At 45.8% G+C, this 56,059-nt stretch carries 59 protein-coding genes and 1 pseudogene (1 of these 60 cut by a window edge); 45 read left to right on the top strand and 15 right to left on the bottom strand.

Annotated features, from left to right (window positions below; all coding sequences use genetic code 11):
* The 4 genes from TRESADRAFT_RS04810 to TRESADRAFT_RS04795 all read right to left on the bottom strand — a co-directional run.
* On the bottom strand, positions 1-1,340 hold the 5' portion of the coding sequence (locus tag TRESADRAFT_RS04810) for a M30 family metallopeptidase (RefSeq protein WP_002703384.1). It extends 412 nt beyond the left edge of the window; 1,340 of the gene's 1,752 nt are visible here — the first part of the coding sequence; the start codon lies at positions 1,338-1,340; the stop codon falls past the left edge of the window.
* 549 nt (positions 1,341-1,889) lie between these two features.
* Complete coding sequence (locus tag TRESADRAFT_RS04805; protein ID WP_002703382.1) at positions 1,890-2,924, bottom strand: threonine aldolase family protein; 1,035 nt, start codon at positions 2,922-2,924, stop codon at positions 1,890-1,892.
* A complete protein-coding gene (locus tag TRESADRAFT_RS04800; RefSeq protein WP_002703381.1) occupies positions 2,921-3,175 on the bottom strand; it encodes a TIGR03905 family TSCPD domain-containing protein in 255 nt (84 codons plus the stop codon). The genes TRESADRAFT_RS04805 and TRESADRAFT_RS04800 overlap by 4 nt, the downstream gene beginning before the upstream one ends.
* Positions 3,176-3,264: 89 nt before the next feature.
* Positions 3,265-4,311, bottom strand: a complete 1,047-nt coding sequence (locus TRESADRAFT_RS04795) for a DnaB-like helicase C-terminal domain-containing protein (protein ID WP_002703379.1) — start codon at positions 4,309-4,311, stop codon at positions 3,265-3,267.
* 200 nt (positions 4,312-4,511) lie between these two features.
* On the opposite strand from TRESADRAFT_RS04795, the gene TRESADRAFT_RS04790 reads away from it, so the two are divergent.
* The 7 genes from TRESADRAFT_RS04790 (at position 4,512) to TRESADRAFT_RS04760 (ending at position 10,342) form a co-directional block, all read left to right on the top strand.
* Positions 4,512-4,952 (top strand): GNAT family N-acetyltransferase, encoded by a 441-nt coding sequence (locus TRESADRAFT_RS04790; RefSeq protein ID WP_002703377.1) that lies wholly within the window; start codon positions 4,512-4,514, stop codon positions 4,950-4,952.
* A 176-nt stretch (positions 4,953-5,128) separates the two neighbouring features.
* Positions 5,129-5,443: a hypothetical protein gene (locus TRESADRAFT_RS04785; protein WP_002703376.1), complete on the top strand. Its 315-nt coding sequence runs from the start codon at positions 5,129-5,131 to the stop codon at positions 5,441-5,443.
* Positions 5,444-5,506: 63 nt separating this feature from the next.
* Entirely contained in the window at positions 5,507-7,129 is a 1,623-nt protein-coding gene (locus TRESADRAFT_RS04780) for an ABC transporter substrate-binding protein (RefSeq protein ID WP_002703374.1), read from the top strand.
* 1 nt (position 7,130) lies between these two features.
* A complete protein-coding gene (locus TRESADRAFT_RS04775) occupies positions 7,131-8,123 on the top strand; it encodes an ABC transporter permease (protein WP_002703372.1) in 993 nt (330 codons plus the stop codon).
* Positions 8,123-8,938, top strand: a complete 816-nt coding sequence (locus tag TRESADRAFT_RS04770) for an ABC transporter permease (RefSeq protein WP_002703370.1) — start codon at positions 8,123-8,125, stop codon at positions 8,936-8,938. The genes TRESADRAFT_RS04775 and TRESADRAFT_RS04770 overlap by 1 nt, the downstream gene beginning before the upstream one ends.
* Before the next feature lie 8 nt (positions 8,939-8,946).
* On the top strand, positions 8,947-9,741 hold the full coding sequence (locus TRESADRAFT_RS04765; RefSeq protein ID WP_002703368.1) for an ATP-binding cassette domain-containing protein: 795 nt from the start codon (positions 8,947-8,949) through the stop codon (positions 9,739-9,741).
* On the top strand, positions 9,734-10,342 hold the full coding sequence (locus TRESADRAFT_RS04760; RefSeq protein ID WP_002703366.1) for an ABC transporter ATP-binding protein: 609 nt from the start codon (positions 9,734-9,736) through the stop codon (positions 10,340-10,342). The genes TRESADRAFT_RS04765 and TRESADRAFT_RS04760 overlap by 8 nt, the downstream gene beginning before the upstream one ends.
* Before the next feature lie 32 nt (positions 10,343-10,374).
* Here the strand turns inward: TRESADRAFT_RS04760 and TRESADRAFT_RS04755 are convergent, their stop codons facing one another.
* From TRESADRAFT_RS04755 to TRESADRAFT_RS04730, 6 genes are all read right to left on the bottom strand, one after another.
* The gene (locus TRESADRAFT_RS04755) at positions 10,375-10,749 is read right to left on the bottom strand and encodes a heavy-metal-associated domain-containing protein (RefSeq protein ID WP_002703364.1); all 375 of its coding nucleotides are present in this window, start codon (positions 10,747-10,749) and stop codon (positions 10,375-10,377) included.
* Positions 10,750-10,764: 15 nt separating this feature from the next.
* On the bottom strand, positions 10,765-11,499 hold the full coding sequence (locus tag TRESADRAFT_RS04750; RefSeq protein WP_002703362.1) for a tRNA threonylcarbamoyladenosine dehydratase: 735 nt from the start codon (positions 11,497-11,499) through the stop codon (positions 10,765-10,767).
* Positions 11,500-12,069: a GNAT family N-acetyltransferase gene (locus TRESADRAFT_RS04745; RefSeq protein ID WP_002703360.1), complete on the bottom strand. Its 570-nt coding sequence runs from the start codon at positions 12,067-12,069 to the stop codon at positions 11,500-11,502. It abuts the gene before it with no gap.
* Between the two features lie 189 nt (positions 12,070-12,258).
* Positions 12,259-13,023: an HU family DNA-binding protein gene (locus tag TRESADRAFT_RS04740; RefSeq protein WP_002703358.1), complete on the bottom strand. Its 765-nt coding sequence runs from the start codon at positions 13,021-13,023 to the stop codon at positions 12,259-12,261.
* 278 nt (positions 13,024-13,301) lie between these two features.
* Positions 13,302-13,961: a hypothetical protein gene (locus TRESADRAFT_RS04735; RefSeq protein WP_002703357.1), complete on the bottom strand. Its 660-nt coding sequence runs from the start codon at positions 13,959-13,961 to the stop codon at positions 13,302-13,304.
* A 14-nt stretch (positions 13,962-13,975) separates the two neighbouring features.
* Positions 13,976-14,362 (bottom strand): helix-turn-helix domain-containing protein, encoded by a 387-nt coding sequence (locus tag TRESADRAFT_RS04730; RefSeq protein WP_002703356.1) that lies wholly within the window; start codon positions 14,360-14,362, stop codon positions 13,976-13,978.
* Positions 14,363-14,746: 384 nt separating this feature from the next.
* Here TRESADRAFT_RS04730 and TRESADRAFT_RS04725 point away from each other — a divergent pair, with 384 nt between their 5' ends.
* The 13 genes and pseudogenes from TRESADRAFT_RS04725 (at position 14,747) to TRESADRAFT_RS16680 (ending at position 28,127) form a co-directional block, all read left to right on the top strand.
* Complete coding sequence (locus TRESADRAFT_RS04725; protein ID WP_002703355.1) at positions 14,747-17,923, top strand: HsdR family type I site-specific deoxyribonuclease; 3,177 nt, start codon at positions 14,747-14,749, stop codon at positions 17,921-17,923.
* Between the two features lie 96 nt (positions 17,924-18,019).
* Positions 18,020-19,255 carry an ATP-binding protein gene (locus tag TRESADRAFT_RS04720; RefSeq protein ID WP_002703354.1) on the top strand — a complete coding sequence of 412 codons (1,236 nt, stop codon included), beginning with the start codon at positions 18,020-18,022 and terminating at the stop codon, positions 19,253-19,255.
* 18 nt (positions 19,256-19,273) lie between these two features.
* A complete protein-coding gene (locus TRESADRAFT_RS04715; protein WP_002703353.1) occupies positions 19,274-20,944 on the top strand; it encodes an N-6 DNA methylase in 1,671 nt (556 codons plus the stop codon).
* The gene (locus TRESADRAFT_RS04710) at positions 20,935-21,204 is read left to right on the top strand and encodes a winged helix-turn-helix transcriptional regulator (protein ID WP_040842295.1); all 270 of its coding nucleotides are present in this window, start codon (positions 20,935-20,937) and stop codon (positions 21,202-21,204) included. Before TRESADRAFT_RS04715 ends, TRESADRAFT_RS04710 begins: the two co-directional genes overlap by 10 nt.
* A 2-nt stretch (positions 21,205-21,206) precedes the next feature.
* On the top strand, positions 21,207-22,103 hold the full coding sequence (locus tag TRESADRAFT_RS04705; protein ID WP_002703350.1) for an ORF6N domain-containing protein: 897 nt from the start codon (positions 21,207-21,209) through the stop codon (positions 22,101-22,103).
* A gap of 37 nt (positions 22,104-22,140) precedes the next feature.
* Entirely contained in the window at positions 22,141-23,436 is a 1,296-nt protein-coding gene (locus TRESADRAFT_RS14965) for a restriction endonuclease subunit S (RefSeq protein WP_002703348.1), read from the top strand.
* Positions 23,436-24,311, top strand: a complete 876-nt coding sequence (gene fic / locus TRESADRAFT_RS04695) for a protein adenylyltransferase Fic (RefSeq protein WP_002703346.1) — start codon at positions 23,436-23,438, stop codon at positions 24,309-24,311. The genes TRESADRAFT_RS14965 and fic overlap by 1 nt, the downstream gene beginning before the upstream one ends.
* A gap of 67 nt (positions 24,312-24,378) precedes the next feature.
* The gene (locus tag TRESADRAFT_RS04690; protein ID WP_002703344.1) at positions 24,379-24,849 is read left to right on the top strand and encodes a hypothetical protein; all 471 of its coding nucleotides are present in this window, start codon (positions 24,379-24,381) and stop codon (positions 24,847-24,849) included.
* Position 24,850: 1 nt separating this feature from the next.
* Positions 24,851-25,792: an HNH endonuclease gene (locus TRESADRAFT_RS04685; protein WP_002703341.1), complete on the top strand. Its 942-nt coding sequence runs from the start codon at positions 24,851-24,853 to the stop codon at positions 25,790-25,792.
* On the top strand, positions 25,789-27,225 hold the full coding sequence (locus TRESADRAFT_RS04680) for a KAP family P-loop NTPase fold protein (protein WP_002703338.1): 1,437 nt from the start codon (positions 25,789-25,791) through the stop codon (positions 27,223-27,225). Before TRESADRAFT_RS04685 ends, TRESADRAFT_RS04680 begins: the two co-directional genes overlap by 4 nt.
* Positions 27,226-27,355: 130 nt before the next feature.
* Positions 27,356-27,418, top strand: a pseudogene (locus TRESADRAFT_RS16740) (hypothetical protein); the annotation flags it as partial.
* 17 nt (positions 27,419-27,435) lie between these two features.
* The gene (locus TRESADRAFT_RS04675; protein ID WP_245534330.1) at positions 27,436-27,720 is read left to right on the top strand and encodes an abortive infection family protein; all 285 of its coding nucleotides are present in this window, start codon (positions 27,436-27,438) and stop codon (positions 27,718-27,720) included.
* Positions 27,720-28,127, top strand: coding sequence for a P-loop NTPase fold protein (locus tag TRESADRAFT_RS16680; protein ID WP_141607153.1), 408 nt, complete (start codon positions 27,720-27,722; stop codon positions 28,125-28,127). Before TRESADRAFT_RS04675 ends, TRESADRAFT_RS16680 begins: the two co-directional genes overlap by 1 nt.
* Here TRESADRAFT_RS16680 and TRESADRAFT_RS04670 read toward each other — a convergent pair.
* The 3 genes from TRESADRAFT_RS04670 to TRESADRAFT_RS04660 form a co-directional block, all read right to left on the bottom strand.
* Positions 28,080-28,928 carry a carbohydrate ABC transporter permease gene (locus tag TRESADRAFT_RS04670; RefSeq protein WP_002703336.1) on the bottom strand — a complete coding sequence of 283 codons (849 nt, stop codon included), beginning with the start codon at positions 28,926-28,928 and terminating at the stop codon, positions 28,080-28,082. The genes TRESADRAFT_RS16680 and TRESADRAFT_RS04670 overlap by 48 nt on opposite strands.
* Positions 28,925-29,875 (bottom strand): carbohydrate ABC transporter permease, encoded by a 951-nt coding sequence (locus tag TRESADRAFT_RS04665; protein WP_002703335.1) that lies wholly within the window; start codon positions 29,873-29,875, stop codon positions 28,925-28,927. The genes TRESADRAFT_RS04670 and TRESADRAFT_RS04665 overlap by 4 nt, the downstream gene beginning before the upstream one ends.
* A 133-nt stretch (positions 29,876-30,008) precedes the next feature.
* On the bottom strand, positions 30,009-31,334 hold the full coding sequence (locus TRESADRAFT_RS04660; protein WP_002703333.1) for a type 2 periplasmic-binding domain-containing protein: 1,326 nt from the start codon (positions 31,332-31,334) through the stop codon (positions 30,009-30,011).
* Positions 31,335-31,510: 176 nt separating this feature from the next.
* Between TRESADRAFT_RS04660 and TRESADRAFT_RS04655 the strand changes: the two genes are divergently transcribed.
* The 12 genes from TRESADRAFT_RS04655 to TRESADRAFT_RS04595 all read left to right on the top strand — a co-directional run bounded on the left by TRESADRAFT_RS04655 (position 31,511) and on the right by TRESADRAFT_RS04595 (position 43,921).
* Positions 31,511-32,278 (top strand): helix-turn-helix transcriptional regulator, encoded by a 768-nt coding sequence (locus TRESADRAFT_RS04655; protein ID WP_002703331.1) that lies wholly within the window; start codon positions 31,511-31,513, stop codon positions 32,276-32,278.
* Positions 32,279-32,482: 204 nt separating this feature from the next.
* Positions 32,483-35,263 (top strand): glycoside hydrolase family 3 protein, encoded by a 2,781-nt coding sequence (locus TRESADRAFT_RS04650; protein ID WP_040842293.1) that lies wholly within the window; start codon positions 32,483-32,485, stop codon positions 35,261-35,263.
* Positions 35,264-35,809: 546 nt separating this feature from the next.
* Positions 35,810-38,221 carry a glycoside hydrolase family 94 protein gene (locus TRESADRAFT_RS04640; RefSeq protein WP_002703327.1) on the top strand — a complete coding sequence of 804 codons (2,412 nt, stop codon included), beginning with the start codon at positions 35,810-35,812 and terminating at the stop codon, positions 38,219-38,221.
* Positions 38,222-39,208: 987 nt separating this feature from the next.
* Positions 39,209-39,769, top strand: a complete 561-nt coding sequence (locus tag TRESADRAFT_RS04630; RefSeq protein WP_002703325.1) for a DUF4291 domain-containing protein — start codon at positions 39,209-39,211, stop codon at positions 39,767-39,769.
* 73 nt (positions 39,770-39,842) lie between these two features.
* The gene (locus TRESADRAFT_RS04625; RefSeq protein WP_002703323.1) at positions 39,843-40,502 is read left to right on the top strand and encodes a hypothetical protein; all 660 of its coding nucleotides are present in this window, start codon (positions 39,843-39,845) and stop codon (positions 40,500-40,502) included.
* A 48-nt stretch (positions 40,503-40,550) separates the two neighbouring features.
* The gene (locus tag TRESADRAFT_RS04620) at positions 40,551-40,943 is read left to right on the top strand and encodes a hypothetical protein (RefSeq protein WP_159100030.1); all 393 of its coding nucleotides are present in this window, start codon (positions 40,551-40,553) and stop codon (positions 40,941-40,943) included.
* Entirely contained in the window at positions 40,909-41,451 is a 543-nt protein-coding gene (locus TRESADRAFT_RS04615) for an SMI1/KNR4 family protein (protein ID WP_159100029.1), read from the top strand. The genes TRESADRAFT_RS04620 and TRESADRAFT_RS04615 overlap by 35 nt, the downstream gene beginning before the upstream one ends.
* 60 nt (positions 41,452-41,511) lie before the next feature.
* Complete coding sequence (locus TRESADRAFT_RS16210; RefSeq protein ID WP_159100028.1) at positions 41,512-41,658, top strand: hypothetical protein; 147 nt, start codon at positions 41,512-41,514, stop codon at positions 41,656-41,658.
* 107 nt (positions 41,659-41,765) lie between these two features.
* The gene (locus TRESADRAFT_RS04610) at positions 41,766-42,230 is read left to right on the top strand and encodes a DUF6985 domain-containing protein (RefSeq protein WP_002703320.1); all 465 of its coding nucleotides are present in this window, start codon (positions 41,766-41,768) and stop codon (positions 42,228-42,230) included.
* A 266-nt stretch (positions 42,231-42,496) separates the two neighbouring features.
* Complete coding sequence (locus tag TRESADRAFT_RS04605) at positions 42,497-43,000, top strand: DUF6985 domain-containing protein (RefSeq protein ID WP_002703318.1); 504 nt, start codon at positions 42,497-42,499, stop codon at positions 42,998-43,000.
* On the top strand, positions 42,990-43,358 hold the full coding sequence (locus TRESADRAFT_RS04600; RefSeq protein ID WP_050985026.1) for a hypothetical protein: 369 nt from the start codon (positions 42,990-42,992) through the stop codon (positions 43,356-43,358). Before TRESADRAFT_RS04605 ends, TRESADRAFT_RS04600 begins: the two co-directional genes overlap by 11 nt.
* A 101-nt stretch (positions 43,359-43,459) precedes the next feature.
* Entirely contained in the window at positions 43,460-43,921 is a 462-nt protein-coding gene (locus TRESADRAFT_RS04595; RefSeq protein WP_002703314.1) for a hypothetical protein, read from the top strand.
* A 13-nt stretch (positions 43,922-43,934) separates the two neighbouring features.
* On the opposite strand, the gene TRESADRAFT_RS04590 is transcribed toward TRESADRAFT_RS04595, so the two are convergent.
* Complete coding sequence (locus tag TRESADRAFT_RS04590) at positions 43,935-44,519, bottom strand: hypothetical protein (RefSeq protein WP_002703312.1); 585 nt, start codon at positions 44,517-44,519, stop codon at positions 43,935-43,937.
* A gap of 151 nt (positions 44,520-44,670) precedes the next feature.
* Between TRESADRAFT_RS04590 and TRESADRAFT_RS04585 the strand changes: the two genes are divergently transcribed.
* Positions 44,671-45,138, top strand: a complete 468-nt coding sequence (locus TRESADRAFT_RS04585) for a hypothetical protein (protein WP_002703310.1) — start codon at positions 44,671-44,673, stop codon at positions 45,136-45,138.
* Positions 45,139-45,408: 270 nt separating this feature from the next.
* On the opposite strand, the gene TRESADRAFT_RS15915 is transcribed toward TRESADRAFT_RS04585, so the two are convergent.
* Positions 45,409-45,780 (bottom strand): hypothetical protein, encoded by a 372-nt coding sequence (locus TRESADRAFT_RS15915; RefSeq protein WP_141607151.1) that lies wholly within the window; start codon positions 45,778-45,780, stop codon positions 45,409-45,411.
* Positions 45,781-45,962: 182 nt separating this feature from the next.
* Between TRESADRAFT_RS15915 and TRESADRAFT_RS04575 the strand changes: the two genes are divergently transcribed.
* The 12 genes from TRESADRAFT_RS04575 to TRESADRAFT_RS04530 all read left to right on the top strand — a co-directional run.
* Positions 45,963-46,754, top strand: coding sequence for a formylglycine-generating enzyme family protein (locus tag TRESADRAFT_RS04575; protein WP_159100027.1), 792 nt, complete (start codon positions 45,963-45,965; stop codon positions 46,752-46,754).
* The gene (locus TRESADRAFT_RS04570) at positions 46,751-47,017 is read left to right on the top strand and encodes a hypothetical protein (protein WP_002703303.1); all 267 of its coding nucleotides are present in this window, start codon (positions 46,751-46,753) and stop codon (positions 47,015-47,017) included. Before TRESADRAFT_RS04575 ends, TRESADRAFT_RS04570 begins: the two co-directional genes overlap by 4 nt.
* Positions 47,018-47,503: 486 nt before the next feature.
* Positions 47,504-47,971 (top strand): hypothetical protein, encoded by a 468-nt coding sequence (locus TRESADRAFT_RS04565; RefSeq protein WP_002703301.1) that lies wholly within the window; start codon positions 47,504-47,506, stop codon positions 47,969-47,971.
* Positions 47,922-50,654, top strand: a complete 2,733-nt coding sequence (locus TRESADRAFT_RS14960; RefSeq protein ID WP_081478486.1) for an SUMF1/EgtB/PvdO family nonheme iron enzyme — start codon at positions 47,922-47,924, stop codon at positions 50,652-50,654. The genes TRESADRAFT_RS04565 and TRESADRAFT_RS14960 overlap by 50 nt, the downstream gene beginning before the upstream one ends.
* Positions 50,655-50,764: 110 nt before the next feature.
* On the top strand, positions 50,765-51,358 hold the full coding sequence (locus TRESADRAFT_RS04555) for a hypothetical protein (RefSeq protein ID WP_002703296.1): 594 nt from the start codon (positions 50,765-50,767) through the stop codon (positions 51,356-51,358).
* Positions 51,359-51,574: 216 nt separating this feature from the next.
* Entirely contained in the window at positions 51,575-51,808 is a 234-nt protein-coding gene (locus TRESADRAFT_RS16795; RefSeq protein WP_425358240.1) for an Abi family protein, read from the top strand.
* Between the two features lie 55 nt (positions 51,809-51,863).
* Positions 51,864-52,253 carry a GxxExxY protein gene (locus TRESADRAFT_RS04550; protein WP_040842287.1) on the top strand — a complete coding sequence of 130 codons (390 nt, stop codon included), beginning with the start codon at positions 51,864-51,866 and terminating at the stop codon, positions 52,251-52,253.
* Between the two features lie 36 nt (positions 52,254-52,289).
* Positions 52,290-53,366, top strand: a complete 1,077-nt coding sequence (locus TRESADRAFT_RS04545) for a Fic family protein (RefSeq protein WP_002703293.1) — start codon at positions 52,290-52,292, stop codon at positions 53,364-53,366.
* A 556-nt stretch (positions 53,367-53,922) separates the two neighbouring features.
* On the top strand, positions 53,923-55,071 hold the full coding sequence (locus TRESADRAFT_RS04540) for an ATP-binding protein (protein ID WP_002703292.1): 1,149 nt from the start codon (positions 53,923-53,925) through the stop codon (positions 55,069-55,071).
* 191 nt (positions 55,072-55,262) lie between these two features.
* Entirely contained in the window at positions 55,263-55,634 is a 372-nt protein-coding gene (locus tag TRESADRAFT_RS04535) for a hypothetical protein (protein ID WP_002703290.1), read from the top strand.
* A complete protein-coding gene (locus TRESADRAFT_RS16205) occupies positions 55,624-55,761 on the top strand; it encodes a hypothetical protein (RefSeq protein WP_159100026.1) in 138 nt (45 codons plus the stop codon). The genes TRESADRAFT_RS04535 and TRESADRAFT_RS16205 overlap by 11 nt, the downstream gene beginning before the upstream one ends.
* An 85-nt stretch (positions 55,762-55,846) precedes the next feature.
* Positions 55,847-56,059, top strand: a 213-nt coding sequence (locus TRESADRAFT_RS04530) for a helix-turn-helix domain-containing protein (RefSeq protein WP_040842306.1), incomplete at its 3' end; no start/stop codon positions are given.

The following is a 56,059-nucleotide window of genomic DNA, read 5'->3' as shown; positions in this document are numbered from 1 at the left end:
ACCGAATTCACCGCGCTCACAATCGACTCGTTGTTCGCGTATTCGTTTTCCATCATCTTCTTCACGAGCGTCGCCCCGCCGTACTGGCGGCAGAGCCATGCGCCGAACGCGTACGATGTCGCATACGAGAGCGCCGCGTTTGAGTCGTCCCTGTATTCGCGGATTCCCGAGCCGAAGTAGAGCGCGTTGAAATCCTTGATTCTGCTTTTCGGGGAATTGTCGTCGTCGATTTCGAGGAATTCCTGCATCATGTCCTCGCAGAGCATCGAGAGCATCTCGTTGTAGCTCGTGTCGGGCGACAGGTTGTGCTGTATGTTCTTCATGTTGAAGTTGACCATGTGCTGGAATTCGTGCGCGAGCGTCGATATCGTATCGTCGAAATTTGCGTTCGCGTACCCGGAGTCGATGTAGAAATACTTTCCGATGTTCGATTTTCCGATTACGGTGCCAGAGTAGAGCGAGCTCTTCGTGCAGTAGTAGTCCTTCGCGTAGAAATAGCCGACAATTCCGACCGTCGAGACGGTTTCCTCGTCTTTGTAGTCGGCTCCGATGTCGTAGATTACGATGTTCACTTTCTTTCCCGTGTCGCTGACGGTTTCGATGTCTGTCGGCGTTTCCGTGTCGTAATCGATTATTTTGTCCGACTCGTTTCCGAAAACGTTCGTTATGACGGGATACATCGCATCGAATTTCTCGGCGTATTCTTCGGCGGTTTTGGTTTTGACTTTGTTTCCGCCGGCAGTTTCGCTGTAGTAGTCGTCGACGACCCAGACGTAGCAATTTTCGCCTTTCGCGCGCAATGTGGCGTTTTTCTCCTCGAATTTGCTTACGGATTCGTCCGTGTCGACGTATATTTTCTTCGTTGCCCCGATATCGTAGTCGGCGACGACGCTTGTCGTGCTCGGCGTTCCCGTCGTCGCGGCTCTCGCCGGCGCGAAATCGAATTCAGGAAGCTTCTCCCCGACGAAATGCCGTTTTCCCGTCGCCCCGGCGGTTGTTCCGTCCAAGGACATGTGCGGGAATCCTGGAACCGACGGCGTTTCCGTTATGAGCGCTGAAGATACGACTTTGCGGAGTTTTTTGTATCCTATCGTCGCGTTTTCGGGGTTTACGAGCGTGTAGTAAAGCGTTTTTCCGCCCAAGTCCCCGTTTATTTTTACGGAAAGCGTGTCGGAATCAAGCTCGAACACGTTGCTCGTGGCCGAGTAGTTCCATGTTTTCGTTCCCGTCGCATCGACCGACTCGACTTTTACATATTCCGTTTCGTATTCAGTAAGAAGCTCGCATGACGCAAGCGATAGTGATGCCGAGGCGATTGCAAAAGCTTTTGAAATTCTCATTGTGTAAGTCCTCCTTTGTGTGAAGTGCATTTCGCTGGATTGCCGGCAGCCTTTTTTTTCGGACATGCCGATACGTGATTATAACTCATTTGCCCGTTTTTTTAGATTTTTCCTTAGGCTGTTGTCCGGATTTTCGGCGGATACATGATTTCTAGTGCCGTTCCGAACGGATTTCGCAGAAATCATGATTCGGAATCTGTGTGCGCATGACAAAAACCAAAACAACTGTTTTTCCAGGCGGAGCCTTTCCTTAAAAATCGTGCGGGAAAATCAGCGGGAAACGGCGTATTGTGATGGCTGCGCGCGATTTTTTCTATGGGCTTTTCCTTTTCTGGACGGCTTTTTTGATGAGAGTTCTCTTACGCTCTTCTCATGTGCGGCTAAAGGTGGCGTAGCGCGAATCCGGTAGTATATGGCCATGCGTTGCGGGGAACCTGCGGCGCTCGACTCCTCCTTACGTGAAAGGAAAAAAAACACGGAGCACCCCGGAATCGTCGATTTCGGGGTGTTTTTTTGCGCGCGGGATTTTCGGAAGGCGCCTCCCTTATTCTATCTGAGTCGCTCGATTGCCGAAAGAAGCCGCTCCACTTCCTCCCGCTCCGTTGCCCAGCTTGTCGCGAAACGAACCGCGATTTTTCCGTTGCCGCATTTTTCCCAGACGCTGAAGCCGATTTCCTTCGCGAGTTTTTTTGCGAATTCCTCGTCGAGGATTACGAACTGCTGGTTTGTCGGCGAGTCGATGAGGAACTCGAAATTCATGCGCGACAGGCCTTCCTTCATGAGCATCGCGTTTTCGATTGCGCGCCGGCTTATCTTCAGGTAAAGGTCGTCCGTGAAAAGCGTGTCGAACTGCACGCCCATCAGCCGCCCCTTCGCCATGAGCGCGCCGTGCTTCTTGACGAAATTCTGGAAGTGTGCCGGCTCGTTCCCCTTCGTGAAGACGACGGCCTCACCGCACAGCGCGCCGACTTTCGTCCCGCCGATGGTGAAGGCTTCGCAGAGCGACGACAAATCTTTTATTGAGATGTCGCAGCTGTCGCTTGCAAGCCCGTAGCCGAGCCGCGCGCCGTCGATGAAAAGCGGCATCCCGCGGCTTTCGCAGACTTCGTGTATTTCGGAAAGCTCCTTTTTCGAGTAGAGCGTCCCGTATTCCGTGGGGAACGAGATGTAGACGGGGCCGGGGAACACCATATGCTCGCGGCTTCCGTCGCTTTCAAAATCTTCTATAAATTTGAGCAGCTCGCCGGCGCGGATTTTCCCGTCGTGCGACGGGATGGCGAGGACTTTGCGCCCCGTGAATTCGACTGCGCCAGCCTCGTGGCAGTTTATGTGCCCCGTCGTCGCCGCGACGATTCCCTCGAACGGGCGGGCGAGCGAGTCGAGCACAATCTGGTTCGCCTGCGTCCCGCCGGAAATGAACGTAATCTGCGCGGAATCGTTGCCGAGCGCCGCGCGGATTTTTTCCTGCGCGCTTTTGCAGAACGAATCGGCGCCGTATCCGCTTTCCTGAACCATGTTCGTCTCCACAAGGCGCTCAAGAATTTTCGGGTGCGCGCCCTGCGTGTAGTCGCTTTCGAATGTCATCGCGCTGCCCCCATTGTGACGGCTTTCGCGAGCTGGTCGGCGCAGCTCGTCCCTTTTGTGCCGCACGTGTTCCCGAGCAGCTTCGCCGCGATTTCCTCGCCGGTCATTCCCTCGCAGAGTTTCGCTATCGCCTTCAGGTTTCCGTTGCATCCCCCTTCGAACGATATTCCGTGAATCCTGTTCTGCCCGTCGCGGGAGAATGTTATCTTCCTCGCGCACGTTCCCGACGTCGTGAATTCGACTGTTTCCATCAACGACCTCCGTTTTTTTTTGTTTGTTCCGGAATGATACATCATATATGTGGATTTGCTCTGAAAAGCGCGCCTGGTGCGTTCCTGTTTTACTGCATCTCGTCCTGGATGCGCGCGCCCATCAGGAATGCGCTTGCCGTCGATTTTGGGGCGTTCCTCTTTCGCGCAGTTTTTTCCGTGCCGGCTTTTTTCGGGGGGAACGAGGCGCACGTGTACGAGTATGCGAACGCGTCAAGGAGCGGGATGTTTTTCCCGTCTATGCTCTCGTCGCGCGATTTCATTATGCAGTAGAACCTTCCGCGCTCCTCGTCGCCAAGGCTCCGCCCGATTCCGATCGCGATGTGCGCGTCCTGCTCGATGTCGCCTGCCTCGCGGAACAATCCTTCCGCGATTATGTCCGATTTGTTCTGCTTCTTGTCCTCGTCCGTCCGCCCGAACTGCGCGCCCGCGATGCAGATTATGCCCCTGTTCATCGCCGAATCCGCAATCTGGTGGCTCGTCTCCTGAATCTGCACCTGCCTCGAGCAGCTTTCATATCCGTCGGGAATCCTCAGATGCTGGATGTAGTCGATGAGGACGATTCTCCCGCTCCTGCTCATGTTTATCGTGTCCATCATCTCCCGGAACGAATGCGAGCGCGGCCCGTCGAATATCGCGAGCTTCCCGTCTGCCATCATCTTTCCGATTTCCGCTTTCGCGCCCGTTATGAGGTTCCTGAAAAATCCGCCGTTTCCTTTGTCCGACGAGCGGAGAATTTCCTTCGCCGCGCCCCTCGCTCCCGTCTGCATTTTGAGAAGCTCCTGCCGCTCGTTCCCGCTCGCCGTCGAGAACGCTTCGTTCAGTATCATCCTGAAAAGAATCTGGTTCGGCGACTCCTCGCTCGTCACGAAAAGAACGTTCTTCCCGTGCCGGAGCGCGTCCATCGCGATGGAGACGAGCATCGTCGTCTTTCCGCGTCCCGTCCGCGCCCCGATGTACGAGAGCGTTCCCGTGGGGAACAGGACCGGCGAATTTTCCCGCGATGGCAGAAGCGCGCAGGCGTATCCACCGTCGGTTCCGGTGTCCAGTATGTACCTGTCGAATTCGTCCAGGCTTGAGATAAGCAGATTGTCGTGTTCTTTTTTTATATGGGGCATAATCCCTGTCTCTCCGGTTTCCGCGGCTTTCCGCCGCGCCGTTTTTTACAAGATTGTACAACAAAATCGGAAAAAAGAGGCTAGTGGGAATTCTGGCGGCGGCATAGAAAAATGCCTTGCTATCTGCGATAGTATGGAGCATGCGGCACGTGCGGAAATCGATTTCCCGTTTTCGTGCTTTTGTTATTCCGGGAGGAAAAATGGAAATCCGTCTTATGAGAACTGATGATTACGGGCCCGTGCGCGGGCTGTGGCTTTCGTGCGCGGGGATGGGATTGAACGACCGCGATGATTCTGAGGCGGGGATTTCGGCATTCCTCGCGCGGAATCCCGAAACGTGCTTCGTGGCGGAGGACGGGGGAAAAATCGTCGGCGCCGTCCTGTGCGGGAACGACGGGCGGCGCGCGTTCATCTACCACACGGCGGTATCCCCGCTTTGCCGGAAGCGCGGGATTGGGCGCGCCCTTGTCGGTGCCGTCGAGGATGCGCTCGTTCGCCTCGGGATATCGAAAGCCGCGCTCGTCGTCTTCTCGCGGAACGAGGCGGGAAACGCCTTCTGGGAAAAGCTCGGCTTCACGGAGCGCACCGACTTGTCGTATCGGAACAAGGCGTTCGTCGAGCTTCGCCGCATCGACACGTGACGCTAGGACCGCGCCGTCCGGATTTTAGGTGGATACATGATTTTTTGTGTCTTCCGAACTTGTTTCGGAATCTGCGTATGTGTCCGAAATATGAAAACTGATTTCCGTGGCGTGCGGAGGTGTTTCATTGACTTTTTTGTTTCCATGCCTATAATCGGGAACCCGGGATTTTCCGTATGAAATTCAATCGGATTCAAAGAAAACGCACGCTTCTCATCAATCTGCTGGCATCCGGCATAATGCTCTGCGCGCTTTTTCTGTCCCTTTTCCACGAAATCCGCCATATCGACCACGACTGCGGCGGTGACGGATGCCCGGTCTGCGCGATCGAGCTTGCTGCGCGGGCGGCGTTCTCCGCGATTTCCCTTTCCGGAACGCAGGCGGCGCCCGCTGTCCCTCTTCCGTCTGTGCAGCTTCTGTCGGTTCCCGCGCGTTCCTTGTGCGTGCTCGTGCCGACGCTGGTCGGATGCAAAATCAAGTTGAACAATTGAATCCTCCTTTTTTCGCACATGCCGCATCTTTTGCGGAACAAAATCTGAAAAAAGGAACATTTTATGAAATCTACTCGCATTATCATGGCAAGTTTTGTCCTTGCCTCGCTCTGCCTTTCTTCGTGCTCGAAGAAAAGCGAATCTTCCGTGCCGGCGCGCCTTTTGCAGAAGGATGAGCTTGTAATCGCAATGGACCCGCGCAAAGTGAACGGGCCTTTCGACCCCTGCAACGGATGGGGATTTACCGGAATCGTGCTTTTCCAAAGCACGCTCATGCGCGTCAATTCCGACAACGCGATGGAAGGCGACCTCGCCGAAAGCTATTCGGCAAGCGACGACGGCATGGAATGGCGGTTCGTCATCAGGAAGGACGCGCGCTTCTCGGACGGAAGCCCGCTGACGGCGCGGGACGTGGCGTTCACGTACAACAAGGCGAAGGAAACGGGGCGCGCAATCGACATGACGCGCGTCGAGAGCGTCACGGCGGAAGGCGATTACGCTGTCGTCTTCAGGATGAAGCAGCCCGACTCGACGTTCTTCTACCAGACGGCTGTTCTCGGCATCGTCCCTGAAAAATCGTATTCGGAAAATTACGGGATGAACCCCATCGGCTCGGGCGCGTTCCGGCTCGTGAGCTTCACGCAGGGGCAGCAGATTGTGATGGAGCGGAACGAATTCTATTACGGGAAGAAAAGCCCGTTCAGGCGGGTCGTCATCCTCCTCATGCAGAGCGACGCGGCGTTTGCGGCGGCGAAATCCGGGCAGGTCGATTTTGCTTCCGTCGGCGAGAACCTCATCACGCAGGACGTGAGCGGATTTTCGGCGGCAAAGCTGGACACGTACGGCTACCGGATGATTTCCCTGCCGACGGTTCCCCTCCAGAAGGACGAAAAATCCGGTTTTATGGTCGGAAACGACGTCACGTCAGACGGCGCGATTCGGAAAGCCCTCGCAATCGGAATCGACCGCGAGGAAATCGTCTCGGGCGCGCTCAACGGCGTCGGGAAAATCGCGTACGACATGCAGATGTCTCTTCCGTGGGGCATCGACGGGCAGCTTTCTGGAATCAGCGACAACAGGACGGAGGAGGCTTCCGCCCTGCTTGATGGCGCCGGATGGAAAATGGGTGCCGACAAGATTCGCGAGAAGGACGGCAGGAAGGCGGAATTCACGCTCATGTATCCGCCGTCGGACAGCGGAAGGCAGGCGATTGCGGAAGTCTTCGCCGTTCAGGCGGCGCGGCTCGGCATCAAGGTCGATTTGAAGGGGCTTGAGCTTGACGACATGAAGAAGGACGGGCTGAACAAGCGGAATGCGGTCGTCCTCGGCGGCGGCGCGTACAATCCGCTCAAGACGTACCAGATGCTCGCGGGAAAATATACGGGAAGCATCGGGTGGTCGAACCTCGCGTGCTACCGGAACCCGAAGGTGGACGCGTACATGGAGCAGGCGCTCGCCTCGACCGATACGGAGCAGTCGCTCAGTTTCTGGCACAAGGCGTTGTGGGACGGCGAGAGCGGGGGAAGCATTTTGGGCGACAACCCGTATATTACCGTCGCTTTCATCTACCACAATTATTTCGTACGCGACGGGCTTTCAATCGGGAAGCAGAAAATTCACCCGCACGACCACAACGTTTCCGTCCTGTTCAACCTGAACGAATGGGATTTCAGCAGGGGAGAGTAAAATGCAGTGGAACCATCATATCCGCTACAGCGTTATGGTGCTTCTGCGATTCGTGCTGCTCGTCGCCTCCATCGCCGTCATCACGTTCCTGCTTGCCTATCTCGCGCCCGTGAATCCGGTCGACGCGTTTTTGGGGCAGCAGTCGGTGACAAGCGACGAGCAGCGCGCCCTTATCGCACGGGAGTGGGGGCTGGACAAAGCCCCGCTCGCACGTTTCCTGCTGTGGATGAAAGGAATTTTCAGGGGCGACTGGGGAACGTCGTATCTGTACCAGCGCCCCGTCCTGGAGATAATTTCCGCGGGGTTCAGAAATTCCGCCCTGCTCATGATGAGCGCGTGGATTTTTTCTGGCGTGCTCGGCGTTTTCCTCGGGATTGTCGCTGCCGCGAACGAGGGAGGGGCTGCGGACAAGATGATAAAGACGCTCTGCTACGTGTTCTCCGCGACGCCGGCGTTCTGGGTGGGGATTCTCTTCCTCCTCGTATTCAGCGTCGCGCTCGGCATTTTCCCGATAGGGCTTTCCGCGCCCGTCGGGATGAGCGCGGACGAGGCGGGCATCATCGAGAAAATGCACCACGCCTTCCTTCCGTCGCTGACGCTCAGCATAACGGGCATTTCGCACATAACGATGTACACGAGGGAAAGCATGTGCCGGATTCTCCGGAGCGATTTCGCGCTTTTTTCTCGTGCGCGCGGATGCTCGAAGGCACAGATAATCGTGCGGCACGGGCTCCGCAACATGCTTCTTCCGGTCATAACGGTGCAGTGCAGCTCGATTAACGAGATTTTCGGAGGCTCCGTCCTCGTCGAGAGCGTGTTCACGTACGCGGGGCTTGGAAGTGTGACGGTAAGCGCTGGCGTGAACGGGGACATGCCGCTCCTCATGGGCATAACGATTATATCGGCGGCAATCGTATTTTCTGGGAACGCGCTCGCGAACCTCCTTTATCCGCTTGCCGACCCGAGGATTGAATCAAGGAAAGTGAACAATTGATGAACATACGGACGAAAACGAGAATTGCCATAACGGCGGCGCTCTCGGTTGTTTTTCTGCTTTACCTTTCGGGGATTCTGCTCCCGAAAAGCTTGTATGCCGTTGACCTCGCGCACAAGAATTCCCTGCCGTCGCCCGCCCATCTTTTCGGGACGGACTGGCTCGGGCGGGACATGTTTTTCAGGACGCTCAAAGGGCTGCACATCAGCATCACAATCGGCATGTTCGCCTCCTGCGTGAGCTCGGTGATTGCGCTAGTGCTGGGGACTGCGGCGGCCGTGTTCGGCAGGAAGGCGGACTACGCCGTCCTTTTCCTTGTCGATTTGTTTCAGGGCGTTCCGCACCTCATTTTCCTCATCTTCATCGCGCTTCTTGCCGGAAGGAATTTCACGGGGATAATGATTGCCGTCGCCGCGACGCATTGGCCGCCGCTGACGCGCGTAATCAGGGCGGAGATTATCTCGCTGAAGAACAGGCAGTACATACTCGTCGCGCGGAGGCTCGGCGTCTCGCATCTCATGGTCGCCGTGCGCCACCTTCTCCCGCACATAGCGCCTCAGTTCATCATCAACATGATTCTCCTTTTTCCCCACGCAATCCTCCACGAGGCGGGGCTGACGTTTTTGGGGATGGGGATTCCGCCGGAGCAGCCGGCAATCGGCGTAATCCTCTCCGAGTCGATGCGGTATATCACGAGCGGCTGCTGGTGGCTTTCTGTTTTCCCGGGAATATCGCTCCTCATGATTGTGCTTCTTTTCGACCAAATCGGGAAGAACCTCCAGAAGATGATGCAGCCGGAGACGGCGCAGGAATAGGGGGGAGGATGGAAAAGATTCTTGAAGTCCGCCACCTGGACGTCGCCTTCAGGATGTACGAGGATTCGTCGTTCTCTGACGGCCAGCGCATCTTGAAGGCGATACGGAACCTTCATGTCACGCTTTGCCGCGGCGAGATTGTCGCGGTAATCGGTTCTTCCGGAAGCGGAAAAAGCCTTCTTGCGCACGCGCTTATGGGGATTCTGCCGAAAAACGCCGTCTACCATCTGGACATGGATTTTTACGGTCAGAAGATGGCGCTCATCCCTCAGTCGATATCGTACCTCGATCCGCTCAAGAAAGTGGGGAAGCAGCTTTCGCTCGGCCGCCTTTCGAAAAAGGAGCTTGCGGCGATTGCGGAGCATTACGAGCTTTCCGCGAAGGATTTGGACAAATACCCGTTCGAGCTTTCAGGGGGAATGGCGCGCCGCATCCTCATCGCGACCGCGTTCACCTCCGGCGCCGACCTCATCATCGCGGACGAGCCGACGCCGGGGCTGAGCACCGCTCTTTCCGACGAGGTTCTCCAGCATTTCAGGCATTTCGCCGACAAAGGAAAATGCGTACTGCTCATAAGCCACGATATCGACCTCGTGAGTTTTGTCGCCGACCGCATGATTGTCCTGAAGGACGGCGAGGTCGTCGACGCGCTTTCCACGGAGGATTTCCGCAGGGGAGGGGAGTCGATTCGCCATCCGTTTACGAAGGCGCTGTGGCGCGCTCTCCCGCAGAACAGCTTCGAGCCGACGCCGCTTGAGGAAATCGAATCGCAGTGCGCGCGCGCGGAGGCAAAACATGCTTGAGGGAAAGGACATTTCGTTCTCGTACAAAAAAGGGAAGGCCGTCCTGAAAAACATATCGCTGTCCGTCTCCCCGAACGAGCGGGTCGGGATTGTCGCGCCTTCGGGCTACGGAAAAAGCACGCTTGCGAAAATCATGGCGGGCGTATTGCGGAGCGAGACCGGAAAAGTCGTCGTCGACGGGGACGAGGACGCGTTCGGGGACGGATACAGCCCCGTCCAGCTCATCTGTCAGAACCCGGAGCTTGCCGTAAACCCGCGCCTCCGGATGAAGGAGACGCTGAACGAAGGGTATGATGTCGATTTCCGGACAAGAAAGGCGTTCGGAATACGCGACGAGTGGATGGAGCGCTTCCCGTGCGAGCTGAGTGGCGGCGAGCTTCAGCGGTTCTGCATTGTCCGGGCGCTCGGCCCGGAGACGAGGTATCTCATCACCGACGAGATTACGACGATGCTCGACGCGAACACGCAGGCGCTGATTTGGAAGCTTCTCCTTGAGCAGGCGGAAAGCCGGAGGCTCGGGATGCTTGTCATAACGCACAACATGCACCTTGCCCGGCGCGTCTGCACGAGAATCATCGAGCTTGACAAGATGGGGCGGTGACGATTCCCGCTGCCGGGTGCGCCCGGGCGTTCTCAGGTCGAGAACGATTCGAGCGAGTATCCGGCAGCGGAGATTGTTTTCGAAAAATCCTCCGCCGTCCGCTCCGTTTTCGAGAGGACGCGCGCCGAATTGTCCGGCAGCGAGACCTCGGCGAACGTTCCCGACGTCTTGTTCAGCGCGTTCTCCACGCGGGCGGCGCACGACGCGCACTTCATCCCGCCGATGGTGATTCTGTACGAGAACGGGTAGTGGCTTTTGTCCTTGTCCGCGACTTCTGCTTTTTTCATTTTCGGGGAACGCGTCCCGCAGCATGATGAGCCGTTTTTGAGCCGGCTAATGACGCCCGAAGCGGCAATCGCGCAGAGGAGCGCGAGCACTGCCGCGGTTATGATTGTGCTTGCATTCATGCTTGTTAGCTTATACTAACGAAAATTGCGTGTCAAATCCTTCACGACCTCGCCCGCGATTATAAGCCCCGCGACTGACGGCACGAACGCGCAGCTTCCCGGGGCGGGCGAATTTCCCTTCATCTCGACGGCCTGTCCCGCATCGGGCGAGCGCGATACCGGAATTTCCTTTGAGAACACGACTTTGACGCCGCGAATTCCGCGCTTCTTGCATTCCTGCCGCATCACCCGCGCGAGCGGGCAGACGCTCGTCTTTGCTATGTCCGCAACCTCGAACATCGTCGGGTCGAGCTTGTTCCCCGCGCCCATGCTTGAGATTATCGGGACGCCGTTTTCCTTTGCCTGCACAATCAGCTGGATTTTCGCGGACACGGTATCGACTGCATCGACGACGTAATCGTATTGGCGAAAGTCGAAAAGCTCCTTTGTCGCCGGAAGGAAGAAGCAGTTGAACGTCCTGACGGCGGCATCCGGGTTTATGTCGAGAATCCTTTCCTTCATGACGTCGACTTTAGCCCTGCCGAGCGTGCTGTGGAGCGCGACCGCCTGCCTGTTTATGTTCGTGAGCGAGACCGTGTCGCTGTCGATTAAGTCGATTTTTCCGATGCCGCTTCTCGCCAGCGCCTCAGCTGCGTGTCCGCCGACGCCGCCGATGCCGAAAACCGCGACGTGCGCCGAGCCGAGCACGTCGAGCGATTTTTTTCCGAGCAGAATCTCGGTTCGTGAGAATTGGTTGAGCTTCTCCTGCATTTATTCCGCCTTTTCCGTCGTTTTGGGGAAGGGGACGACCTTGTTCGGGGTTGCCGTGTGCTCGCCGAGGCTTTTTTCCATCCATATCATGTCGTACCATCTGCCGAATTTGAACCCGCAGTCGTGGAACATGCCGACTTCCGCGTAGCCCATCCGTTTGTGGAAATCGACGCTCGCGTTCGTCAGGTGCTCGTCCTCAGTGCGCGTGTAGGCGATGCAGGCGTTCGCGTTCAGTATTCCCATCCGCCTGAGCGAGTCCTCGAGTGCGCCGTAGAGCAGCTTCCCGATTCCGCGCCGGCGCGCGCCCTCCGCGACGTAAATCGACGTTTCGACGCACCAGTCGTACGCGGCGCGCTCGTGGAACGCCGATGCGTACGCGTATCCCTCGATGCACCCGTCCTCCTCCGCGACGATGTACGGATATTTCTTTGTCGTTCGGGCTATCCTCCCGGCGAATTCCTCGACGCTCGGCACGTCGTACTCGAACGTTATCGCCGTTTTCTCCACATACGGCGCGTATATTTCCAGAAGACGCTCCGCGTCCTCCGGCGTTGCATTCCTTATTCTCATGGCGGGCAATTATAAGCCCTTCTCTCGTTCTCCACAATAAACCCACGGAAAAACGCCTTGGAGAATCCCCCTCGCGCGCTTTTCGGGCAAAAAAAATCCCGCGCGTGTGGAGAAGAAGAAAACACGCGCGAAAGGCGGAAATCCCCGTACAGGAACTTCCGCCTTACTGGGCAATGAAGATTTTTTCTTCTAAGCCGCTACCGTAACAGTTTTACTTACAGCACTTGCAAGGGGCTTCAACTCCTTGTCGCCGGAGCAGTAACGGGTGCGGATTACGATTTTGTAATTCCCTTCCGAAAGACTGTCGGGAACGTAGAACTCAAGTGTCTTGGGCTTGTTGGAACTTACCGTTTCCTTACCCACTTGCACCCAGGTTGTTTTGTCTTTATTGACATTGCCTTCCGAGTCAAGCGGCGCGAACCAAATTCCTGCGTCATCGCCTAAAAGCTTGAGCTTTGTGCCGGTGATTTTTACGCTTTTTCCCTTCATCAGATTGCGCTCTTCGTTCTGGTTGAAGGTGTTGATGATTCTGTCGATTACAGGGCTTGAATCCGCGATGATGACCTTATCGACTTTGAGGCTGTCCACGGCTTCCTGGGCACGGCTGCTGGGTGTAAAGTTCAGCTTGAATCCCGGAATGCTTGATTCCCCCGGATTTTCTCCGCTTACACTTCCTGCGACGCTTATGTACAAGGTGCCAAGCCCAAGAACGTCCACCGCCTTTGCATTCTGGCAGGCAGAAAGCATTTCGTCCCCCAAAAGATTTGCCACGTGCTGAATCATGTAGGGACTTACGCCCTCGTTCTTTTTTGAAATCGATGCGATTAGGTTTTCAAGAGTCACTGTGTTTCTTGTTACACGTCCAATGAACGAATTCTCTTCTGCCGAGAACTGATTTTTACGCAGAGTCACGCTCAAGATGCTGTCTGCATTTTTAAAAGTTGTAGTAGCCATAATTGTCTATGCTCCTGTAAATGGTGGTTTTGACATGCTCAACCACCGGATTTAGTGTTGTTTTGTCAAAGCCGCACCAACGGGACGGCGGGAGACCAAAAACTTTGAGTGCAGAGCGTTCTGATTTTCTTCGCACTGCATCAAGAAAAAAGTCTTTGACGGGAAGCATAGATTTATAGTAGAATAGTACAATCGATTTTGGATTCTGCTATAGAATCTATGCAAAGCTTCTGTTTAACGCCAATTAAACGGGAGCTTATTTTTTGCCTGCAGGCCATCTAACCAATCCTCCTTTGTAATTCAGTCTGTTTGTTTTGAGCCATGATTTTTGGAACGATATTCTTCATAAAATTCTCCGCAAGAACTTTATGATTCTGACAATAAAAGAGCGCAAGAGAAATCTGGTCTTTGCCCATACATGAGCCGAAGTCAAAATCTCCTGCGCTTTGCGCTTTCAGAAGCTCCTCTTCGCTGAACACAAGCAGAGATGTAAGCAAATCCGCAATGTTTTCGTGAATGTTCATAAAAACAGCTTTTGAAACAGTATCAAGCCGTTCAAATTCCTGAAGACCAAGGTTCAGCTTAAAATAGTTTATCAGACCCCAGTGTGAAATTTCGTGTGCAATGGAGTAGAGCGCGCTTCGGTCTCCGCTGCGGGCTCTTTCGTAGACGGATTCCTTGATGCAAATTTCATGCAAGTTTGCGCGATGTTTGTAATATGCCTGCACGCTCTCCTTGCAGTCCCAGTCAGCATCGGCAATAACATTGAACTCAAAGTTTGTGTCGGCCTGGCATAGCGTATTTTCCGCAATGCTTAACGCCGGAAAGTTTTGCGTGGAGCTGAGCCCGAAAAACTTTTTGAACTCAACTGCCATCTGCTTAAAATCCACAATCATCATCAGGATGACCGTTCCAACCACTGAAATCTGATCCGCCATTTAGTAACCTCCTTTTACATAGGCCCAGCTTCCGATTTGATTCTTTGCAGACAATCCTTTATTTCTGCAAGCTGCTTTCTGTTCATCTGCGACAGGTCATGCGCAAACATAACAGCAGTGTCCACATATTCAGGGAAAAGTTCCTCCTGAATACCCGAAAGGCCGATTTCGACCTTTTTCCTTGATTCCGCGACAAGCCGCGCAAACTCAAGCTTTTGTTCCTCCGAAAGGCTGTATGCCTTATAGAGGTTCTCCTTCATATCTTCCGGCGCAGTCCTCTTGTTGTTTTCTATTGCCGAAAGATAAGCGGCAGAAAGATTGATTTTTTCCGCCATATCGCCCAAGCTCTCGTCGCTGTCAATGCGAATCTTCCTAAGAAACTTTGCGATTTCTGTAGCCATATTTACCTACCCGTCTTTACGGTGTCTACCGTAGGATTTTGTCAGTAAGGCGGTTTGCTACTTCCGCCTTATCTTTCTTTCTTGTTTATAATATATTACAGATATTTTATAGAGTCAATACTGAAAATATAAAAATATTTACAAATTGTAAATATAAACAAATCCATTGTGTATGAAAAGGTAGTTCCACAGACAGTGGAAAGCCTTATCCATTGCCTGTGGAATGGACTATCCACACACCGTGGATAAGACATGTGTAAAAGCGCAAGGGTGGTGCGAAATCGTGATATACCCACACTTAAAATGAAGTTGTGGTATAATGCCCTGTAAAAAAAAGTGATGTTTGGGATATTTGTATAAATAATAATGTGGAAGGCTAGATAAATGAGTAAAAATTACAACGAAAAAACACGTGTTCAAATGCCTGCAATGGTTCATTTAACGCGGCTTGGCTTCAATTATATTGGAAAAATGTATGAAGAAAGCGCAGGTGAAACATTTGATTCTGAAACAAATATTCTTATTGATAAATTTCATTCAGCTTTTGAGCGATTAAACCCTTCAAAAAAAGGAGACTGGCTTGCTGTTTTTTCCGATATCAAAAAAGAACTCAACGATGATGATTTAGGAAAACAGTTTTATGAACGCCTAACTTCTGTTTCTCCTTACAAACTCATAGATTTTGATAATCCAAAAAATAATGATTACTACTGCACAGCAGAGTTTACATGCCGTAATGGTGAAGATGAATTCCGACCCGATATTACGCTTTTTATAAATGGACTTCCTCTTGTTTTTATTGAAGTAAAGAAAACTAACAATGTCGGTGGCATGATTGCGGAAGCTAACCGCATGAATAATGACCGCTTACCTAATAAAAAGTTCCGTCGCTTTATAAACATAACTCAGCTGATGATTTTTTCTAATAATATGGAATATTCTGCCCTTGGCGGTATTGTTCCGATTGAAGGCGCATTTTATTGCACTGGTAGTCGCAAGAAAGCCTTTTTCAATTGTTTCAGGGAAGATAATTTTTCATCTCAGCCTATTCCCCCGTTTAATGCTAACTATCCTTATAAACCAATAGATCAGCAGGTTGAAAAGCAGATTCTTACTGACTTTAACTGCCAGGTAATTAAACAGTCCCCTGAGTATCAGACAAACCTTGATATTTATACACCGACAAACCGTATTTTAACATCTATGTGCAGTCCTGAGCGTCTGCTCTTTATTTTGAAATATGGAATTGCTTATGTAAAATCTGAGCGCGAAGTTGATGGTAAGATTGAAGTAACTGACCAGAAGCACATTATGCGCTATCAGCAGATGTTTGCGGCTCTTGCTATTCGTGATGCTCTTGAAAACGGAAAAAAGTCTGGAATTGTATGGCATACACAGGGCTCTGGAAAAACCGCTCTTTCATATTATCTTACCCGAATACTCACAGACTATTTTGCAAAGCATAACAAAGTTACCAAGTTTTATTTTATTGTTGACCGACTGGATTTGCTTGAACAGGCAAAGCAGGAGTTTGAAGCTCGTGGACTTTCTATAAATACTGCTAATAGTAAAACAGAACTTATGGAGCAGTTCCGTACAAATCAGAGCCAGCAGGGAGTTACTGGTAAAGCTGAAATTACAGTCGTAAATATTCAGAAAGTTGAAGAAGACCAGAACAAAGTTCAGGTAAAAGATTATGCAACCAATCTTCAGCGAATATTTATTATTGATGAAGCACACCGAGGTTATAAACCTGACGGATGTTTCCTTGCAAACTTGTTCAATGCTGATAAAGATTCTATCAAAATTGCGCTAACAGGAACTCCAATTCTTAAAGAAGAAAAATCAAGTTGCTCGGTATTTGGTGATTATTTCCACGCGTACTATTATGATAAATCAATTCAGGATGGATATACTCTAAAAATCCTTCGTGAAGAAATCGAAACATCTTATCGTAAGAGACTTACTGAAGCTTACCAGAAACTTGAAAAACTGGTTACTAAGGGTGAACTTAAAAAAGAAGATATTATCAGCCATGATTCTTATGTAAAGGAATTGCTTCGCTATATCATAAAAGACTTGGTAACCTTCCGTCTTTTGCAAGGAGACCCGACTCTGGGCGGTATGATTATCTGTGAGACAAGCGAACAGGCCAGAAAGCTTTATCAGTATTTTGATGAGATTCAGAAAGAACTTAAAGAAACAGAAAAGATGACTTCAACATTGAAGCCGGGACTCATTCTTTATGATAGTGACGATAAAGAAACTCGCAAGCAGATTATAAAAGACTTTAAGAAGAATTTCACAATAGACATTCTGATTGTCTATAACATGCTGCTTACAGGTTTTGATGCTCCTCGTCTTAAGAGGCTTTATTTTGGAAGAAAGCTCCGTGACCATGGTTTGCTTCAGGCTATTACCCGCGTAAACCGTCCATACAATTCTGAATATGGCGAACAGCGTTACGGAACTGTAATTGACTTTGCAGACATAAAAGCAAACTTTGAAGAAATCAATAACAAATATATAAAAGAATTCCAGAAGTTTAGTAGCGAAGATGAAACCGGCTTAGAGAATCTTCCTGATATGTTTACTCAGGTTTTGGAACAAAAAGAAGATATCATTAAACAGATGAAAGAAGCGCGCCAGACTCTTTCTAATTATGATATAAGCAATGCAGAAATCTTTGACCAGGAAATAACTGAAATTGAAGACAAGAAAGAACTCTTTGAACTTCGAACTGCTTTGACAAATGCCAAGAATATGTTCAATCTTGTACGAACTTTTGGTGATGAAGAATTAAAAGCTACCTTTGCTAAACTTGTAATTGAAAAACTTCCAGATATGCTTTCTGCTGTTCAAGCCCGCATTACTGAAATAAATGCAATGGAAGCCTTTACTACAAGTGATGAAACAAAAATGCTTATCAATGAAACAATGATGAACATTCAGTTCAACTTTTCTATGATAAACAAAGAAGAATTAAAGCTTGTTGATAACGGTTCAGAACTGCAGGAAAAGCTTTCTAAAACTTTGCATGAAATCCGCGATTATTATGACCCGGAGGATCCTCAGTTTATTACTCTTGCAGAAGCATTTAAGCAGCGATTTAAGGAACATAAATTTAAGCCTGAAAGCCTTGCTCAGTACAATGAAGAAAACAAAGCGATGGATGATATTTATAAAAAGATCAGGACTTTGCGGCGTAAAGATGATGCACTGCTTTCTCGTTATAATGGGGATAAGAAGTTTGTTCGTGTTCATAAACGAATTGTAGAAGAAAATACAAGACGTACAGAACGACACGCACAGCCAATTATTTCAACAATGACAGATGATATTGTTGAAGCAATGATGACAGTAAAACAGATAATAGACCAGCAGGTTTATGACAGAAATGATATTCTTAAAAAGGATGCCTATTTTGCAGAAACAGTCTGGTCACTTATAGATGATAGTCTTTATAAACTGAATATCAAATCAGAAGTAGAGGACTGTGATTTTATTCAGACGAGAGTCAGCAAACAGTATCTTAATCAATACCACCAGATGTATTTGTAAAAACAACAGAGCTTTTCCGTTAAGCGACATTCAATATATCTTTTTAGTGATAATAAACACTTGTTTTCACTGTCACTAAATACTATAATAAAATGTATGATAGACACGGAGCTTATTTTAACTACATCTGCACGACAGAAAAAAGAAATAGAAAATTTAGACGCAAAGTTGTCTGTTAAGCGAGTTTCGGCAAAAATTCCATCCACTCTTAAAGAATTTGCCCGAATCATAACTGGAATCAGACGTTGCGGAAAAAGCACTTTTGTGAATCAGGATTTTAGGGAATCAGAAAGAAATGCTTTTTATCTTAACTTTGACGATCCGGCTCTTTATGGTTTTTCATCAAGTGATTTTGTAATTCTGGAAGAAGCCATAGAACGATATCAAAAAGACCAAAATGCTTCCAATGCTGTTTATTTTGATGAGATTCAAATTGTAGAAGGTTGGGAAGTTTTTATTAATTCGCAGCTCAGAAAAAACAACCTTGTTACGGTAACTGGCTCAAATGCCTCTCTTTTAAGCTATGAGCTTGGAACTCGCCTTACCGGACGCCATTTGGATTATGAGCTTTTTCCTTTTGATTTTGAGGAATTCTGTCTTTTGAGGAAATGCGAAAAATCTGCCGAAAACTTCAAGTTATTTCTTGAGCAAGGCGGTTTTCCTGAGTTTTTGATTTATGAGCGAACAGAAATCCTAAAAAGGCTTTTTGAAGACATTCTTATGCGTGATGTTGTTGTTCGTTACGGCATAAAAGATGTTCGTTCCGTAAAAATGCTTGCAATCTATCTTGCTTCAAACTGCGGAAATCTTATTACAGGTTCTAAACTTTCGGCTCAGCTTGGATTAAAAACAACCGCTACTATTCTTGAATATCTTTCTTTTTTGGAGCAGTGCTATCTGTTTTTCTTTGTTCCCAAATTCAATTATTCCGCAAAGGCACAGTCTGTGAATCCCAAAAAAGTGTACTGCATAGACACTGGAATGATTCAGAATGTGACACTTTCTGCAAACGCGGATATGGGACGAATGTTGGAGAACGCTGTTTTTATAGAGCTTCGCCGCCGCACAAAAAATATCTGGTATTATGCGGAAGCTGCCTTTGAATGCGATTTTCTTTATGGACGCGATGTTGTGCCGGAAAATGCCGTGCAAGTTTGCTATGAGCTTACGAGAGAAAACCGCGAGCGTGAAGTTCGGGGACTTGTGGAGACTTGCAAAAAATTTGAAGGCGTAAAACCGCTTATCGTAACATTCAATCAAAAAGACAAAATTTCCTACGGCGGAATGATAATAGAGGTTGTGCCCGCTACAGAATTCTTTACAAGTAAATAATTCAGGAGACCATATTTTATGACATCAAATAACATCAGAGAAAAAACAGTTGCGCTTATCGACGAATTAAAAGCAACATGCCAGAGTGCCGGACTTGGCAACGACGGAAACGAGTTTAAAATCATTACGCAGGTTTTTCTGTATAAATTTTTGAACGACAAATTCGGCTACACGCTTAAAAACAAGGACACCCGCTACAAAGCACAGTTCAAGAATGCAAAGGACTGGGAAAGTGAATATGCAAAACTTTCTGAAGACGAACAGAAAAGAGTTTGCCGTGTAATGGGCGCAGACTGTCCAAATCTTTATTCACGCCATCTTATTACTCAGCTATGGAATCAGCAATCAAAAGGTGATTTTGATGTAATTTTTGATTCTACAATGAAAGATATCGCCGCAGAGAATATGGAAATTTTTTCAACACTTACGGTTGCAAATACAAAGATTCCGATTTTTGAAGCTCTCACTCAATATGTTACAGATGACAGCCAGAGAGCAAACTTTGCGCGAGCACTTGTAGACAAGCTTACAAAGTTCAGTTTTGAAGAAGCTTTCAGCGAACATTACGACTTTTTTGCAAACATTTTTGAATATCTTATTCAGGACTACAATACTGCTGGTGGCGGAAAATACGCAGAGTATTACACTCCACATGCAATCGCTACAATTATGGCTCGTCTTCTTGTCGGTGATGATTCAGATTTGCACAACATAGAATGTTATGACCCAAGTGCCGGAACAGGAACCCTTCTTATGGCTTTGGCTCACCAGATTGGAGAAGACCGCTGTACAATTTTCAGTCAGGATATTTCACAGCGTTCAAATAAGATGTTGAAACTTAATCTGATTCTTAACAACCTTGTTTCAAGCCTTGACCATGCAATTCAGGGAGATACTCTTGTAAATCCTTATCATAAATCAGATGACGGAAAAGAATTGCGCCAGTTTGACTTTGTTGTTTCTAATCCACCATTTAAGATGGACTTTAGCGATACAAGAGAAAAAATTGCAGCAATGCCGGCTCGTTTCTGGGCTGGGGTTCCTAATGTTCCAAAGACTAAAAAAGAAGGAATGGCAATTTACACCTGCTTTATTCAGCATGTAATCAACTCAATCAAAGATACTGGAAAAGGAGCTATCGTAATACCAACTGGATTTATTACTGCAAAGTCTGGAATTGAAAACAAAATCCTTCACAAGATTGTTGATGACAAAATTGTTTGGGGCGTCGTTTCAATGCCAAGCAATGTATTTGCAAATACAGGAACAAACGTAAGCGTTCTTTTCTTTGATAAATCTAAAACAGCAGATAAAGTAATTCTTGTAGATGCAAGCAAACTTGGAGAAGAATACAAAGATTCCAACGGCCTTAAAAAACGCCGCCTCACAAACGAAGAAATCGAAAAGATTGTAAAAACCTTCCGCAATAAAGAAGCTGTTGAAGATTTCTCTGTAGCCGTAACTTATGAGCAGATAAAAGAAAAAGGCTATGTTCTGAGTGCAGGCCAGTATTTCGACATCAAGATTGAATATGTTGATATTTCAGAAGATGAGTTCAACGCGCAGATGAAAACCGACACAGAAGAACTCAAAGCAATGTTTGCCGAAAGCCGCAAACTCGAAGAGGAGATTCAAAAGCAGCTGGCAGGATTGCAGTTTGTTGGAGCAGAAAATGATTTTTGCGGGTAACAATTCCGTTTGCTTTTGAGATTGATAATGAGGAAAAGAAAGAAGACAATATTACTAGGGAGAAAACTAGGGAGAAAACTAGGGAGAAAATCGTTCAGGCTATAAAAAATAACCCCAATGTAACTACTGCAGAACTTGCTGATATTTTGGATATTTCCCAAAAAGGTGTGGAATGGCAGTTAAAGCAACTGAAAGAAAAAGGAATAATCCGTCGAGTTGGTGCAGACAAAGGCGGACATTGGGAAATTACGGAGAATTGAGAATGGAAAACGGAATAGCGATACACAACAGAGAATGGATAAAAGACAAAATCTACACGATTCGCGGCGAGCAAGTGATGCTGGATTTTGAGCTGGCAGAAATCTATGGTTATGAAACCAAACGATTTAATGAGCAGGTAAAGCATAATATCGAGCGATTCGATGAGGATTTCAGATTTCAACTGACAGACGAAGAATTCAACGCAATCTTGAGGTCGAAAATTTCGACCTCAAGTTGGGGCGGAACAAGATACAAGCCCTACGCATTTACAGAGCAGGGCATTTATATGCTTATGACAGTTCTGAAAGGCGAGCTTGCGGTTGCCCAAAGCAAAATGCTAATCAGAATGTTCAAGGAAATGAAGCATTTTCTTCAGAACAACGCAAATATTTTTGCCGAAATCAACACAATAAAGCAAAATCTGCTCGAAACGAACATTCATCAGAAAGAGGCGGACAAGCGGATTGACGAGCTTTTTACGCTTATGGACAAATACAATGTGGAAGAAAAACAGGGGATTTTCTTTCAGGGGCAGATTTTCGACGCTTACGCCAAGTTCGAAAGCTTCATTGCTCAGGCGAAAAAAAAAATCGTGCTGATTGACGGTTATGTAGATTTGTCGGTTCTTGAACGACTTTCAAAGAAAAGCAGCGGAGTAAATGTTGTGATTTACACCGATCCAAAAACGAAACTCACCGCACAGGATATTCAGAAATTCAATGCGCAGTACCCAACTCTGACCGTTAATCACACCACAAAAATGCACGACAGATTTTTGATTGTTGACGGAAAAACTTTGTATCACATTGGAGCTTCTCTCAAAGACTTGGGCAAAAAATGCTTTGCGTTTGAAGTGTTTGATTCAGCTTTCATAGCAGATATTTTGGCGAAAGTGTAACAAAGAGATTTGATAATTGATAATGGAGAATTGAGAATTGAAAACTGAAAATGGAAAGTTGAAAAAATATAAGTTGGGCGAGATTTGTGATTTAAATTTGTCTTCACTAAAATCATCTGATAGAATCGATGAAATTCTCTATCTTGATACAAGCAATATTACTGAAAATAGAATTGCTGACTTGCAAAGTTTTTCAATTGCAAATGCTCCAAGCAGAGCACAACGAAAAGTTAGAAACAATACAATCATTTTCTCAACGGTTCGACCGAATCAGAATCATTTTGGAATAATTAAAAATCCTCAAAGTAACTTGATTGTCTCATCGGGATTTACGACATTAGATATAAAGAATCCAGAAGATTTTGATGCAAATTATGTTTACCTTAAACTAACGCAACCATATGTAGTGAATTATTTGCAGACACTTGCTCAAAATTCAGTTTCGGCGTACCCGTCAATAAATCCTGATGACATTGGAAATCTATCTTTTTATTTTCCTCCACTAGAATCCCAGCAAAAAATCGCTGCAGTTCTTTCCACTCTCGATGACAAAATTGCATTGAATCGCCGAATGAACGCAAAGCTGGAGCAAATGGCAAAACGGCTCTATGACCACTGGTTCGTGCAGTTTGACTTTCCCTTCGACTTCGCTTGCTTCGACTCCGCTCAGCAATCGACGCGGAGTCAATCGGTAGCCGAGCGTAGTCGAGGCTACAAATCTTCCGGCGGAAAAATGGAATATAACGAAGTGCTTAAACGGGAGATACCGGCTGGTTGGGAAGTAAAGAAGTTAAGTGATTTTGCAAAATATGTAGATAATACAGACTCTGCTGATATGATTGTGAATTATATTTCCACAGATAATATGCTTCCAAATAAAGCTGGAATTAGTGATTCAATTTCAAAACCTCTAAAAGGTAATTTTGTACGATATGAAAAATTTGATGTTTTGATTTCAAATATTCGTCCTTATTTTAAGAAAATCTGGTTTTCAAACCTGGTTGGAAATTGCTCGACCGATGTTTTGTGTATTCGCTCAAATAGTGAATCAGATTCTTTTTTTATTTATCGTACTTTATGGCAAGATGATTTTTTTGATTATGTTATGCAAGGAGCAAAAGGAAGTAAAATGCCAAGAGGGGATAAAACAAGAATTATGGATTTCTCTGTTGCCTATCCAAGTGACAATACAGATGTTTTGAAGAAATTCAATTCATTCTTTGAACCTTTGCAAAAATCTATATGGAAAAATGAAAGTGAAACTCAAAAACTAACCGCCCTTCGCGACAGACTTTTGCCGCTCTTAATGAATGGACAGGTGGAGGTGAAGTAATGGGCAAAATCTCAATCCGCTTTTTTAACGACAGGGAAGTTCGCGCAGTTTGGGACGAAGAAAACTCAAAATGGTGGTTTAGTGCAATCGACATTATCCGTGCAATCAACAATGAAGATGATTATGTAAAAGCGAGTAACTACTGGAGATGGCTCAAAAAAAGGTTTGGCACGGAAAATATCCAACTCGTGAGTGTCACTCACGACTTCAAATTTGAATCTCCTGATGGCAAAAAGCGAAAGGCAGACGCTCTTGACTACGATGCTGTTCAGACGCTTGCAAAGAATTATCCGAATAACAATGCCGCAAAGTTCCTCGATTGGTTCAATTACAGCGACAACACGATAGACGGACAAAGCAAAAAGAAAGCGTACACTTTTTTGCAGAGCAATCTTGTGAAAGATGAGGATGTCGGAACTATAAAAGCGTTGCAACAGATTCACGCCTACATCTTTGGAGGGCTTTACGACTTTGCTGGCAAAATACGCACAAAAACAATCAGCAAGGGCGATTTCACTTTTTGCGTAGCTCAGTTTTTGCCAGAGGCTTTGCAACAAATCGAAAAAATGAGCGAAAACTCTTTTGAGGAAATTGTAGAAAAATATGTGGAGATGAATGTGGCTCATCCGTTTATGGAGGGCAACGGCAGAAGCACAAGGATTTGGCTTGATTTGATTTTCAAAAAGCGGCTTTCCAAGTGTGTGGACTGGAGCAAAATTCCAAAAAACGATTATCTAAATGCAATGATAGAAAGTCATTCCGATACGGCAAAAATCAAAACTCTTTTGCGAAATGCCTTGACCGATAAAATCAACGACCGTGAGATGTTTATGAAAGGCATTGATTATTCATATTACTATGAGGAATCAGAGTAAATAAATTGTGCAAGCGCAACAGGCTTTTGCCGCTCTTGATAAATGGACAGGTGGAGGTAGAATAATTATGTCGGTTATAGAAATAATATCTGTTGCGACAGCCGTTTTGTCGCTTGGTATATCGTTTTTTCTTGTTTTTAGGGACAAAAAGCAATCCAGGTTGGACTTGCTCATGTCTTTTTATGACAGGCTTCAATCAGCAAATGCCGAACTTCAACTAGCTAAAGAAACAGAACTTGCACAAAAACTTCAAATGAAAGTTGATGGAGAACTTGAAACTGCATGCTTCATGCTTTACAAAAAGAAATTGGATGCAGATTTGTTTTACCATTTGTATGCAAAGTGGCTTCAAGCCAGAGAACGGGAAATTGCCCAAAGTAAAGATTTATACAAATATCTCGGAAAATCATATACGATTTGGGCGATAAAAAAGGGGAATGAAAAAGGGTATTTTGTACCGGATAATAAATTTGGAAGTGAAATGTCAAACTATGCTATGGCTCTTTCTTCAAAGAATGGGCAGGTGGAGGTGAAGTAATATGGAATTAGATAAAATTCAAGATTTATCAACTTGGTGGAACGATAATTACACTTTAATCGCAGATTATGATTTAACAGAAAAAAAGTATTTAGGTGATTCTCAAAATAAGATATGTCGGTTTTGTGGTAGAAAAGAACCTGAAGTTCACTTTCGAAAAATTGCTCACGCAATTCCTGAGTCTTTGGAAAATATAAATCTATTCACAAATTATGAATGTGACGAATGTAATCACAAATTTGGAAATACGATAGAAGACCATTTAAATAAATATCTTTTTCCAAATAGAATTGCCTCTTGTATTTTAGGAAAAAGAGGAACAATAACTTATAAGCATCCGATTTTTGGAGATAATCGTATTGATGTTACAAATGGTCATTGGGATGTAAAAACAGATGGAAAAGTTGAACTTGTACAGCAAATTGATGAGCATACTTTACAGATTAATCTTACAAGGCAGACTTACATTCCTGTAAATGTGTACAAAGCTTTGGTTAAAATGGCTATTTCCATTGTGCCAGAATCAGAAATTTCTAATTTTGATAATACAATAAAATGGCTCCAATCTGATGAAAGAGCTATAGAGGACTATTTTGGCAAGTTTGTAATAATGCGCTTCTTCCCTGGACTTGAAAGATTTCCATATATCAAAGCTTCTCTATTCAAAAGAAAAGATGATAGTTTAATTACACCTGCTTATCAATTTTTTATTTGTTTTAGTAATTATTATTTCCAGATTGTTGTTCCGTGTTTTAAGAAGGATAAGCAATTAGATAGGAAAAGATTTAGTTTTAGAGCCATTCCAACTCCATTAGATTTTAGTCAAAGCATAAAAGGTTCGGGATTGCTAGACTTTTCTAGTCATGAACCAATAAAAAATGAAGAAGCACCAATTCAAATGCATTTTGAGACATCTGAAATGTCAATCGGAGAAATTGAATGAGAGATTATTTATCTCGACAGCCATACATCAACCTTATCAAATCAATAATCGCAAATCAAAGCGATAATCCATCTGGTTATTCCTTTGCTATTGATGGTGAATGGGGAAGTGGAAAGACTTGGGTTCTTACGGAGCTAGAAAATCAGCTTACAGAAGTTTCAGAAAATAAATATTTAATCTTTAATTATAATGCCTGGGAAAATGATTTTTATGACGAACCGCTTGTTGCAATTCTTTCGGTGATGATTGAGAAGCTTGAAGAAGTCTGCAAGGCAGAAGAAGTTATAAATGGCATAAACAAGAAACTTGTGGCAACTTCATTAAAGATACTAAAAAATTTGGCTATTTCAATTGCGAACACAACATTACAAAATAAAATTGGTGTAGATTTTAAAGATGTTGTTGAAGATTTTCAAAAAATTGGCGATGAAAATTCAGATTTAAAATCCCTCAAAAAGGATGTAGATTCTTTTTTGACATTAAAATGCGGAATTAAAAAAATTAGAACTCAACTGTCAGAACTTGCACAAGGGCGTCATATGATTTTTATCATTGATGAGCTGGACCGCTGCCTGCCTGAATATGCAATAAAAGTTTTGGAGCGGCTTCATCATATTTGTAATGAAATGCCGGTGATTCAGATTCTTGCAATCAACAAAAAAAATTTGGCAGAAAGCATATGTAAGGTTTTTGGAAAGAACTTTTCAGAGAAAGAAAACATAAATGCCTGGCAGAAGCTTTTTGCTGATAAGTATCTACAGAAATTTGTTGATGTTATAATTCCTTTGCCAAATGGAAAACTTGAAAATAAATTAGATATTCTTAATGGTTTAGAAAACAACTTTACCTCTTACATTAGAACAAACAATTCAGGACAAGAACTAATAAATCTTGATGAAAACTATTTGGCTGATTTTATATCAAAATTAATGAGTGGTGTTGAAAGACGCTTGCAAGAAAAGATATTTAAACAAGTTTTGTTATGTCATAAATTAACACTTCAGAGCGGTGTTGAATACAAGAAAGAAAAAATGACATATGCAATCTTGATTTATGAAATTATTTCTTGTATCTGTAGGTATGTTTTTCAAACAGCTACAACATGTAAATTGGAGATTCTTGATAATATATATCAATTAAAATTTTATAAATGGACTAATGGAACTAAAAATCCAGAAAAAACAGAAAATAAACTGCTAAATGATAATTTAGGAGAATTACTTTCATCTTCTGTCAAATACAGTGATACACCCAACCAGCAAAGGTTTGCTTTTGAAATTACAGATACAAAAACATATTTAATGGCTTTCTTCTATCGGCAGGAAGCAAGATTTTATGATCCTCTTCAAAATGCTTTATGGGACTGGATTGAAGAAGATAAAGTTTTCCTAAAAAAATATGATGAAATAATGGATATGCTGCTTACAAAATAAAAAGTATTTTCTTAAGGTATAAAACTTATAAGCATTTTAAGAACAAGTATTACATCGTTGAAGATAGGGAGCCGGTCGCGAAGCAAACAAACTAACGAGGTGAGTTTGTAGGCGAGTCTCGGTCGTAGCTATGCGGAGACCGTTGGCTTTTCATTCGAAAACCAAGGAAGACTATGTGGTTTACCGTAGGCTTTACGGGGACAATTCGCTGTGGATTCGGGAGAAGGGGATGTTGTTCAATTGTATGCTCAATTTAAGCCACTTTATAATATGCATACAGACAAAACTATGGATAAAAGGATAAATGATCTTCTGTTTGGAATTAACAAAATAATTACATCTATTTCTGAAATGAGAAATAAAAACAGTGATTCTCATGGCGTGGGTTCAAAAAGAATAATCATTAAAAAACATCATGCCAGATTATTTATAAACTCTGCAATGACAATTACGGAGTTTATTATTTCAGTGGCAGATAATAAAAAGGAACAATAATGCAACCAGATTATCTTTCCCGTCGACGATATCTCGACCTTCTCAAATCAATAATTGCAAGTCAAAAAGACAATCCAACCGGATATTCGTTTGCAATTGACGGCGAATGGGGTTCTGGAAAGACATGGATTCTAACGGAACTTGAAAAGCAGCTTTTAGAAGAGAAAGAGAATACATATTTACTGCCAAAAGAAATCCACAGGCTGTGCCTGTGGTGCGGTGAATTTACAATAAACCCACGGAAAAACGCTTCGGAGAATCCCCCTCGCGCGCTTTTCGGGCAAAAAAAATCCCGCGCGTGTGGAGAAGAAGAAAACACGCGCGGGAAAGGTCTGAAAGGACGAGCCTTCTGGAGGGAATCACTCCTTGACGGCGCCGACCGAGACTCCTTTTATGATGCTCCTTGAAAGGAACATGTAGACGATTACCAGAGGAATAATCGCGAGGCAGATGAAAATGTAGACCTGTCCCATATCGAATTTCTGGTAGTCGGCGCTTCTGAGCTGGGCTATCAGAATCGGTATCGTCTTCTTCATCTTGCTGTTGATTACGAGCGCCGGGATGAAGTAGTTGTTCCACGCCCCGACGAACGCGAATATCGCCTGGACTGCGACGGCCGGCTTCATGAGCGGGACGACAATCGTGTTGAATATGCGGAATTCATGGCATCCGTCGATTCTCGCCGCCTCCACGATGGAGTAGGGGAGCGTCGCGGTGAGCGCCTGATACATATAGAAGAACACGATTGGCGACGCGATTGCCGGAATGAAGAGCGCGGGAAGCGTGTCTATGAGCTTTATCTTCACGAGAAGCTGGATGAAACCGAGCGAAGAAATCTGCGTCGGAATCATCATTATCGCCATTATCGTTTTGAATGCGACGGAGCGGCCCTTGAAGCGGTACATGTATATTCCGTACGCGGTCATCGTGGAGAAATAAGTCGTGAGGAGCGCGCACATGAACGAGACGTAGACGCTGTTGAAAAGCGCGCGCATGACGGGAATGTTGTCGTTCGAGACGAGCTTTTTTAGGTTCTCGAGGAAGAACGAGCCTATGAGAAGGGAGAATCCCTTCTGAATCTGGGCATGGCTCCTCGTCGAATTCACTATAAGAATGATGAACGGAAGCAGAGATGCGACCGTAAGAATTATGAGGCACAGGTAGCAGAACCGTTGCTTCATAAATGTGAAAGTAGCCTTCTTTGTCATTTTCGGCCTCCGGTCATGTTCCTGTATTTGTTCATCGTTATCGAGTAGACGCCGAAGCTGAACACGCTCGTGATGAAGAATGTTATGACGGAAACGGCGCCTGCCATTCCGTAGTTCTTGCTTGCAAGGTGCTTGTTGAGGTACATGATGAGCGTAAGGCTCGTTCTGTTTGGGTTTCCGTCACCGTTCGTGAGAATCTGCGGGACGTCGAACATCTGGATACCGCCGATAAGGCTCGTTATAAGAACGTAGACGAAAATCGGCATGAGCATCGGCATCGTTATCTTGAAGAACACCTGAAGCGGTGTCGCTCCGTCTATCTTTGCCGCCTCGAAGATGCTCTCGTCAATTCCCATGATTCCCGCCATAAGCATGATGGTCGTGTTGCCGTACCACATGAGGAAGTTCATGCTGGCGATAAGGCCGCGGGTCCATTTCACCGAGCTGAGGAAGCGGATGTGCTCCTCGGCAAGCCCGAGCTTCATTAGGATGCTGTTCGCCGGACCGTTGTCGGAGAAAATCGTGAAGAAGAGCATTGCGAACGCCGACGCCATTATCAGGTTCGGCATGTAGATTACTGTCTTGAAGAACTGTTGCGCCTTTATTTTTAGGTCGCTGCTCGTAAACCATACAGAAAGCACGAGGGATATCACAATCTGCGGTATGAATCCCGCAATCCAGATTACGAACGTGTTTCCGATGTAGCGGGGTATGTCGCTTTTCAAAACCTCGAAGTAATTCGTCAACCCGATGAATTTCGGGCCTATCTGCGTCAAACCAACCCTGTAGTTCTCAAAGAGGCTGTTTGTGAACGTTGAGATGAGGGGAATGAGCGAGAATATCGTGAATATAATGAAGAACGGTGCGATGAACGCATATCCCCACTTGTTGAAATCGAATCCTTTCCGCTTTTTTGTCGCGTTCCCGGATTTTTTTGAATCGTTCATTATTTTTCCTTTTTGCATGTTCCGTATTTATGGAAAGGCTGCGCCCGAAAATGCGGTTGGCGTTTTTTCCGGCGCAGCACATGGAAAAGGCGCGGATTCTTTCATGCAACGCTAAAGCATCCGCGCCAAAAATCTACTTTCTCAGATTCGGATAAAGCTCAAGGATTGAGGTGTAGAAGTTGTTCCATCCCTCATCGAGAGTGATTTTTCCATCGAAGTAGTCCTTCATGGCAGCCTGAATCTTCTCGGACATTCCCTGGTCGTACATTGAGATGCAGCTCTTGTCGATGCTCGTCGCAGAGTCGAGGAAGAACTTGATGTGGTTCTGTCCGTTGAGGAACGGGTTGCCGTAGTCGCTTCTCGCGATGGCTTCCATTGCGGGAACGTTGTTCGTGAAGTCGCCCTTGTCCTTCGCGATTGATGTCATGACAGCCGTGTCGCATGTGAGCGTCCTGAGGATGTCGCGGACGAGCTCGATGTTGTCTGAACCCTTAGCGCCGCAAATCCATGTTCCGCCCCATGAGAAGCCCTGCGGTCCTTTGCAGAACGCCCAGTCGCCGTATGAGCCGTTTCCGATTTCCTTCGGACCCTTCTGGTCGTCGAGAGAGGCAGGAGCCATGACGAAGTCGATGAACCATGCCGGTCCGAAATATCCGAAGATGTCTCCCTTGAGACCCATGCCCTGCGAGCTTTCCGCGCTCCAGAGAGAAGCCTTGTTGTTGTAGCCTTCCTCTGTGTATTTCTTTGTCTGCGCAACCCATGCCTTAATCTGCGGATCGATGACAATCTTTCCGTCGACGACCCACGGAGTCTTCATGTTGTCAGAGAACACGCGGAACGCGTCATCGTAGCCGGAGAGCATGTGATAGCCCTTCTCCTTTGCCTGGACAGCGACAGCGTCGAACTTCTGCCAGTCAGAGAGTGCGTTTCCGACTTCGACCGGATCATCAGTTCCGAGAACGTCTTTGGCGATTGAGCGGCGGTAGATGAATCCGCCCGGGCAAGCCTGCCAGGTGAGACCCTTGAGGTTTCCGCTCTTGTCGGTCATTATGTCCTGCGTGTATTTGTACTGGTTCTTGATTTCGTCGCGCGTGAGGCCGATGTCCTTGATGACGTCGAGCGTGTAGTCGGTGTCGACGTACTTGAGGGCGTAGTCAGCCTCGACGAGGAAGAGGTCAACTTTCTCGTCTGCGGGAGCGTCGTTCTGGCGCAGGAGAGCCTCGTCGAGCTTGTTCTGGTAAGCGTTTGACTGGCTCGGCGTGATGACCCAGTTAACCTTGACGTCGGCAGGAAGCTTCTGCGCGTAATACGTGTTGAACCTGTCCTGGAATTCCTCGTTCCAGACGTAGATGTTCAGGACCTTTCCTGAAGTCTCCTTCTTCTTGGTGTTGCAACCAGTGACGATTGCCAGCGACCCGAGCGACGCGATTGCAAGAGCTGCCGCTACAATTTTTTTCATACCGTATCCTCCTTTAGGTGGTAACTGTAAGAAGTTTAAGTCTTGAAAAACGAGAAAAATATAAAAAAATCACGAAAAATATCAAAAATCCATTATAACCTTTTTTATCTGCCCTCACATTTTTTTGCCCCGTTTAAAAAAGTGTGCTACGATTTCAATTTGAGAAGGAGGAACTCATGGAAATACAGGATGAATTGACGAAAGTCGAATTCAAGAACCGCGAACATCTGGTCAAGCACATCGCATACGATAGGGAGATGGCTTTCTTCCAGAGCATAGGGAACGGCAATATGGAGGAGATGAAACGCCTTTTCACGCCGTTCGACATCGAGGGGATGGGAAAGCTCAGCGAGAACCCGCTCAGGAACATCAAGTACCATCTCGTCATATCTGTCGCCATGATAACGCGGTACGTCATAGAGTCCGGGATGGAGATGGAGGCCGCATACAATCTCAGCGACATCTATATAAGGAAAGTCGACGCGTGCCAGGACGAGGACAGCGTGAACCGCCTGCACGAGCAGCTCTGCGAGGAGTACGTGCACCGTATGCAGGCGTGCAAGAAGCGCTTCCTCTTTTCGAAGCCGGTCGCGCTCTGCATCGATTTCATCTATAACAACCTGCATGAGAAGATAACGCTCGACGACCTTTCCAACGTCTCCGGCGTCAGCATGTCGTATATATCAAAGCTTTTCCATTCCGAGGTCGGGATTACCATCGCGCAGTACATACAGAAGAAGCGCGTCGATGTCGCCAAGAACATGCTCGTGTTCACCGAGTACACGATAAGCGACATCTCGAACTACCTTCAGTTCAGCACGGAAAGCTACTTCATAAGCGTCTTCAGGAAATTCTGCGGCCTGACGCCGAAGAAATTCCGCGAGCTTCATTTCCGCATCAACCTGCCGCACGACGGCGGAAAGAAAGTCGTGCCGTCAGTCTGAGGGGCACCTGCGCGGATGTTGTCATCGTTTCGCAGTCCGCGCGGCGGGATGCCTCTTTTTTTGTGCCTCGTGCGATGTCGTTATGACAAAAAAACAATACAATTTTCAATAAATTGCTAGAATCTGCGTCTTGCCGTCCATAGAATTGCTCAAAAAGCGAGCGTCCCCGCGCTGCGGGCATCGCACGCCGAAAGGGGTTTTTCCATGGATTTTCAGTCAATGATTCGCGAGGCGGCATCGCAGGGTGCTGTCCTCCTGAGAAATGAGGGCGGCATGCTTCCGTTCACGCCCGCGGACAAGGTCGCGGTTTTCGGCCGCTGCCAGATAGACTATTACAAAAGCGGGACGGGTTCGGGCGGCTCGATTCACGTCCCCTTCTCGGTGAACCTCGCGGACGGGTTTGAGACGCTCAGGCGGGAGAATTTCCCGATGCCGGAAATCGACGGGGCGGTCCTCGGAGCGTACCGGGAATGGCTTTCGTCGCATCCGTTCGACAACGGCGACGGCGGCTGGGCGAGCGAGCCGTGGCACCAGGAGGAGATGCCCGTGAGCGACGGGATGGCGCGCGACGCGGCGTCCCGGTCGACTAAGGCGGTGTTCGTCGTGGGGCGCACTGCGGGCGAGGACAAGGACAACAAGCCGGAGCCGGGAAGCTACTACCTGACGGAGACGGAGCGGAGCAGCATCGCATCCCTCTGCCGCGCGTTCCCTGCCGTCGCCGTCGTCATGAACGTCTCGAACGTAATCGACACGTCATGGATTGACGACGATGAATTCCTCGGCAAGATTAAGGCGGTGCTATATTCGTGGCAGGGGGGTATGCAGGGCGGCCAGGCGTGCGCCGACATCCTCTGCGGGAAAGCCACCCCGAGCGGCAGGCTCACCGACACCATAGCGTATTCCCTCGACGATTATCCTTCGACGAGGAATTTCGGGAGCGGGGACGACGAGATTTACGCGGAGGACATATTCGTCGGCTACAGGCATTTCGTGACGTTCGCGCCCGAAAAAGTCATGTTCCCGTTCGGCTTCGGGCTTTCCTATACGACGTTCTCGCAGGAAGTGCGCGGAAGCTCGTGCAGGGGCGGGGAGATTTCCGTCACCGTCGAGGTGAGGAATACCGGAAATGTGCGCGGCGCCGACGTCGTGCAGGTGTATGCCGAGTGCCCGCAGGGGCTTTTGGGCAAGAGCGCGAAATCACTCTGCGCGTTCGCGAAGACGAAGGAGCTCGGGCCGGGCGAGCGCGAGACTGTGGAGATTTCCTTCCCCATGCGGAGCATCGCCTCGTACGACGACAGCGGCGTCTCGGGCTTCCCGCATTCGTTCGTCCTAGAGCGCGGAACGTACCGCTTCTTCCTTGGGACGGACTGCCTCCACCTCACCCCGATTTCGCTCGCCTTCAAGGTTCCCGGAACGACAGCCGTCGAGCTGCTCTCCGAGGCATGCGCCCCCGAAATCCCGTTCAGGCGCGTGAGGCCGGGCGCGTCGAGCGACGGCGGCACGTTCGAGCTTTCCTTCGAGGATGTCCCCGTCAGGACGACCGACATCGCGCGCAGAATCAGCGCGGGCATCCCGGAGGAGCTTTCGCGCGCGGGAAGGAGCATCGCGTTCGGCGACGTCGTTTCGGGGAAGGCGACGGCGGAGGAGCTTGTCGCGGAATTCTCCGACGAGGAGCTCCTGACAATCGTGCGCGGCGAGGGGATGATGAGCCGGAAGGTCACGCCCGGAATTGCGTCGGCTTTCGGCGGGATAAGCGAGAGCCTCCACTCGCGCGGGATTCCCGCGGTCGGGTGCGCCGACGGCCCGTCAGGAATTCGCATGGACAACGACGAGGAGGCGACGCTAATCCCCATCGGCACGCTTCTCGCCTGCACGTGGAACGTCCCCCTCGTCGAGGAGCTGTACGGCTTCGTCGGCGGCGAGATGAAGGAGAAGGGCGTCGACGTCCTCCTCGGGCCGGGATGCAACATCCACCGAAGCCCCCTCAACGGGCGGAACTTCGAGTATTTCTCCGAGGACCCGCTCGTTTCCGGGAAGATGGCGGCCGCCGTCTGCCGCGGGCTCAGCCGGAGCGGCGCGCTCGCCACGGTGAAGCACTTCGCGCTCAACAACCAGGAGTCGCACCGCCGCACGGAGAATTCCGTCGTCTCGGAGCGCGCGCTAAGGGAAATCTACCTACGGCCGTTCGAAATCGCGGTGAAGGAGGGGAACGCGCGCGCCGTCATGTCCGCGTACAACAGCGTGAACGGGCGCAAGGCGGCGTCGAACTACGAGCTGTGCACTTCGATACTGAAGAAGGAATGGGGGTTCGCCGGAATCGTGATGACCGACTGGTGGGCGGCGATGAACGACTGCGTGTCAGGCGGCGTCGCGACGGGGCGCCTCCTTTCGCAGATGATACGCGCGGGGAACGACGTCTACATGGTCGTGCCGAACGACAGCGCCGACAGGGGCGGATTCGGCGACGATATGGAGAAAAGCATGGCGGAGGGAACGCTCACCCGCGCTGAAATCCAGCGGTGCGCGTCCGCGATAATCAGGTTCGTTTCGTGGACGAATGCCGCCAAAAAGCCGCTCCGCCCGCTTCGCGACGAGATTGTCGTCGAGGACGCGCTCGATTCGGCGCCGGAAGGCGCGCGGACGTTCAGCCTCGGCGAGGTCGCTGAAGGGGACGCGCTTCTCGGCGACATGTATTTCGTCGCCCCCGAGGATGCGCGCTACGACTTTTCCGGCGAGTACGTCAAGGACGGGAAGGACACGCTCTCGCAGTCGGTCTCGAACGTCTTCATCAACGGCCGTCCGTGCGGCTCGTTCGAGTGCAGGAGCACCGGCGGAATCGTCGTGAACGCGCTCGCGGCGCAGGTCGCGATGAAAAAGGGCGTCTACAAAGTCCGCCTCGTCCACACGAAGCCCGGCATAACGGTGATGAGCCTTACGATGAACGCCGACAAGTTCTCCCCGATAACGATGGGGCTGTTCGAGTGAGCCGCTCCCCGCAATTGCGGAACCCGTCCGGAAGCTTCCCCGCTTCCGTGCGGTGCTTTTTTTAGAATACGGGCATCCCTGCCGATTCCCGACGGGCGCCTCCTCCCGTCGGCCCGAAACCCAGAAAAATCGGCGGGGATTGCCCTTTTTTTTTCGCCGCCTGCCAAAAATTCCAGCCTCCGCACGGGATACCCTTTCTTTTGGAAGCCGTTCTGCATGACGGAAATCCGTGCCCGCCGCTACGGGATGCCGTGCCGGACATTACGCTGTACGCTTTTTGTTGATTCGCTGCCGGCAAAACGTTGCCGCAGCTTCCTGCTTTCATCGCCTTTCCGCTGCCGCTTCTGTTTCCCGTCAGCTTCGTCCCCACCTCGACCGTGTGCTTGGCCTTTTGAACGGGAAAAGCTCTGCAAGTGAAAATAAGAAGCGTTTATTGCTATTTTTCATAAAATTTTATTAGGCTTTTGATTTTTCGTGCAAGTATAATTTGCCAACAAAAAAAATTGTCGTAATCTGGAAAAGATTGCTGCTGAAAAGGGGTGAACTATGAAATACGGTTTTTTTGACGACGGAGCGCGCGAGTATGTTATTACCCGTCCCGACACTCCGGCACCTTGGGCAAACTATCTCGGCTCGCCGGAATACGGCGCGCTGATTTCGAACAATGCGGGCGGCTACAGCTTCGCAAAATCCGGCGCAAACGGACGTCTCCTGCGCTATGTCTTCAACAACTTCGACCAGCCGGGCCGCTACATGTACATCCGCGACAACGAGTCGAAGGATTTCTGGTCGGCCTCATGGCAGCCGGTCGGGAAGAGCCTCGACGAATACAGGAGCGAGTGCCGCCACGGGACGGCATACACGAGGATGCTCGCCGATTACGCGGGAATCCACAGCGAGGCGCTCTACTACGTCCCGCTGAACAAGTCGTACGAGGTCTGGAACCTCACGGTGCGGAACGATTCGGGGAAGGCGCGTAAGCTTACCGTCACGGGGTACGCCGAATTCACGAACAACTCGAACTACGAGCAGGACCAGGTCAACCTCCAGTACTCGCTCTTCATCGGGCGCACGTATTTCGACAAGAACCGCGTCGTGCAGCAGGTTCACGGAAACCTCGCCGACATCGAGAAGGACAAGCCCGTCGACAACAAAATCGTCACTGAGCGCTTCCTCGGCCTTGCGGGGAATCCCGTCTCCTCGTATTGCGGCGACAAAGAGGAGTTCCTCGGGCGCTACCATACATACGCCAATCCGGCGGGCGTCGAGCGCGGGGATTTGGGCAACGGGCTTTCGTACAACGAGAATTCGTGCGGCGCGGTCTCGACGGTAATCGAGCTCCAGCCCGGCGAGGAGAAGTCGATCGCGTTCATCGTCGGCATGAAATACAGCGATGAGGCGGAGAAAATCATCGCGGGGTACGATGACGTCAGGAAGACGTGCGAGGCGGAGCTTTCAGAGCTGAAGGAATGGTGGCACGGAAAATTCGAGAACTTCCAGGTCAAGACGCCGAGCGCCGAATTCAACACAATGATAAACACGTGGAACGCGTACAACTGCTTCATGACGTTCATCTGGAGCCGCGCGGCTTCTTTCATCTACTGCGGTCTGAGGAACGGATACGGCTACCGCGACACCGTGCAGGACATCCAGGGCGTCATCCATCTTGCCCCCGAGATGGCGGTGGAGAAAATCCGCTTCATGCTCTCTGCGCAGGTCGACAACGGCGGCGGGCTTCCGCTCGTCAAATTCACTCACAACGCCGGGCATGAGGACACCCCCGACGATGCGAGCTACGTCAAGGAGACGGGGCACCCCGCATACCGCGCCGACGACGCGCTCTGGCTGTTCCCGACGGTGTTCAAGTACGTCTCCGAGACCGGAAACCTCGCATTCATCGACGAGGTCATCCCGTTCGCGAACAAGGATTCGGGAACGGTCTACGAGCATCTTAAGCGGGCGATAAACTTCTCGATGGAGCGGCTCGGTCCGCACGGACTTCCCGCCGGCCTCTACGCCGACTGGAACGACTGCCTCCGCCTCGGAAAGAACGGTGAGTCGTCTTTCGTCGCGTTCCAGTATTACTACGCGATGACAGTCATCAAGCACTTCGCCGAGTACAAGAAGGACAGCGAGTACATCGCGTTCATCGACAGGAAGCAGGCCGAATTCGGGAAGCTGCTCAACGATTTGTGCTGGAACGAGGACCGCTTCATCCGCGGTTTCACGGAGGCGGGCGAGACAATCGGAAAGCGGGACGATCCCGAGGCGAACATGTGGCTCAACCCGCAGAGCTGGTCTGTCATCTCCGGCTTCGCGTCGAAGGAGCAGGCGGAGAAGGCGCTCGGTTCGGTCCGGAAGCAGCTCAACACGGAATACGGCGCCGTCCTCATGGATCCGCCGTACCACGCGCACGCGTTCGAGGGGGCGCTCGCGGTAATCTACAACGCCGGCGTCAAGGAGAATTCCGGAATATTCTCCCAGTCGCAGGGATGGATTATCCTCGCCGAGGCTTTGAGCGGTCACGGGAACGCGGCGTTCACGTATTTCCTCGAGAACGCGCCGTCAGCCCAGAACGACAAGGCGGAAGTCCGCGTCCTCGAGCCGTACTGCTACGGTCAGTTCACGGAAGGAAAAGCGAGCCCCCATTTCGGGCGCTCACACGTCCATTGGCTTACGGGAACGGCATCGACCGTCATGGTCGGCTGCGTCGAGGGCATCCTCGGAATGCGCCCTGATTTCGGCGGCCTGAGGATTGCCCCGTCCGTGCCGTCGGACTGGAAGGAGTTCTCTATGGAGAAGACGTTCCGCGGAAAGAAGCTCAAGATTTCCGTCGAGAACCCGAACGGCAAGGAAAGCGGCTTCACTGAATTCTACGTCAACGGCGAGAAGCTTTCTGACAACTACGTCCCCGAATCGAAGCTCACCGCGACAACGGAAATCAGGCTTATTATGTAGCCGCACGCATTGATTGACGCGCGTTTATCGTTGCGGAATGGAGCGTGCGGACGCAACACCTGCTGCATGGCAGGTGTGCGCCTTTGCGGGAGAGGTTCGACACGCATTGTTTTACTAGCGTTTATCGTTGCGGAATGGAGCGTGCGGACGCAACACCTGCATGGCAGGTGTGCGCCTTGGCGGGAGAGGTTCGACACGCATTGATTGACGCGCGTTTACCTTTGCGTTTTGGAGCGAGATGGCGCGGAATCTGGTTGGGTTCCGCGTCTTTTTTTGCTTTGGGTATAAGCCGTTGATGAAATCATTCGTTGCCATGAGAATAGTGAAAGAAGAGATAAAAAATTACGCTCTGTCCGGAAAACCGGTTGATTTCGATTTTGTCATGCCGAACAGCTTTCGCAATCGATTCATCATCCCGCGTTTTCATTGAAAAGAGATTCCGTTGGGAATCTCGAATCCGTGTGACAATCCTTTAAAAGAATTCCGAATCAAGATTTCTTCGGAATCCGTTCAGCATAACGCTAAAAATCATGTGCCCACAGAAAATCCGGACAGAGCAAAAAATTAATCTCAGAAGCAAACTATCAGGAAAAAGCAGAATATGAAGATACAGATTTGTATAATTGCTGGTGCTTTTTTGAGGAAAAGGAGTTTGAGCTTCAAATACAAATTTGATGCTTGCGCGAAATGTTTTTGAGCTTCGAATATAAATTTGATGCTTGCGCGAAATGGTTTTGAGCTTCAAATATAAATTTGATGCTTGCGCGAAACGGTTTTGAACTTCAAATACAAATTTGAGGCTTGCGCGAAACGGTTTTGAGCTTCAAATACAAATTTGAAGCTTGCGCGAAACGGTTTTGAGCTTCAAATACAAATTTGAAGCTTGCGCGAAATGTTTTTGAGCTTCGAATATAAATTTGATGCTTGCGCGAAATGGTTTTGACCTTTAAATATAAATTTGAGGCTTGCGCGAAAGGAGAATCATATATGGAAGCAGGCAATGTTAATAGAATAAGAGCCGTATTTAATGAAGAAAGCATTCGTGTGTATCAGGCGTACAACGACAAAATCGCTGACGAGGCGTTGAGGCTAGGAACGTTCGGCAGCTGTTTCAATACAAAAAGAATGACTTGGATAAAGCCATCTTTTTTGTGGATGATGTACAGAAGCGGCTGGGGAACGAAAGAAAATCAGGAGCGGATTTTGGGCATTGATATAAAACGGAGCGCGTTTGATTATCTTTGCAAAAATGCGGTTGAATCAAAATACAATCCGAATGTATTTGCCTCGGAGGAAGATTGGAAAACGCAGGTGAAGGAATCGGAAATAAGAGTGCAATGGGACCCAGAGCGCGATATTTTTGGCAATCCTCAAAGCGACAGGTCGATACAATTGGGAATACGCGGAAAGTGCGTGGAAAAATACATCGATGAATGGATTTTGCGCATTGAGGATATAACGGATTATGTCGGGGCGCTGCGGGGCAAAATGCAGAACAACGAGGACATTACAAGATTGCTCCCGAATGAGCAAATATATCTTTTTTGAAGACCGATATTGCTGCGATAGTATTTTTTAACAAGACTGCATCTTCATTCCAATATATTAAGGATCAGATAATATGGAGAAATCTATTGAAAAACTTTACAAGACAATCATCAAGGACGGAATTGATGAATACAAAGATTTGCTTGAAAAAACAAATCTTGAAGATGCTACAGATATTGAAAAAATGAAATCCCTGATAAACAACCGGGATTTATACAAAAAATACTTTATTGAAAGCCCGTATATAAAAACTCAAAGTGAGCATTTTTATGCTGGGTATCCATATCCTGTCGCGGTGTATGTTGATTGCTTCAAATTTCATCAAGGCTATGTGAAAGACAACTTTCTTGAAGCTTTTGTTTTATCCTCTGTCTTAACATTCTTCTATGGGGAAGAAATTGAAGAGAGTTTCTGGGATATTTCAAAGCAAGAGCGAAAAGATTTAATGGACAAAGATGATGTTTTAAAATGGTATGCAGAATGTTGCAGCTTTGTTCAAAAGAATCCGAATGTCAGAGAGGTAACCAAAGAGGAAGAAAAGAAGTTTTTATCTTTGCTTGATGAGATTTTAAAATTCAACAATGCGGTTTCAGAGGTCTCAAATAAAATCAAAGGGAAGCTCCAGAATAAAAAATTGATTTATTTCAAATCATTCGGAGAAAACTTTCCTGTAATAATCGTTGCCATTTCTGATGATGAAATAGTTTTTTTCGAAATGGATTTTTGTGATTAAAAGCAGAAATCAAAAAGTAACGGTAAACGAGGGATAAAACTAATGTATGTGAAAAGAGTTTTTTTTGACGATTTACGAGAAGCGGATAATTTTGAAAAACAAATAAATTCGCCTTGTTGGAAAGATGTAGAAAATCTTATTGACAAAATGGATGGGAAGAATATCACTCAAATCACGATGGATAATGGTGATGAAGACAATTATTTTTGTTTGGGTGGCGGAAATGAAGGGCTTTTCAATATTTTTATATCTGAGAATGATAATGAAACAATTTTTACTCTGATAAATCCAAATGATGATGTAAATATCTATAAACTTGTTACAGGTGGTCAAGAAGCTGATTTTGAAGGAAGACTATGTGTTAATACGCAAATAGCAAAAGTTGTCGCAAGGTACTACTATGAAAATGGAAAAAAATGCGATGATTATTTATGGGAATGAAGAAAAATCACAACAGACGGGCAGTTTTATGGAAACAAGATTGAATTCTGTTATTGAAAAAATGAAAAGCAAGAACATTGAAAGAAATGAACTTGTTTCATTAGAAGAGATAAAATCATTTGAGAAAAAAAATAATATCAAATTGCCTAATGAACTTGTATCATTTTACACTACAATCAGTAATGGCTGTAAAATGATAGACGGTTTCAATCTCCGAAAATTAGAAGAGTGGAAATTCAAAACAGGTCAACTGAACAGAGATTTTCCATTTACAGAGCCTTGGATTTGGGAAGATGACGAGAACACAGAAAAGTTAAAATATATAGAAGATGGTAACATTGAGCTGATTGACATCGGTGATTCACAAACTTGGAATATCATTGTCAGCGGTAAAGAAAAAGGAAAAATGTGGTTTTTCACAGATGTTGGAATTCAGCCTTGTGCTCCTGCAATGGATTTCTTGACTTGGTTTGAATTTTGGCTCGACGGCAATGAAGATTATTTTTAGGATTTTTGAGAATTGATTACTCAATCTGATAATTGCAGGCTATAAAATCTAGGAGAAAAAATGTGGAAAGATAAACTTGAAGAAATCAAAATAAGACGCGAAAAAAGAAACAGATTTTTGAACAATGGTTGTTCAGCAGAAGAATTAAAATCTTTTCAGCAGACAGTAACAGAAAAATTCAATTATGCCTTATGCCGTGGAACTTGAAAAACTCACCGCTGTTCCCGCATATCTTGAAGAAATAAAAGACACAATCGACGCGCACATAAATCAGCTTAAACAAAACTTGGTGTAAAATCTAAAGGAGAACCTAAATGATTACAGATGAAGTATTTGGCGAACTTCAATACAAAACGATGTGGCACAAAAAAGATTGCTACAACTTGTATGGAAAAGACTTTGAAATCGACCTGTTGATACAAGACGAAGAAACACAAGCACCTTCACAGCTCCAAAAACAAGCATATTCTGAATTTATCCAAAAGAAAAATGCTTTACAAAAAGAAATTGAAAGAAAAATATTCGAATATTACCAAACAGTTTTTGAAGATTATCGCGAAATGTTTGAAGAAAATGCAGACTTGTATGCACCAAAAATAAACTCGCCCGAACAACTCAAAGGCTTCGTAAAACCGCAAACCATAATGATTCCAAAACAAAAAGAAAACCGAATAATCAATATTTTGCTCAAAACAAAATGGGATTTAGAAACAGGAATAGGAATACAGCTCGTTGATGAAAATATTTCAATAATCGGCACACAATCCGATGTCTTGTAAAAAAACTATACAAACAAAAAATTATCGTCCAAAGGCTTGCAATATATATATAATAGTAATTTTTTCCATTCTTTATGGAGGAAGTGTGAATATTAATCTTAACCTTATTGAGCACATCAATAACGGCACATGGCTGTATTATGTGATTGAAAACAAAGTTGTTGGAAAATAAAAAAGGACTATCCTATATATCGTTGCAAAGAAATTTTGGGTAAAACAAAATCTTTGGAAAAATTGCCATAAAACAAGAAGGAGAATAAAACTAAATGGCTGCTGATTTCAGAAAAACAGACAGAAGATGGGAAACAAAAATTGTATTGGAGGATTGGTCAAGTTTTTTTGGTAATCCTGTTGAAGTGAATGTAATTCTCGATAAGAAAGTCGAAACTGTTCAAGACAAACATTTGCATACATTCGAGTATTTGAAAAACAATCAGAAACAAATATTGAAAAGCATTCTGGAAAAAATATTTTCTGAATACAAAAATCTGCAAGAACAGTATGGTTATGATAAATATGATAAACCAGAATACATGCCAGACATTGATTCAACCGAAGAGCTGAAAGATTTAATAGACCTTCTACGAGTTTATATCTTGAATGTTGAAAAGAATAATCTGTGTTACATTGGATTCGAGTTTGCATGTAAATGGGACGATGAGCACGGACTTGGTTTTATGACGCATGAGACTAAAATTGTTGAAATGGGCGACACGGACAGTGCTTTTTGCTCTTGGATTGCCGAGGAAGATTGCAAAAATGAGGGATAAAAAGATGAATGAGAAATTCATTGAAAAACTTTACAAGGCAATCATAAAGGACGGAATTGATGAATACAAAGATTTGCTTGGAAATACAAATCTTGAAGATGCCACAGATAAATATTGGGAAAAGTCTTTAGACTTGTATAAAAGTTTGACAGCTGACAACAGAGAAAAAATGCTGAAATTTGCCGAGTTGGTGATGATTGATACCATCTCAAACATTTTCGGTGTTTTAGATGGTTCGACAAGTTTGCCAGAAGAATCGTTTGAGTGTAAGGTTTCGATAAACGGAAACAGCACTGAAAATGAATTGCAAGATACTTTTTTGGCTTATGTGGAAGACATTGCTGAATCACAACAATAAAGATTTATCGAAGCAGGGCAGTTTTATGGATTATATGATAGATGTGATTATCTAAAAAAAAACGAGCTGAATAAAGCTGGTTAAATTGAGATTTGTAAAGAATGGGGCGGGATAAAGGCGGAGCAGTTTTGTTGGAACGATTATTGATTTTTATAAAAGCGGGCAAATATGATGAGGGAGCAAAACTGTGCTCGATGGTTGCTCCTAATCATTTGAAAGAGTTTTTGCTGAAGACCGCTTATGATACGAGCGACTTTAGCCTCTATTCATTTGCGGTCCATATGTTCGCGGAAACCGACGGAATTGAATGGCTTGAAACGGCTCTTTCATTGGTTATAGGCCCGCTCTGTTTCGTGGATGGCGCATATTCCATTGGTTTGTTCCATGCAAGACAACTTTTGGCAAAGGAATATTCTGTCAAAAACCTGGAGATGCTCCTCTTTTTCCATGACCTCCCGGAAAAGCTCGTCGGTCGAGATGAGGCTTTGGAAATAGCTGCCCGCATTTTGAGGCTCGAGCCGGGCAATCAGTTGGCTTTGCGAATAACAAAAAGCGGCGGATAACAGCCTGTGCGCTTCATCTCGTCTGGCGCATGGCCTCAATCCGTTCCCTGTACTTCTTTGCATCTTCGTCTGACCGAAAAATGATGACTATATGGGTGAGCGCTCCGTTTTCGGCTGTCACTTGGAGCCTGATTTTTCCGTCTTTCTCGGAATCGTACAGAAGCCCGCCGAAACCGAATGCAACGTCGTTTTTGTCGAATTCCATTGGAAAGTCGTTCAAAAATTCTGCCTTGCTTTTCCCGATATATTTCGACAGGAACAATCCGTCGTCGTTTTTTGCGATGACGATTTTTTCGATTGAGACGCTTCCGTTGTCGTCTAGATACTGAATCGCGCTTTTTTTGTCATCGAACAATACGCTGTACTGATTTTTTTCTCCGGGATTCGGTTTTCTTCCGATGCTGCCGGGCGCAAAAGGCCCGATTATGGAATAGCCGCGTTTCGCATCATAGTCTTTGTAAGATTCGAAAACGCCGTCTCGCGCATAGTCATAGATCGAACGCTTTTCGTCTTCCGCAGAAACATTTTTGCCCGATGCGCACGAGGCAAAAAGAAAAGCAGCCGCGAGGCAGGCGACGATGTGGTTCATCATTTTCATTTTTTCCTCTTCCCCCGGAACTCCCGCTATAATCTTCACTTTCTTTTGATTTTTTTGGGTAGTGTACACTACCCAAGGGGCTTGAAAAAAGCCCTTTGGGCGAAGTCTTGCTTTGCTCGCCTTCGCCCAAAAGAAAATCTTGGAGGATTTAATGAAAAAACTTTCTAAAATTGCGGCGATTCTTGCTGCATTGGTTATGGCGTGCGCGTTCATCGGCTGCGGCGACTCAACAGATGAAAACGAGGGCGATTCTAAAGAAGAATTGGAGGCGCCGACAGATTTGGTTATCGAATCTATCACAAACATGTCGGGGGTTATCAGGGTAGATATTCTATTTAATGTAAGAGATTATGATGTGCATAAAGCAATTCTCGGCTATTCAGATACAAATGATTCGTCAAAAGCCGTTTATGAAGAATCATGTTTTTTCGGAATGACATCGAAGAACGGGAAGGAGTCTGCAATTGCAAAATTTTCTGATTGGACGCCTGTATCAGGAAAAAAATACTATTTCTGGCTGAAGGCAGTAAAAGAAGGAGCAGATCTGATAAATAAATGCTCGGTTATTACTGCCGAAAGTCCATGGAGCAATGTCGCCGAATTCACATACACTGAATAAAAAATCGTATGCTTCAATATGCAAGGCACGTCCGCATAGAAACTTCTTGCAATTTTGGTTTGGTAAGTTATTATCAATCTGCAGATGAAAAAGAAACTTGTTATATGCCTTTTATTTTTTCTTGGCGCTTCCGTGCCGTTCGCGTCCGCAAAAAGCGCCGGCACTGAAAAAACGTCCGGTCGTGCGGAACTTTTGTCGGCGGCGTTGTCGGGATTCCGGATTTCGTCCGGGTATACGAATGCTTTCTCGCTTTACAACATGGATATGTATTCAAAAATAGCTGCCGGCGGTTTTTTGGGGCTTGAATACACGCTTCTGCCCGACCTGTTTGCCGATTTCGATGCCGGATTTTACAGCAAGACCAGTTATCAGTATTTCGTTCCATATAACATGCAGCTGAACCGCCTGGACGGGGTTACGCTTTCCGGCGGTCTTTTTTGCGTTAAGAATTTCTCCGAAGATATTTCCGTCTTTTTTTCGGTCGGTATCGGATTTATGATAAGCATGATTGATTTTACCAGCGCCGAAGGTTCGGCGTTGAATGATGTTTATTACGATTTCGCGCTTGAAAGCGATTTTTATATAAGGAAAAAAATCATAGGAACCAATGTGTTCCAGCTCTTGATGGGGCCCGGATGCCATTTTTCTTTCTATAATGAGAAGTCGAAAAGCTTCTGCTCGTTCGGACCGGGATTTTCCCTTTCCGTTGATTTTTCGCCGGCACGAACAAAATGATGCGATACAACAAAATTTCCCGCTGTGCTGCGGTTCTGATATGCGTCCTCTGTTTTTCTGTCGCCTCCTGCCGGGATATGATTGCGGACATGGATGCGCTTTCTCCCGATACATACGACATACAAAGCCTTTCCATGATAAAAGTCGACAACAAAGAAAAATCGTTCAGGCTCAATCAATACGAGACGACATATCTTCTGTGGTACGACGTGCTTGTGTGGGCAAAATCGCACGGATTTGCGTTCATACAGGATGCCGAGGCGGGGCTTACCGGCAATTCCGGGGAACCGGGACGCACGGCGTTTTTTCCCGTGACGAAAATCCATCCCGCGGATTTGATTGCCTGGTGCAACGCATATTCCGCAAAGGAAGGGCTTGCTTATGTGTATTTTTCTGATTCGGCAAAAACGCATCCTGTTTTTCGCGCGCAGGATATTGCGGATTCATCGCAAAAAGCGGATGAGGGCGGAAATGCTGTTGTCACCTACAATTATTCCGTAAAGACTGTGTATGCCGATGAAAGCGCGAACGGGTACAGGCTTCCGTCAAAATCTGAATGGCAGTATGCGGCTCAAGGCGGAAAAAGCTACGGAAGCACAAAATTCGCAGGCTCGGACGTTCTTTCGGAAGTGGCTTCCCTTGGAAAAATCCGCTTTTCAGGCAGCTACAAGCCGAACGAGCTGGGGCTGTACGATATGTGCGGGAATGTATCTGAGATAACGCTCGATTCGTCCGGCACGTGGGGCGCGTACGGCGGTCATTATGCGAATACGCAGGACAACCTTTTTTATGTAAGGGGGAACATCACCTCCCTTTACTCCATTGTCCAAAGCTACCCGAACATGTTCGGTTTCAGGCTTTGCCAGACGATGACAGAATGAAAAAGCTTCTTATGATGGCGGACGGTTTTGTTTTTGCGGGAACGGAACGGAGCTGCAGTAATGAGCAGAAGGTGCCGTTCGACGAAGGCTATGAGTTTTTTAAGAACTCCGATTTACAGTACAATCTTTATTGTTCTCCTGTATTTGAAGAAGCCTATAACTGGAAAAAGTATTACAATTTAAGCGATGAAGAAGATGAAGAGGAGCGAAAATACTGGCTGAATGAATTGTACCAGACAATCGGCAGCGTGTACAAAAATTAGATTCTATTTTACAGGTCGGCGGTGCCTATTGCATAGGAAAAGATTGTTAAACAGAGAAGCCTGCTATCCCTAAAATTGGGATAGCCGTTTTTTTTGTCCAATTTTTCGATGTTTGGTACGAAAGCCTCGGTCGATGTTGACGCACTGCGGATTGTGTTCTAGATTTCTGAAATGTATTGTCATGCTGAACTTGTTTCAGCATCTACGCTGCAAAAGAGATTCCGGAACGGGTTCGGAATGACACTGCAAAAAAAATTGCTTATAATCTGTTCTATGCGAAGTGAAATAAAAAGTGCGACAAAATACGAAAAAACTCTTGACTTTTTGAAATCTACGAGCATAATCTCCGCAAACCGCAAACCGCAAACCGCAAACCGCAATAAATACAAAAAAAATTATCTTCTCACATAATAGCCCGTGCAGGGATGGCTTTGGTCATATCTGCACGGGCTTATTTTTATATACTTATGTCTATTGGAGGAATAAATGCCTACAAGCGAAGAGTTAAAGCAGATTTCTTTGAACTGGAAAAAGACAACAAAAAAGTTGTTTGAAGAGGCTTGGAACGACAAAGAAGCGTTTTCAAATGTCGTGATTGAGAATGTTGGAAGAGAGGCTCACGTTTTGAGAACTCTGAGGAAAGAAAACAGAGAAGCGTTTTGCACTGCGATTTTTGAGAATCGCGAGAAAATCAAAGACGGCTCGTTTAGTCTGTTTTCTCTTGACGGAATGTTTGAGAACAACATGCCTTCGTATATTTCAAAAATCTGTCACATCATCAATCCTCACGCCTATCCGCTAATCTGGGACACCCACGTTATGAAGGAGCTGGGGATAAATTACAACATGAACAAGTGGAATGAAGAGGTTTCAAAAAGAAAAGCTGATGTAGCTTTTCTTAGCGATGAAGAGATTTTCAAAAAAGAAAGTGGTATTTGGGCTTTCGAGGACTAAAGGAAAAATGATTTCTATATTGAAGAAGACATGTATTGTCTTATTTATGATACTTTCTGCTGGTGTAGTTTTTGCGCAGAGCAAAGTTGTTTCAGAAAAGAAGCTGGTGCAGACATTGGAGAAGAACAAAAAGGCTGATGTCGTTTTTGTGAGCGAAATCAGCCTTGACGGTTTTTCGGTTGCTTCTGATGACTCTGTGTCCTTGCCCTTGTTTTCGGGAAGTGCGATAAAACTCGTTTCTGGAATGGATATGACCAACATTTCAGAGCGTTTGGCATACAAAAAAGGAAAACATAAAGTTACTTTTACTGTAAAAGACGCGTCAAGCAAGACTTACGCAATAACTGCGATTGACGGCATTGAGAGCGTTTCGGAATATACCACGCGACTGGAGAATGAACGAATCGCGGCAGAAAAGCGAGCTAAGGAACAACGACAGGCGAATTTGACAAGGTTGGCTATTCAGGTCGTTTTGCCAGAACTTGAGAACGTTACAGGTAGCGAAAAGAATTGGATTGCGGGGCAGATTCAGGACAAACTCAAAAGCAATATGCAGGAATATCTTTCGATGAAGACTCTCGTGGACGCAAAGAGCGAGGCCGCGATTGTCAAAGCTCAGAAAGAGAGCGAGAGCAGTGCAAGAGATGAGGCAAGTGCGATTGAACTCGGCAAAATCACGACGGCAAAGTTTGCTCTTTTCAGCAAAATCCGAAAGACTGGCAAAGGCTATATCATCACGGCGGATTTCACGGATTTGACCACTGGCGAGCAGATGGCTAGTGCGACATCTAAAGAGTATAGCGAGGTGGAATATCTTTACGGCTCAACTGGTGCTGTTGACGAGCTGACAATAGCTATTGCAGATAAATTGCAGTTGCCACTTTCTGCGATAAACAGAAGCGTTCTTTCGTCTGGTTCATCGGGCTTTTCTGTTGATGAGCAGCTTGCTTTGGCAAAAGAAAACGAAGAAAAATTCAAGAAGATGATGGCTCAGTATGATTCCGACCTTGCGCGTCTTTCAGTGAGCAATGACATTTCGTCAGTCGAAAATAAAAAGAAGATTGAAGCTGAAAAAGCTCTTCTGGCAGAAAAGCAGAAGTCAGAGCAGAAAAGGCAGCAGGAACTTGCAGAGCAGAAAAAGCGGGCTGACGCAGATGCGAAACTTGAAGCCGAGCGAAGCATTGCACTCAAAACTCAGCGTGACAAAATGGCAAAGGATGCTGCTGCAAAAGCGGCAGAAGTTCGCAAGATGAAGATTGCAAAGCAGGGCGTTCTTGGACAAATCAACATTATCGAATCTAAGAAAAAGGCACTTGTCGAAATTCGCAACAGCGTGGAAGCACGCTCACAAGAGCTTTTTGCACAGCTTGAAAAAGAGCGCAAGAGCGAAGAGCAGCGAATCCGAAACAAAAGCTACAGCACTGTAGAAATGGAAAACGGAAAACCTACACAAGCCGCAAAAGAACGCCGTGAAAAGCAGGTTATAAAGAGCTACGAGGATTTGACAAACAAGTTCTTTGCAGATTGTGACGCGGTTGCACAAAGCACGATGAGCCAGCAGAATGCACTTTTGACAGAAATTCGCAATGACCAGAAGACTCTTACTACAAAACGCACAGTTTCTTCTATGGGCGAAGAACTAAAAGTTAGCTTCGGCTCTTACGAGGGAAGCATGAACGGGTGGAATACGTATCTTTCACTTTATTCTGACGGCGTTTTGCTTTATACCGACAGCTTTATTGTAGGCTATGAAGCATTGAACGGAAAGAAAGCTCCAGATATGGCAGCGGAACTTGACGACAACGTGATTGAAGAATACACAAATAACGTTGATATGTATAACTCTTTGTTAACCCGCGGTGACCCGATTATCTATTTTGAACTTGATTACACAGCAAACGCAGAAGATGACGACAAGCCAAGTGAATACAAGTTCAATTTCAACAAAATCCGCGTGATTAACACCGTCAGCGAAAAGACCGTGCAAACAAGTACATTGAGCAAGGTGTTGCCGAGGACAATGAAGCCAGCACAGGATTTGCGGGAACTTGTTGGTATAAAAATAAAAGAGCAAGCAAGATTCGACCCGCAAAAATATGCTGTTGAAGTCTATATGGTAAAAGGTAAGCTGAGAGCAGAAGCCGCGAAACTTGCCGCATGGGATATAAAATGGGCTAATTTTTTCGGTAGTTCAAAAATGATTGCTTCACCGTACGGAGATTATGAAATGCTTAGCACTAAAGTAACTCAGGAAACTTATACTACTGTTATGGGTGAAAATCCAAGTAAGACCAAATCCAAATATTATTATTTACCTGTTACGAATGTATCTTGGTATGATGCTATTTACTTCTGCAACAAGCTGAGTAAAGAATTTGGATTAACTCCAGTTTATGCAGTAGGGGGCAACACTGATGTTGCAAGCTGGGGATATAGAGTTCATAACGGAGACGGTATTTACAGTGATATTACGTGGAACACAAAAGCAGACGGCTTTAGGCTTCCTACAGAAGACGAGATGGAAGTTGCAAAGAGTACCGGCTACTACATTAGGGATCTCGCGGAGTTGATGTGGGGAAGGAGATGCTACGATTGGAATCATTTTGAGTGGTCTTACATCTATCACGCTGACTGTGGGTACGACAATGTTGGCTTTCGTGTGGTGCGTACTATAAGCAAATAAGCGAGCTGTAGTTTTAAGCCGTTTTGAATGGTTGAAAACTATCCCCCATTCTATGTGCAAATATTTGTGCATAGAATGGGATGCAAATATCGTTTTGGAGGAAAATATATATGGCAAAGCAGAATCCTTCTGATAAAGAAAGTTCCGCTTATTTTGTCAGTTCAGATATTCCTGCATGGATTGATAAGAGTACTGTCGCAAAGTTTAGTGATAAGGATTTTCAAAGAATAATAAGTTTTTTTGTCTTTTTAAGTCCCTGTAAGTCTTTGTCTGCTCGAGCGGATTTTTCTGAATTTTACAGGTGGTCAGCTCCTTGGAAAAAGCCTTATAAGCTGAATGAACAGTTAAAAAAAGCATCTTCAAATCCTCACTTACTTTTTTCTGCTAAAAATTATGGTGCTATGGAATCAGCTCTTGAAAAATCTGGATTAAAAGATAATTTTCCAAATGACATAATTAAGGAAAGAGCCTGTTTTTATGATGTACAGAAAAATCAGTTCATGAGTCTTTTTTATCACATCCGTAATTCATTTGCTCATAGTCGCTTTGCTATAAGAGAAGATTATGATGATTGGACGTTTATCTTCGAGGATGTTGTTGGACAAAGTAAGAAAAAACTCTCCGCCCGCATGATTCTCAAGAAAAGCACCCTCCTCAAATGGATTGAAGCCATAGAAGGCGGCGAAAAAGCATATACGGAGTAGCATAGTGCAGTCGTAAAGCCGTAACCTTCGCTGCAATTCATCGAGAGAATGATTAAGCCGATGGAGTAGTGCTTGACCGCAATCTGATTTCACCCTATATTAAAAGCAACAGAACCCGCCAAGGCTAATGGTTTTCCCATCCTCAAATCGGTGGGTCCATTTTTTTAAATGGATAAAGTACCCTTCAATAAACCTGCATTGTCAATTTCTCAGTAAATCGAAAAACTTGAAAGTCGAGGGCTTATTGTCAATGACAAATCATTAGCGGAAAATGCTCTTCGTAACTTAAATTATTATCGTTTAAGTGGATATTGGATGCATTTTGAGGATTGCAGAAATCCTCACCATTTTAAAGCAGGAACAAAGTTCGAAGATATTTTTGATTTGTATAATTTCGAAAAAGAACTGCTTGGTGTTTTCAAAGATTTGGGCTACGAGATTAAACTGTAGGAGATGTTGTCACACGGATTCGATTTTGCTAACGCAAAATCTTTAGGGGAAGCAGATGTTACTATATGAGAAAGAAACAGAAAAGATTTTAAAAGCGTGTTTTGAAGTTCATAACGAATTGGGTAATGGCTTTTTGGAAGCTGTGTATCAGGAAGCACTGGAAAAAGAGTTTATTATCCAAAAAATACCATATGAACGAGAAAAACTACTGCCAATTCTGTATAAAGGTGAAATGCTCTCGAAAGAGTATTATGCTGATTTCGTCTGCTATGATAAAATAATCGTGGAATTAAAGGCTGTAACATCTTTGGTAAAAGCACATAAAGCGCAAGTAATAAATTATTTAAAAGCTGCTGATAAAGAAATTGGTTTGTTAGTGAATTTTGGTTGCAATTCATTAAAGTGGGAGCGCATTTCAAAATTTGAAAGCAGGGAAAATCGTTAGATTTTCCGAATCCGTGTTATAAAAAAGAGGATAAAAGTGGAAAAGAATCCATACGAAATAGATTTTGAAGAATACATCCGCCATACAGATGCAAGCAAAAAAGACAAAACTTTTGCTTGGTCTACAGCCATTGGTTTGCAGCAGGTTGATGGGCTTAAGCCTTCTTCTTATTTGTACGAAACCGCCAAAAAGAATATAGAAGGTGAGCTTTCTTTTGATGAAGCAAAAAATCTGATTGATTCATATTATGAAAGCCGTACAGCCCGAAATCAGGATGATGAAAGAACCGAAGAAGCCGATAAAGTTTCCAGCCGTATTGCTCAGATTCTTAGTGAGCCATCTTTTAATTTTAGTCCTTCACATCTGATTGCAATTCACAAAAGACTTTTCGAAGGAATCTTCAAGTTTGCCGGTAAAATCCGCGACTACGATATTACAAAAAAAGAATGGGTATTAAATGGCGATACAGTAATGTACGGAGCTTCGTTTGAACTTAAGGCCGCTCTTGATTACGATTTTGAGATGGAACGTAATTTTAAGTACAAAGGGCTTTCTACAGATGAAATCATAAAGCATATTACTTTCTTTGTTTCAAGGCTCTGGCAGATTCACGCATTTGGAGAAGGAAATACTCGTACAACTGCTGTTTTTACAATTAAGTATCTTCGTTCAATGGGCTACAAAGTTGATAATGATATTTTTGCCCAAAACAGCTGGTACTTTAGAAATGCCCTTGTGCGTGCCAATTACAAAAATCTTAAAGAAGGAATTGAAGAAAATCAGGTCTATCTGGAACGCTTCTTCCGCAACCTCATTTTAGACGAAAACAACGAGCTTAAAAACCGCTACACTCATATTGATTATGACGAATACATCAAAAAGTACGGAGAAAACGAAAAAAGTTCGGAGAAAAAGTTCGGAGAAAATCAAAAAAGTTCGGAGATAATTCTAGAACTTTTAAAAGAGAATCCAAAACTCTCAGCAAAAAAACTTTCCGAACAAATCGGCATAACAAGCCGCGCAGTAGAAAAACAATTAGCTTCACTTGTTGAAAAAGGATTTATAAAACGCGAAGGCTCCCCAAAAGGCGGACACTGGGAGATTTTGAAATGAGTGCGAATTATAGAAAACTTGAAAGAAAAATATCACACGGATTCGATTTTCCTAACGGAAAATCTGTAAATAATTTATGCTTGGAATTGCGTTAGCAATTCCGAATCCGTGTGACAATATCGGGGGCGTTGCGGGGGTGTCCCCCGCAGAGAGGGTAGCACGCAACGAAGTGCGGGCGCAGGGGGAGACTTCCCCCTCCTGTAAGAAGGAGGTTCAACCGATGAGCAAGATTTCTATTCGTTTTTGAAATGACAGGGAAGTTCGCGCTGTTTGGGATGAGGAGAATTCTAAATGGAGGTTCAGAGTTCTGGATATTGTGGGCGTTTTGAATGACCAGGATGATTACGAAAAGAACTGTAACTATTGGAAGTATTTGAAGGCTAAACTCAAGAAAGAGAATAATCAACTGGGTAGCGACACTACCCAGTTCAAACTGACTGCTCCAAATGGAGGAACGGAATAAAATCCGTGTAAAATCATAACTTTTTCCGAATGTAATCGAAAATTATTATAATATTTCTTGATTACACTCGAAAATTATTATAATATTTATACTATGAGTGATATAAAACGCGATTTAGAATCTGTTATTGCCTCCAAATTCGGCAAGGGAAAAGTTATTGTTCTTATCGGACCGCGGCAGGTTGGAAAGACTACGCTTTTTAAGACAATCCTTTCCCGCCTTGCCTCAGAAAATTCCGTTCAGTATTGGAATTGTGATGAGGGAGAAATCCGATCGAGGCTTTCTGCGGATTCTGCTTCTCGTTTTAAGCCGCTTGTAGGAAATTCTAAATTCATCGTCATAGACGAAGCTCAGCGTGTAAAGGACATCGGTCTTGTGCTTAAAATTCTGCATGACAATTTTCCAGATGTGCAGTTTGCCGTAACCGGTTCATCTTCGCTCGATTTATCCAATACGATAAACGAACCGCTGACAGGTCGCAAATTTGAGTACAATCTTTTTCCTTTTTCTACGAATGAGCTTGTTTCTCATTCATCGCTTCTTGAAGAAATAAAGCAACTTGAGAACCGGCTGATTTATGGCTTTTATCCCGATGTCGTTAATAATCCGGGCGAAGAAAAAGAAATTCTTTCTAATATCGTTTCAAGTTATTTGTATAAAGATGTTTTTGAGTTTCAGGATGTGCGTAAGCCTGCGATAATCGAAAAACTTGTTCAGGCTCTTGCTCTTCAGGTGGGAAGCGAAGTTTCGTTCAATGAGCTTGGAAATCTGCTTGGAATCGACAGCCTGACGGTGCAGCGTTATGTTGATTTGCTTGAAAAAGCGTATGTTATTTTTCATCTTCATTCTTACAGCCGGAACGTGCGTAATGAACTTAAAAAAAGCATTAAGATTTATTTTTATGACAATGGCGTGCGGAATGCTGTTATTTCCAATTTTTCTCCATGTGAATTAAGAAGTGACGCTGGAAGTTTGTGGGAAAATTTTTTGATAAGTGAACGGGTGAAAAACAACGCATTTCATAATCGCAAAGCAAAGTATTATTTCTGGCGCACGACACAAAAGCAGGAAATTGATTTTATAGAAGAACTTGATGGAAAATTTTCTGCCTACGAGTTTAAATACAATCCCAAAAAGAATAATGTAAAATGTCCACTGACTTTTTCAAATGCATACCCGGAAATTTCTTTTAGCGTTATAACAAAAGAGAATTATACTGATTTTGTAACGGAGGCTCTTTGATGCAAGTCACCGAACACAGTCTTGAACTTTCGATAATGGAGCTCTTTGAAAACGAAGGATATACTCACCAGACTGGACAGGATATTCATCGTTCTTATCCTCCTGCACTTATATAATTAGTGGAAATGAAAAAAATTGAAATATTTTCAATCTGACTTACTGTCTTATATAAGACATACAGGAGGAAGATTATGAATCAGCTAAAAAAATTAAACGCAATACATAAGGGAATAATGGCTTTTGTTGCAAGTGAAGTTGTTGAAAAAGCCAGAGAACTTTCTGAAGGCTGGAACAAAGGGGAACAGATTCAACACAATTCAGATTCTTTGCAGGGGCAAATAAACATTTTTCAAAGACAATTACCTAATACTTTAAATGCTATTGAAAATGAAGATAAAGATTTAATCAAAAAATCTTTAGAGATGTACAAGAAAGATAGAGAAAAACTAAAATTCGATATTCAAAAAGATAAAATCAAGAGAGAACTTTTTGACCCTTTAAGCGAATATATTGAATCGTTGAATGATTGGATTGTTATTTTAGAAGATGCCCTTGAAAATTAACATCGACAATCTTGAAAAGATTACGCTTGAAATCAAAGACAAGCATTTCACTTTGAACGGTGTAAATCTCACCGCTGATGGCAAAGCAATCACGACCGAAAAGACCGTGAACTCAAAAGTCGAGTAAGGCTTTCTAATACTTAACGAAAATCCCTGTTGATTTGTGAAGTGTACCCCAAAAGTTGGAGACAATTTTGGAGGTACACTTTTTTATGTCTAAATTAAGTTTAGAAAAGAAAGCAGAAATTGTAGCCCATTATTTAAGTTCAAATGATGGTTATAGTATAACTGCACAGAAATTCGGGATTTCAGATTCAATTGTAAAAATGCTGGTAGCACAATTCAAAACAAATGGAATTGAAGGGTTAATTCATAAGAATGGAACTTACAGCGGAGATTTTAAGATACATGTGCTACAATATCAG

This window comes from Treponema saccharophilum DSM 2985 (genome assembly GCF_000255555.1).
GTDB lineage: Bacteria > Spirochaetota > Spirochaetia > Treponematales > Treponemataceae > Treponema_D > Treponema_D saccharophilum.
The sequence above is the reverse complement of the archived record's forward strand: the minus strand, read 5'-3'. Positions and strand labels throughout refer to the sequence as shown.

What these genes read in the sequence shown, in the direction of transcription:
- TRESADRAFT_RS04805 (WP_002703382.1), bottom strand. Translation starts at nt 2,924, where the DNA reads ATGACATTCGAAAGCGACTACACGCAGGGCGCGCACCCGAAAATTCTT.
- TRESADRAFT_RS04800 (WP_002703381.1), bottom strand. Translation starts at nt 3,175, where the DNA reads ATGGAAACAGTCGAATTCACGACGTCGGGAACGTGCGCGAGGAAGATA.
- TRESADRAFT_RS04795 (WP_002703379.1), bottom strand. Translation starts at nt 4,311, where the DNA reads ATGCCCCATATAAAAAAAGAACACGACAATCTGCTTATCTCAAGCCTG.
- TRESADRAFT_RS04790 (WP_002703377.1), top strand. Translation starts at nt 4,512, where the DNA reads ATGGAAATCCGTCTTATGAGAACTGATGATTACGGGCCCGTGCGCGGG.
- TRESADRAFT_RS04785 (WP_002703376.1), top strand. Translation starts at nt 5,129, where the DNA reads ATGAAATTCAATCGGATTCAAAGAAAACGCACGCTTCTCATCAATCTG.
- TRESADRAFT_RS04780 (WP_002703374.1), top strand. Translation starts at nt 5,507, where the DNA reads ATGAAATCTACTCGCATTATCATGGCAAGTTTTGTCCTTGCCTCGCTC.
- TRESADRAFT_RS04775 (WP_002703372.1), top strand. Translation starts at nt 7,131, where the DNA reads ATGCAGTGGAACCATCATATCCGCTACAGCGTTATGGTGCTTCTGCGA.
- TRESADRAFT_RS04770 (WP_002703370.1), top strand. Translation starts at nt 8,123, where the DNA reads ATGAACATACGGACGAAAACGAGAATTGCCATAACGGCGGCGCTCTCG.
- TRESADRAFT_RS04765 (WP_002703368.1), top strand. Translation starts at nt 8,947, where the DNA reads ATGGAAAAGATTCTTGAAGTCCGCCACCTGGACGTCGCCTTCAGGATG.
- TRESADRAFT_RS04760 (WP_002703366.1), top strand. Translation starts at nt 9,734, where the DNA reads ATGCTTGAGGGAAAGGACATTTCGTTCTCGTACAAAAAAGGGAAGGCC.
- TRESADRAFT_RS04755 (WP_002703364.1), bottom strand. Translation starts at nt 10,749, where the DNA reads ATGAATGCAAGCACAATCATAACCGCGGCAGTGCTCGCGCTCCTCTGC.
- TRESADRAFT_RS04750 (WP_002703362.1), bottom strand. Translation starts at nt 11,499, where the DNA reads ATGCAGGAGAAGCTCAACCAATTCTCACGAACCGAGATTCTGCTCGGA.
- TRESADRAFT_RS04745 (WP_002703360.1), bottom strand. Translation starts at nt 12,069, where the DNA reads ATGAGAATAAGGAATGCAACGCCGGAGGACGCGGAGCGTCTTCTGGAA.
- TRESADRAFT_RS04740 (WP_002703358.1), bottom strand. Translation starts at nt 13,023, where the DNA reads ATGGCTACTACAACTTTTAAAAATGCAGACAGCATCTTGAGCGTGACT.
- TRESADRAFT_RS04735 (WP_002703357.1), bottom strand. Translation starts at nt 13,961, where the DNA reads ATGGCGGATCAGATTTCAGTGGTTGGAACGGTCATCCTGATGATGATT.
- TRESADRAFT_RS04730 (WP_002703356.1), bottom strand. Translation starts at nt 14,362, where the DNA reads ATGGCTACAGAAATCGCAAAGTTTCTTAGGAAGATTCGCATTGACAGC.
- TRESADRAFT_RS04725 (WP_002703355.1), top strand. Translation starts at nt 14,747, where the DNA reads ATGAGTAAAAATTACAACGAAAAAACACGTGTTCAAATGCCTGCAATG.
- TRESADRAFT_RS04720 (WP_002703354.1), top strand. Translation starts at nt 18,020, where the DNA reads ATGATAGACACGGAGCTTATTTTAACTACATCTGCACGACAGAAAAAA.
- TRESADRAFT_RS04715 (WP_002703353.1), top strand. Translation starts at nt 19,274, where the DNA reads ATGACATCAAATAACATCAGAGAAAAAACAGTTGCGCTTATCGACGAA.
- TRESADRAFT_RS04705 (WP_002703350.1), top strand. Translation starts at nt 21,207, where the DNA reads ATGGAAAACGGAATAGCGATACACAACAGAGAATGGATAAAAGACAAA.
- fic (WP_002703346.1), top strand. Translation starts at nt 23,436, where the DNA reads ATGGGCAAAATCTCAATCCGCTTTTTTAACGACAGGGAAGTTCGCGCA.
- TRESADRAFT_RS04690 (WP_002703344.1), top strand. Translation starts at nt 24,379, where the DNA reads ATGTCGGTTATAGAAATAATATCTGTTGCGACAGCCGTTTTGTCGCTT.
- TRESADRAFT_RS04685 (WP_002703341.1), top strand. Translation starts at nt 24,851, where the DNA reads ATGGAATTAGATAAAATTCAAGATTTATCAACTTGGTGGAACGATAAT.
- TRESADRAFT_RS04680 (WP_002703338.1), top strand. Translation starts at nt 25,789, where the DNA reads ATGAGAGATTATTTATCTCGACAGCCATACATCAACCTTATCAAATCA.
- TRESADRAFT_RS16680 (WP_141607153.1), top strand. Translation starts at nt 27,720, where the DNA reads ATGCAACCAGATTATCTTTCCCGTCGACGATATCTCGACCTTCTCAAA.
- TRESADRAFT_RS04670 (WP_002703336.1), bottom strand. Translation starts at nt 28,928, where the DNA reads ATGACAAAGAAGGCTACTTTCACATTTATGAAGCAACGGTTCTGCTAC.
- TRESADRAFT_RS04665 (WP_002703335.1), bottom strand. Translation starts at nt 29,875, where the DNA reads ATGAACGATTCAAAAAAATCCGGGAACGCGACAAAAAAGCGGAAAGGA.
- TRESADRAFT_RS04660 (WP_002703333.1), bottom strand. Translation starts at nt 31,334, where the DNA reads ATGAAAAAAATTGTAGCGGCAGCTCTTGCAATCGCGTCGCTCGGGTCG.
- TRESADRAFT_RS04655 (WP_002703331.1), top strand. Translation starts at nt 31,511, where the DNA reads ATGGAAATACAGGATGAATTGACGAAAGTCGAATTCAAGAACCGCGAA.
- TRESADRAFT_RS04650 (WP_040842293.1), top strand. Translation starts at nt 32,483, where the DNA reads ATGGATTTTCAGTCAATGATTCGCGAGGCGGCATCGCAGGGTGCTGTC.
- TRESADRAFT_RS04640 (WP_002703327.1), top strand. Translation starts at nt 35,810, where the DNA reads ATGAAATACGGTTTTTTTGACGACGGAGCGCGCGAGTATGTTATTACC.
- TRESADRAFT_RS04630 (WP_002703325.1), top strand. Translation starts at nt 39,209, where the DNA reads ATGGAAGCAGGCAATGTTAATAGAATAAGAGCCGTATTTAATGAAGAA.
- TRESADRAFT_RS04625 (WP_002703323.1), top strand. Translation starts at nt 39,843, where the DNA reads ATGGAGAAATCTATTGAAAAACTTTACAAGACAATCATCAAGGACGGA.
- TRESADRAFT_RS04615 (WP_159100029.1), top strand. Translation starts at nt 40,909, where the DNA reads ATGGAAAAAAATGCGATGATTATTTATGGGAATGAAGAAAAATCACAA.
- TRESADRAFT_RS16210 (WP_159100028.1), top strand. Translation starts at nt 41,512, where the DNA reads ATGTGGAAAGATAAACTTGAAGAAATCAAAATAAGACGCGAAAAAAGA.
- TRESADRAFT_RS04610 (WP_002703320.1), top strand. Translation starts at nt 41,766, where the DNA reads ATGATTACAGATGAAGTATTTGGCGAACTTCAATACAAAACGATGTGG.
- TRESADRAFT_RS04605 (WP_002703318.1), top strand. Translation starts at nt 42,497, where the DNA reads ATGGCTGCTGATTTCAGAAAAACAGACAGAAGATGGGAAACAAAAATT.
- TRESADRAFT_RS04600 (WP_050985026.1), top strand. Translation starts at nt 42,990, where the DNA reads ATGAGGGATAAAAAGATGAATGAGAAATTCATTGAAAAACTTTACAAG.
- TRESADRAFT_RS04595 (WP_002703314.1), top strand. Translation starts at nt 43,460, where the DNA reads ATGGGGCGGGATAAAGGCGGAGCAGTTTTGTTGGAACGATTATTGATT.
- TRESADRAFT_RS04590 (WP_002703312.1), bottom strand. Translation starts at nt 44,519, where the DNA reads ATGAAAATGATGAACCACATCGTCGCCTGCCTCGCGGCTGCTTTTCTT.
- TRESADRAFT_RS04585 (WP_002703310.1), top strand. Translation starts at nt 44,671, where the DNA reads ATGAAAAAACTTTCTAAAATTGCGGCGATTCTTGCTGCATTGGTTATG.
- TRESADRAFT_RS15915 (WP_141607151.1), bottom strand. Translation starts at nt 45,780, where the DNA reads ATGGCATCCGGGCCCCATCAAGAGCTGGAACACATTGGTTCCTATGAT.
- TRESADRAFT_RS04575 (WP_159100027.1), top strand. Translation starts at nt 45,963, where the DNA reads ATGGATGCGCTTTCTCCCGATACATACGACATACAAAGCCTTTCCATG.
- TRESADRAFT_RS04570 (WP_002703303.1), top strand. Translation starts at nt 46,751, where the DNA reads ATGAAAAAGCTTCTTATGATGGCGGACGGTTTTGTTTTTGCGGGAACG.
- TRESADRAFT_RS04565 (WP_002703301.1), top strand. Translation starts at nt 47,504, where the DNA reads ATGCCTACAAGCGAAGAGTTAAAGCAGATTTCTTTGAACTGGAAAAAG.
- TRESADRAFT_RS14960 (WP_081478486.1), top strand. Translation starts at nt 47,922, where the DNA reads ATGAAGAGATTTTCAAAAAAGAAAGTGGTATTTGGGCTTTCGAGGACT.
- TRESADRAFT_RS04555 (WP_002703296.1), top strand. Translation starts at nt 50,765, where the DNA reads ATGGCAAAGCAGAATCCTTCTGATAAAGAAAGTTCCGCTTATTTTGTC.
- TRESADRAFT_RS04550 (WP_040842287.1), top strand. Translation starts at nt 51,864, where the DNA reads ATGTTACTATATGAGAAAGAAACAGAAAAGATTTTAAAAGCGTGTTTT.
- TRESADRAFT_RS04540 (WP_002703292.1), top strand. Translation starts at nt 53,923, where the DNA reads ATGAGTGATATAAAACGCGATTTAGAATCTGTTATTGCCTCCAAATTC.
- TRESADRAFT_RS04535 (WP_002703290.1), top strand. Translation starts at nt 55,263, where the DNA reads ATGAATCAGCTAAAAAAATTAAACGCAATACATAAGGGAATAATGGCT.